Genomic DNA, 57,671 nt, shown 5'->3' with positions numbered 1-57,671 from the left:
TCGTTCATACCGGTAACATCGCGCTATATAGAAAAACATCGCTTCTTGTCGTGATCCGAGAAGCACATCGTTGCGCTCCTGAAAGAGCGCGGTTGCTTCCGGGATGAGGCAACAAGAGCGTCCGGCCTTGTCATTGAAGGCCCACATTTGTCCGATAATTTCACTTGCGCCGGCTTTCTCAATGAAAGTGTCCTGGCCCCACAGCGCAGGAACTATGGCCTCTTCAGCTCCGGCATCAATGAAGATAGCTCCGAAAACGGCCTTCTATCTCACGCATGATTGCAGCTTCTTTTCCAGTCACTATTCGAGTTCCACGAAGCATGGTCCTGTTCACAATCTCCAATTTACGGGCAATAAAAAAGGCGCCATTGGCGCCTTGGTTTGGTTCATTGAGTGGTCAGAATCGATGTTTCGAACTCTGATCAATCCATGAGCGTACGCAACCGCGGCACCCTGAACGAGGTCCGTGATGATGATGGCGATTGCTTGGAATAAATTGAGTCATAGGGAATCCTTGCACAAACGCGGGTGCGCCTACAAGCCGTCGGATTTTTTGACAAGCCGGCGACTCGTTCCACCGAAGCCGTTTTCACACAGCCTGGACCCATAGCGGTCATTAAATTGAGGTAACGAAGCGGGTTTCGAGGCTTACACTTACTGGCGGTAGCGCATTAATCAATACAACGGCGGCGTCGCCCTGATTAAGGTAGATCAATGAGTCGCCGGTCTCGAACGTAACTCTGAATCCGGCTAGCCAAGGCTCTTGTCCGTTGAAAGAGTCAAGAACTCCCTCAACTGCGCAAATTTTTGTGTTTTGGAGGTGGGTTGCTGATAGATCTGCAAGTAGGTTTTCCCTCTTCCAAGAGCAGGTCACGTTCGGCTCTATCTCGAAGGAAGCCGGCGTATCAGAAGGCAACAAGTCCGCGCCTACTCTCTCGCCATCACTCAAGAGATACATGGATAGAACTTCTCGTTCGCCAAAACGCCACTCTAGAGAACCTATGTCTCCCAGATCTTTCTCGTCGTTGAAATAGTACTGATCGTGCAGCAGTACGCTCAGCCGCTTTCCCAAAAGCGAACGTGCGTTTTGCAGGTCTAGGGCAGCTCTTGTAGTGGATGGAGAGTGTCGGCTAGACATCGGGCACCTCATACAGGTGGGAACAGGGGCAGATACTACACAAATGCGGTTATGTCCGCTTTCGGTCGATACCCGTCCTGCGCAGAGAGCGACCACGGATCGTTAGTCAACTATGACCCATGTTCAACCCCACCCAGGTTTTATTCCTTACAGGAATGCAATCCATAAAATTAATGAATTTTTATTATCGCCACACATGACCTAAGTTGGTTCAAGGACATGGAGAACCACCTTGAACTCATCACCGCTCAACTCAGTTGAAAAGTTTGATAACACCCGTGCCAATGAGTACGCACGCCAGAGCCGTATCGCGCTGGCCGGTTATGACGCCTGTCAGGATCTGGCGGCGTGCATGCTTGCGGCAAGCCTGGGCAATGGGGGCTCGGCAAAAGTCCTGGCAGTCGGCGCGGGCGGTACGGCGCAGGAGATCGTCGCCATGGCCAGGCTTGAGCCGGGTTGGCGTTTCACCGCCGTTGACCCTTCCGAATCGATGCTTGAAACCGCGAAGCAGCAGTTAGCCGCCAATGACCTGCTCGACAGAACCGAGCTGGTGCTTGGGCACGTTGAAGCGCTGGCGCCGGATGAGTCTTACGACGCAGCCACGTTGATCGGTGTACTCCATCATCTTGATGGGGATGAGGCCAAGGCACACATCCTGCGATCCATTCGGGCTCGTCTGAAACCGGGGGCTCCGCTGATCGTGGCGGGCAATCAATATGCCTATGCCAGTCAGCCGTTACTCCTGGCAGCCTGGGGGCAACGCTGGCGGCAGCACGGCGCCAGCCCGGATGAAGTGAAAGCCAAGCTTGGGAAAATTCTTCAAGGCGCTGACCCGCCACATTCTGAAGCGGCGGTTCAAAAGCTGTTGCATGCGGCGGGTTTCGGGGACGCTACGCGTTTTTTCAGCAGCCTGTTCTGGAGTGCCTGGTTGACGTGTAAATCAGACTGAGCAGAGAGGCGGGCGGCAGGTCTGTTGCTGCCCGTCGGCACCTCAGCTACGCGTACCGCTTGCGCAGCCCGGTCATCACATCAGCACTAAAACGCCGCTTTAGTGTGGCTACCCCTTGGATCGTCTACGCACATACCGCACCAGCGCAGTAAGGGTCACGAGTGCCACCACCGCGAGAAAGATCGGCAGGCGATAGGGCTTCAGGTCACCGAGGAAATGCTGTAATGCTTCGCCGGCCCAATATCCGGCGCTGACGAACAGGGTTGCCCAGACCGCCGCACTCAGCACATTGATAAGCGCGAAACGCCAGGGGGCCAGACCGCTGGCACCTATCACCATGGGACCCACGAGGCGCATTCCGTAGAGAAAGCGCACGGCGAATACAGACGTCTTGGGGTGGCCATGGATAAGGCCCTCGACCCGTTTGATCGCAGCCTGGTGTCGCTTGAGTTTTGGCAGCAAGCGCTCCCCGAAATAACGTCCGGTCCAGAACAGCAACTGGTCGCCCAGTATGCCGCCCAGGGTGGCCCAACCGATCACATGCAGGATTTGCAGGGTGCCCTGGTGTGCAGCCATACCGCCGAGGATCAAAACTGTTTCGCCCTCCAGCAGGCACCCGATGAAAATGACCCAGTAGCCGTAGACGGCAATCAGCGCGTTGAGGTCGATATGTTCAAACATTGGCATTCCTGAGTCCGGCCCAGGCAGGTGTGCCTGGACGACTTTCTCTAATTGAAAAAAATTGACTGATCCGAGTGCCCGTGAGCCATCTCTACGAATCGAGATAGTGGCGAGTCCTGTTGTGCATGTCGACACACGGATGAAGTCAAAGATCAACTCAAGACGTTCGCAGTGGCCAATATCGAGCGAGTGGCTTGCACAGCTGCTGGCCCTTGCGGATGGCGGCGTGGCTTTTTCGCGAGCTTGCAACAGAGGGGGCGGGGGCGTGTCGACCATCACGCGGTCGGTGATGATGGGTGGCGCAGGGGACAGTTGCAACGCCAGGTGCTCAAACGTCTGGGTCAGACCCCATTCAAAGCAATGGTGGCCTGACCCTTATTTCTCGTACCTAGTGGTTCGGCGTCGGCCCCTTGGCTTTGCGCGGCACCAGCGCCGTCGCAATCACACTGCCCATGGGTGTCGGCTTCGGTGCCTGGCGGTGCTCTACGGCGTTGAGCGCCCATTCTTCCAGGCGCACGCGGTCACGTTGGAACACCATCACGTGGGTCGAGCCGCCGAATTCGAAATGACCGATTTCGGTACCGCGCTTGATGGTGACCGGCTTGCTGCCTTCATCGACGATAAACGTCGGTTCAATGATGCAGGTCGACACTTCCACCATGCCGATGCAGATCAACGCCACGTACCCGCAGGCGGGGTGTTCGAAAATAAAGATCGCCCGCGCCGCCACATGACCCAGGTAGGGTTGTGATTCGGTGCCTTCCCAAGTGCCCGGGCCTTCCTTCTGCGCCGGGCGTTGCGCGAAATAGGTACCGGGCTGTACCCATGAGCGCACCAGGGTGCCATCCAGCGGCGCGTTCCAGCGATGGTAGTGGGTGGCCGACAGGAACCCTTGGTAAAGCTGACCGCCCTCGAACAGCTTGGCCCACTGGGGTTGGCCGGCGAACAGGTCCAGCAGCGAGTAATTGACGTCCTTGATCCAGAAGTCGCTCTCGAAGGCGATATTGTCCTGGTATTCCCAAGGCGTGGTCTCGCAACCGATATTGACCTGGGTCTTGGCATCACCCTGGAACGGCCGCGCACCGGGCACGAACTTGCGGATGAAAAACGCGTTCCACGAATCGAAGCCATAACCGGGTTTTTTCGGGTCGCACTCCATCTGGTCCCACACCCCGGCTTGCCAGGCGGCCTTGGAGATCCAGGAGCCAGGTTTCTCGGGATTGTTAATGTCGAGTTTGTCCAGCGATTGCGGGCTCTTGAGGTAGGCGTTCCAGGTGTCGAGTACCTGCTTGAATTGTTGGTTGAAGGTCGCGTCATGAAACAGCGCAACCCCGGCTTCGGTGGCCATGGAAATCGCCAGGAAGCCATTCATCGGCGTGCCCACCTGGGCGGTGTCGTTGAAGGACGACGAGGTGCTGACGATCTCGTTGAGAATCTCGAAGAAACTGTCATAGCCCTCGATCCATATGGCGTCGCCATCCTGGGTCTTGATCTGGTCGCGAGTGTTGGGCGGCAGGGTCATCACGAAGGCGTTGGACTGCTCGATCAGCGACATCACCCACATGCGGTACACGCTGTGGCTGGTCACCCATTGCTTGAATGCCGCCAGTTGCGGCTGCAGGGGCGCGAGGGTGCCGGCTTTTTTCATCGCGGCGACGTAATCGCGCAGCGGCACCAGGTAATTGGCGGTTGCCCAGACGCGGTTGGGCACCCAGAAGCCCATCTGCACGGGGCCGCTGTTGTCCAGGGTGAGCAGGTTGGAACCACTGCTTTCAACGGGCGGTGGCGTTTTACGCGGTTGAGTGGCGGGTGAAGAACGATCGGATTGCGCCATGGTATTAGTCCTTTAAACATCGCTGCGTGGGAAAGCTCCTCTTGAGCAACGTTCAGCGTAGCCAGCGCGGGACCGGGGTTTGTAATGGTTGGCTATAACCAACTGCGCCCACCGACGAAAATCATCTTCGACACCAGCTCCACAATGTTCTTCACCTCGAGCTTTTTCATCAGGCGTGCCCGGTGCACCTCCACCGTACGGTGGGAAATCCCCAGGCGCAGGGCGATTTCCTTGGACTTGAGACCGTTGACGATCAGCATGGCGATTTCCCGCTCGCGAGGCGTGAGGTCGCCGGTACCGGTGTGAGGGCGGTCCAGGCGCTCGAAGTGCCAGATCATCAGCTTGAACGGGTCTTCGGGGGTGAGGGTGTAGCCGTGGGACCTGGCCCAGAACACTTCGCCGTTTTTGTGCTGCATGAAGCGTTCATCGGCGTAGAAGCCGTTTTCACTGTCCAGCAACCAGTCATGGCTGCGCTTGCCGATGGCGTGGTAATCGGCCTGTGACGGGTAGATCAGCAGGGTCAACTGGTTGACCAGGGCTTCGCGGGTGTAGCCGAACAGCTTCAGGAACGCTTCGTTGCAGTCGACCATCACGCGGTGGCGGGTGACGATCTGCGGCGCAGGGGACAACTGGAACGCCAGGCGCCCGAGCTCTTCGATAGGGGGTTCAAACACAGTCATTGGGCGTCCTGCCTCGTTGTACATCGCTTCGGCTACTACTTATCCATGTAAGTAGTTACACGAATTGGCGAGCGACAAAGGGTGGTTCATTGTAGGGAATGTTTACACCCACACCAGAAGAAATTGAATATGCCTGCAGATTGCGTCTCCATAGTTGCCGCTGGTCATTCGCGTTTTGGTCGCCTGGAAGGCACCACCCTCGAAGACCTGATCGTCGAGGTCACCCGCGAAGCCCTGACGGACGCGGCCATCGATGCCTCAGAGATTGACGCGCTGTTTCTCGGCCACTTCAATTCCGGGCTGGTGCCCGACGGCTTTGCCGCTTCGTTACTGTTGCAGGCCGACCCAAGGCTGCGTTTCAAGCCGGCCACCCGCTGTGAGAATGCCTGTGCATCCGGTTCGGCGGCGATCCAGGCCGGGGTCCAGGCGATCCTGTCCGGCAGCGCCGAGCTGGTATTGGTGGTGGGCGCCGAGAAGATGACCCACACCTCGACTGCCGCCGTCACCCAGGCCCTGGCCGGTGCCGGTTATCAGAAGGACCCGGCCGAAGCCGGCCTGAGCTTCCCGCAATTGTTCGGCCGCGCCGCGCGGCAATATGCCGAGCGCTACCATTGCCCGCTGGGCTCGATGGCGGCCATCGCCACCAAGAACCACTCCAATGCCATGGCCAACCCTTTGGCGCAGATGCACCGGGTGATGGATTTCGAGCACTGCAACAACGTGTCCCAGAGCAACCCGTTCGTGGCCGAATCGCTGCGCCTGACCGATTGCTCGCTGATCAGCGACGGTGCTGCTGCGATCATCCTGGCGTCGCCCAAGCGTGCGCAGGCGTTTCGCCGCGACGTGCAGATTCGCGCGATGACCCAGGTCAACGACACACTGCCCATCGCCCGGCGCGACATCCTCGCCTTCGAAGGTCCGCAACGGGCCATCCACTCGGCGTTGCGCGGCGCAAATATCACCCTGGCCGACCTGGGTTTTGCCGAGGTTCACGACTGCTTCACCATCGCCGAACTGTTGATCTACGAGGCCATGGGGCTGGCCCCCAAAGGTGAGGGCCACCGTGTGCTCGACAGCGGCGTGGTGCGCCCGGGCGGGCGGCTGCCGGTGAATCTCTCCGGTGGGCTCAAGGCCAAAGGGCATCCGGTGGGAGCTACCGGCGTATCAATGCACGCCTTGGCGTTTCGCCAGTTGACCGGTGAGCCGATCGGCCTGGCGGCGTCCAACCCTGAGTTCGGGCTGGTGTTCAACATGGGCGGCATGGCAGTGGCCAACTACGCCTCGGTCCTGCACGCGCGGCGCAGTTGAACCATGAACATCGCCAATTGGCTACACGACACCCAACGCCGCCATCCACAGCGGCCGGCCCTGTTCGATGGCACCCGCCAAGTGGCCGACTACGCCACCTTTGCCGCCCATGTGCGCCAGCGTGCCGCCTGCCTGGTGGACCAGCATGGCCTGGCGCCGGGCGATACCGTCGCGGTGCTGATGAAGAACAGCTGCGATTACCTGGAATTGCTCTATGCGATCTGGTGGATGGGCGCGGTGGCCGTGCCGATCAATGCCAAGCTGCATCCGGCGGAGGCCGCGTGGATCGCCGCTGACGCCGAGGCTCGCGTGATTTTTACCGACGGCGGCCGGGTGTTTTCGTCGCGGGATTTGCCCTTGGGCTGCAAAGAGCTCGACGGTCATGTGCTGCCGCCGACCCGTGGTTGGCCGACCTTGGCGCAACCAGTGTTGCGCCAGGACCAAGACACCGCCTGGCTGTTCTACACCTCGGGCACCACCGGGCGCTCCAAGGGCGTGATGTTGTCCCATGGCAACCTGGTCGCCATGTCGCTGTGTTACGCCACGGATGTCGACCCGGTCAGTGCCGATGATGCGGCGCTGTATGCGGCGCCCATGTCCCATGGCGCCGGGCTCTACAACTTCATTCATGTGCGCTGCGGTGCGCGGCACGTGGTGCCGGTTTCCCACGGCTTCGATGCGGCCGAGCTGTTTGGCCTGGCGGTCGAGTTGGGCAATGTCTCGCTGTTCGCTGCGCCGACCATGGTCAAGCGCATGGTCGGGCAGGCGCGGCTTCAGGGTTACCACGGCGAAGGCATCAAGACGATCGTCTACGGTGGCGGGCCGATGTACCTGGCCGACCTGCGTGAAGCCGTCGACAGCTTTGGCCCGCGCCTGGTGCAGATCTACGGCCAGGGCGAGAGCCCGATGACCATCAGCGTGTTGCCCCGGGCAGTGATCGCCGACCGCCAACACCCCGACTGGGCAACCCTGGCGGCGTCCGTCGGCCACGCACAGTCCTGTGTTGAAATCCGTATTCTCAATGAGCAGCACCAGCCGGCGTCGACCGGTGAGCGCGGCGAAATTGCCGTGCGTGGCGCCACGGTGATGCAAGGCTATTGGCGCAACCCTGAGGCCACCCGGCAGACCCTGGTCGATGGCTGGCTGCTGACCGGCGATATCGGCTTTCTCGATGCGGCGGGTTACCTCACGCTCACGGATCGCTCCAAGGATGTGATCATCAGTGGCGGCAGTAACGTATACCCGCGTGAAGTCGAGGAGGTGCTGGCCCAGCACCCCGAGGTGTTCGAAGTGTGCGTGGTGGGGGAGGCGGATGCGCAATGGGGTGAGTCGGTGGTCGCGTTTGTGGTGACCCGCAGCGGCCAGCCGCTCGACGAGGCTGAACTGACTGAGTGGTTTGTCGCGCGCATGGCGTCTTTCAAGAAACCCAAAAAGTACCTGTTCCGTGACGAGTTGCCCAAGAACAGCTACGGCAAAATCCTCAAGACCGACTTGCGGCAGTGGTTGAAAGACGCGAGTATCGCCGCCACTCGCTAGCCGCGTTTTTTCATGGACAGAACAACAGACAAGGAGTCCCTTCGATGGGCATTCACCCGCAAGACACGGTGCGCAAACGGCGCCGGGCGTTTCTCGGCGCCACCTCCGGCCACTTGATCGAGTGGTACGACTATGGCGTCTACGGTTTTCTCGCCGTGTACATCGGCCAGGCGTTTTTCGTCTCCGATGATCCCACCACCAGCCTGCTGGCCAGCTTTGCCGCATTCGCCCTGAGCTTCTTTATCCGGCCTTTGGGTGGGCTGTTCTTCGGCCCCTTGGCGGACAAGATCGGTCGCCGCAAAACCCTGATCATGGCGCTGGTAATGATGACCGGCTCCACCGTGTTGCTGGGTTTGCTGCCCACCTATGCGAGCCTGGGCATCGCCGCGCCGATCCTGCTGATCCTGGTCCGTTGCGTACAGGGCTTCTCAGCGGGCGGCGAGATCGGCACCGTCACCAGTTTCATCTCCGAATACGCCGGCCCCGGCCGTCGCGGCTTCGCCACCTGCTGGCTGATGGTGACGGCGGTACTCGGCCTGTTGCTCGGCGGTGCGGTCGCCAACGGCATGACCTGGGTACTGGGCGCCGAGGTGATGCAGGAATGGGCCTGGCGCGTGCCGTTCCTGATCGCTGCGCCCCTGGGTTTCATCTCCATGTACATCCGCTTGAAGCTGGAAGACAGCCCGGAATTCCTGGCCTTGCAACGTGCAGGGCAAACCTCGCGCGCACCCTTGCGCGAAGTCTGGCAGTGGAAGCGGGCGATTGCCCTGGTGTTCTTTATCATCACCTTGCACAGCTCGATCTTTTACCTGGTGCTGACGTTCGCCTCGACCTACATGGCCAATATCCTCAAGTTCGACAGCGGTACCACCTTGCTCTACGTGTTTGTCGCAAGCTTCTCGGCGGCCTTCGTGATGCCGTTCGGCGGTGCGTTCACCGATAAGTACGGGCGCAAACCGTTCCTGATGGTGATCGGGACGCTGGCGACGTTGGCGATGTTCTGGCTGTTCAAGTCGGCGCCGACCGCCACGCCGGCGACGTTCTTTGCGCCGTTGATGGCGGTGGCGATTCTGTTCGGGCTGTATGCGTCGTCGACCTATGCACTGATGAGTGAACTGTTGCCGACGCGTATTCGCTCTACCGGGATCGCGGTAGCGTACAACGTGCCGGTGGCGGTATTCGGTGGCAGTGCGCCGTTGATCTCCACATGGTTGATCAAGGTGACGGGGGATATCACTTCGCCGTGGTATTTCTACGTGGCCACCGGTGTGGTGTCGTTGATAGCGCTGGTGGTATTGCGCAAGGAGGACTTTGTGGCCAGCGGGCGTCCGGCGGCGGTGCCTGCGAATGCGGCACTGGCCTGACTGATGTACGCGGTCCACATGTAGCAAGGCGGCTTGCCCCGCGCGCCGGTGCACGTTTCATCAAGTGGCCGGCGTTTTCAAGGCCGTTGCGGTTTGACCGACGTTCCAAACGTATTGCCCATGCGCACGCTGGTCGCTGCCGGCGTGGTCAGGCCCACCTGGTTTGGCGCTCGTTTATTCACCGGCACGTCCTGGGCCTCGCGGTTTTTTTGCGCGGCCTTGGAGGCGTCCGGGTCGTTGCCCATTTGTTGGCTCAAGCAGCCATAGTCGGGCGCCTTATACCCGTCCACAGTGACTTCGGTGCAGCCGGTGGCAGCGGTTTCAGCGTGGGCGACCAGTGGCAAGGTGGCGCACAGTAACCAGCTGGCGAGGGTGGGGAAACGCTTCATCGGGGCCTCCTGGCGGGCCTGTGAAAAGAGGCCGTCAACGGAGCAGAGTGTAGTTCAGCGAACTTTGCATCACAGTGATGTTTTTTTTGCTGTCACCGTAATATCAGGTTCATAAACGGGCCTCAGGATGACGGTTTTCAAGGACACGTCGGCCGTGCAGCGATGGCGAGCGGGGGATGAGCAGAAGGGCTGGAGGCGAGCTGTCGGCGCCCTGGTCTTGCTATTGCTGCTCAGCGGGCTGGAGCCCGCCCAGGCGCAACCGCAGCTGCTGACGCTGGACCTGTCGGCGCAAGATCTTGAACACGCACTGCACGCCTACAGCCGCGCCACCGGCATGGCCGTGCTGGTCGACCGTGAACTGACGCGGGGCCGGCGCTCCATCGGTGTGCGCGGGCGTTTCACTGCGCAAGAGGCGCTCGCGATGCTGCTGACGGGGAGTGGTCTGATGGCGCGCTACGCGCGTGAGGATGCGTTTACCTTGCAGGTGCCCCAAGCCGTTCAAGTGCCTTCGGCCCGCGCGGTGTCGGCGCGCAATGCGGCGTGGGTCAATCACAGCTACGCCACGGCGTTGCAGCAGGCGATTGAAGCCAGCCTGTGCCGCTCGCCGCTGACCCGCCCCGGCAGTTTTCGCGCGCTGGTGCAGGTGTGGATCAGTCCTGACGGCCTGATCGAGTACAGCCGGTTGGTCAGTTCCACCGGCGATGAACAACGCGATGAGGCGCTGGTGCGCAGCCTTGGCGCGGCACAGGTCGAACGCCCTGCGCCGAGTTCGTTGCGCCAGCCCGTGACCTTACTTTTGATGCCCGACACAACAGGAATGCGCATGGAATGCACAACAGGGAAAGGAGCCTCGGGCGCATGAAAAATCCCGGGCACAGTACCATGGTCAGTTTGTTCCTGGCGTCCTACGAGGACTTCAAGGTACGCCTGCGCAAGCGCCTGGGGTCCGAAGACCTGGCCAACGACGTGCTGCATGAGACCTTTCTGCGGGTCGACCGCATGGACGTGCCCGCGAACCTGCAACAGCCCAATGCCTACCTGTACCGCATGGCACTGAACATCGCCGCCGACCGGCGCCAGGCCGATGCACGCCTGCTCACCGGCAGCGAAGTCGAAGAGCTTTTGCAAACCGCCGACGAAGCCCAGGACCCGTCGCGGGTGGTGGGCGGTCAGCGAGAAATCCAGTCCCTGGTCAAGGCGCTCTACGAATTGCCGGCGCGCCGGCGCAAGATCCTCATCGCCGCCCGTCTGGAAGAGGCGCCGCACCTGGAAATATCCCAGCGCTTCGGCATTTCCACGCGCATGGTCGAGAAGGAAATCAAGGCTGCCCTGGGCCACTGTGCCAAGCGCCTCGAAAGAAAAGTGATTCAGCGGTTCGGTCCCGGGGCCGGCAAACCGTCTTAAGTAGCGAGTCCCTGATAAAACCGTGAGTATCTGCGCGCTTGAACATCTTTAACCTCTCCACCGCCCGGAACAAAGCTGCCGACCCCTTGCACGACGAAGCGCGCGATTGGCTGGTATTGCTGACCTCGGGGCGCGCCACCGTGGCCGATGCCAAGGCGCTGCGTGCCTGGTGCGCCCGGAGCCCCGAGCATGCCCAGGCGTTCGAGCAGGCCAAGGTGCTCTGGCAGCAATTGGGCGCGGCCGCCGAACCTGTGGAACGCCCACGGCATTTTGGCCGGCGTGCCTTCCTGGGCGGTGCGCTGGCGGCCTCGGCCGCAGTGGTGATGGTGCGCGTCGGCGTGCCGGGCGGCTTTGCCGGACTGACCGCCGACTACCGCACCGCCGTCGGCGAACAACGCCAAGTGCAACTGAACGAAGGCGTGAGCCTGGAACTCAACACCCAGACGCGTATCAGCCGAGTCGGGCAGGGCATTGAGCTGCTCGAAGGCGAAGTCGAAGTGCTCGCCCAGCTTGCACAACCGCTCAAGGTCCAGGCCGGGCAGGGCTGGATCAGCGCGGCCCAGGCGCGCTTCAATGTGCGCCACACCGGCGACAGCGTGTGCGTGACCTGCGTCGAAGGCGCGCTGTCGGTGGATGCCGCCGGCAACAGCGTCAGTCTGGGCCGTGGCAAGCAACTGACCTACGGCCCCGACGGCATCGGGGAACCGCTGGCAGTGGACACCCAGGCAGTGGTGGCCTGGCGCGAACAGGTGCTGGTGTTCAACAACGCCACCCTGGCCACGGTCGTGGACGAGATCAACCGCTACCGGCCAGGGATGTTGGTGTTACTCAACAAGGAACTGGGGCAACGGCGGGTGCAGGCACGGTTCAGCCTGCAGCAACTGGCGGGCGTGGCCTTGTTGATTCGCGATGCGTATGGGGCCAGGTGCACGGAATTGCCGGGTGGGGTGGTGTTGTTGAGTTGAACCGCCACCTTCTTGAGCACTGCCCTCACCACAACGGCCCCACCACCTGCCGATACCGCTCCACCCCCTGGGGCGTCTGCCTGACCAGGCTGAACTCCAGACCCAGCGGGTCTTCCCGCCGATTGCCACTCAACTGGCGCCAGCCCTTGTCCATCTCCCACACCCGTACCTGCAGATCACTGACACCCGTCAACACCACCACGCCATCCTTCGCCGTCGGCAGCGGAAAACGGTCGCGCGCGGGTGCGGCGGCGCGATAAAGGGCGTCGCCCTTGAGCCACCAACGCACCCGTAGCAGGCCCTCCCCGGCCGTTGGGGCGCTGCGGATGACGTCCAGGCGAAAGCCTTTGCTGTCGGAGCTGCGTACGGTCACGGCGGCCAGACCGGCGGGGTTGGCGGTGCCATCTTCGGTGTTGCCCGGTGCGCTCAGCTCAACGCTGGCGCGCAGGCTGAGGTCGCGTTGCAGTTGGTTCACGGCGCGCAGCAGGGCTTCGGTTTGTTCGGTGCTGGCTTGCAGATGCTGGTCGGCGCGAGTGACGCTGTCGAGGCCGCGCCAGGCGATAAGGCTGACCACGGCCATCAGTATGATCGCCACCATGACTTCGATCAGGGTGAAGCCTTGCTGGGATGTGTTCATGGCAGGCTCACCACGCGCAGCAGCCCGGCGGCGTCACGTTGCAGGCTGAGGCTGTGTTGGCCGTCGGACAGCACCACGCGCAGCGGCGGGTTGATCCATTCGGCATTGAGTACCAGCACTTGCCTGGGCTCGATCGAAACTTGCATCGGCGTACTTTCCCATCGGCGTGGGCGCAGTTGCGCGTCACCTTTGAATGCCTCGACGGCCAGGCCGTCCTCGCTGCGGCGGTTGAAGCGAAAGCCCTTGGCATCGGTGCGCAGGGTAATCGGGCGGCCGTCGGCGTGAGCTTCTGCCTGGGCCACTTGCAGCAATTGGCTGAGGCGTTCGGCGTCTTTGCGCAGCAGGTGCAGCGGGTCGGGTTTGATCGTCAGGCTGATGGCCGCGCTGGCGATACCGATGATCACCAGCACCACCATCAACTCGATCAGGGTGAAGCCTTGCTGTTTCATCGGTGGGTACCTGGAAAGCTGGCGAGTTTGAGAAATAAAACCGTATGAATTGCCCTGTAGTCTGCACATTCGGACAAACAGGAGGTCCAGCCCATGGCATTCGCCCATCGTTTTTCGCCGGCCCACGGTGTACAAGCCCTGGCCTTGTTGGCGGGCCTGGCCGGCATCGCATACTGGACACCGTTATTGCTCACCTCCGCCGAGTCCCATACACCCCAGGCGGCGCCCCAGGTGTTGGCGGCACGCAGCGATAACCCGGCGTTGCAATGGTTTGCCAATACGCCGGCCGCCCTGCAGATCAAGGTTTCGGGTGTGCTGGCGGGGGCACGGGGGGCGGTGGCGATCCTCAGCCTCAACGACGGCCCGCCGCGCAGCTTTCTGCTGGGCGAACGCTTGAGCCCGGGCGTGCGGTTGACGGCCATCGAGGGCGATGGGGTGGAGATCGAGCGCGGTGGCGAGAAGCTACGCGTCAACCTCGACAAATTGCCGCAAGGGCCTGCGTTGCCGCTGTTCACTCGGCCATGACCTGGGTGTCGAGGCGCGCCAGCGGCGGTGCGTCGCGGCTGGCGTCCAGTACCAGCAGGTTGACCTGAAACAGGCGTCCCGCCGCGCTGATGGTTTGTTCACAACGCAGTTTCAGGCGACCCTGGTCGCAATCGAAGGTTTTTTTGCCGCTGCTCAAATGCCCACCCAGGCGTAACTCGGCCAGGCGGCTCTGCGCTGCCAGCAACGCGATGGATTTATCCCGCAGCAGACCATTGCTCTGGGTCATCAACCCGGCCACGCGCACCGCGGCAGCCATGGCCACGGCAATGATCGCCAGCGCTACCAGCACTTCGATCAGGGTAAAACCTTGCTCATTGCGACGGCCGTTCATGGCGCTCCCGAAGCCTTGGACCAGGCCCGCAGACTAGCCTCGGCAGTTGACCGATTGGCGACTAAACCTCCCGAGGATTTTCAATACGACTGACATGTGTTCTTGCAACACTGCGCCACGAATCGAACCCAAGCCAAGGAATGTCGAGATGGATATCGCGCCCCTGAACGCCCCATTGCCAGGCCCTCGCCGCCAACGCGGCTTTACCCTGATCGAGATTATGGTGGTGGTGGTCATCCTCGGGATCCTGGCGGCGATGGTAGTGCCCAAAGTGCTCGACCGACCGGACCAGGCACGGGCTACGGCGGCGAAACAGGACATCGCGGGGTTGATGCAGGCGCTCAAACTCTATCGCCTCGACCATGGCAGCTACCCCACTATGAACCAGGGGTTGAAGGTATTGGTGGAACGCCCGGCCGATGCGAAAAACAGCAACTGGCGCGCCTACCTCGAACGCCTGCCGAATGACCCGTGGGGCAACCCCTATCACTACCTCAACCCGGGCGCCAATGGCGAGGTGGATGTGTTCTCCCTGGGCGCCGACGGCCAACCGGATGGCGATGGCGTGAATGCCGACATCGGTTCCTGGCAGTTGTAAGGCGCGCCATGAAACGATATCCCCACGCAGCGGCGAAGCAGCGCGGCATGGCGATTATCAGCGCGTTGCTGATCGCGGCGGTGGTCGCGGTGATTGCCGGCGCCATGCTCACGCGTCAGACCGTGTTCACCCGCAGCCTTGAGGCGGAGCAAGCGCGTATCCAGGGCCAGTGGCTGTTGCAGGGCGGCCTGGAGCGCAGCCGGCAGTTGCTGTGGGAGGCTCGGCAAAACGATGTGCTGACGCGCCTCGATCAGCCTTGGGCGCGTGCACAAGGCGGAGTGTTTGAAGCGCGGATCGAAGACGAGCAAGGCAAATTCAACTTGCGCAACCTGGTCAATCGCCAGCAGCCGGATGCTCAGCAGCTACGGAGTTTCGAGCGCCTGTGCCGCCTGATCGGGGTCGATCCGGCGGTGAGCCGGCGCATCAGCCAGCGGGTGATCGCGTCCTATGACCAACCCGACAGGCCGGCCAGATACCCGATGCTGCGAAGCCTGGAGGACTTGAGCGCTATCGAAGGTCTTGAGCCGCAGGTGTTACAGCGCATGCAGGCCTACATCAGCGTGTTGCCCGGCAACACCTGGGTCAACGGCAACACGGCCCGCCCTGAAGTGCTCAGTGCGGTGGTGCCGCAACTCGACCTGGCCCAGGCGCAGGCGCTGGTGACCGAGCGTGATGGCGGGCACTGGTTCATCAACCGTGGAGATTTCGTCAACCGCCTGCGCATGCCACAGGTGGAGGTGGAGTCGGTGCAGGTGGGCATTACCAGCGAGTGGTTCCGCTTGCAGGGCCAGGCCCGGCGCGAGCAACGCCGAGTGACGATCGAAGCGCTCTTGCATCGCCCCGAAGACCGCATGCCCCGGGTGATCTGGTCGCGGGTGGGCGTATGAAGCGCTTGCGCATCGGCTTGCCGCCCCTCGACCAGCTCACGCTGGACAGTCGCGTGACCTTTGCCTGGCTGGAGCACGGTGCCGTGGTTGCCGAGGGGCAGGAATGTCTCAAGCAACTGGGTAAACACCGTCAGGCGGTCGACTGCTTTTTGCACCCTCGTGACAGCCTGCTGACCAGCCTCGAGCTGCCGCCGCTGCCGGCTGCAAAAACCGCCGCCGCCGTGGCCTGTGCGGCTCAGGCGCTGATCCTTGGTCCGGTGGAGCAGATGGTGGTCGCCCACGGCCCACGCGGCAGCGATGGCACCGTACAGGTGGCCTGGGTGCCCAGGGCGGGGCTGGAGCACCTTGGCCAGGTGCTGGCCCAAGTGCCGCTCGCATTGCGTGGCGTGTACCCGGCGCCCTTTGCGTTGCCGGTGGCGACGGCAACGCTGGATGAAGGTTATGGGCTGACCCGCGACAGCCTGCAACAAGGCTCGGTGCATCCGTTGGGCCAACAGACGCTTGAGCTGCCATGGGTAGACGCGGCCCTGCGTTGGAGTGGCGCCCCGCCTGCCTGGGGGTTGCACGGCCGTCTCAGCCAGGCGGCAACCGGGGGTTGGGGCAGGGCGCTGGCGGGGGTGGCGTTGGCCATCGCCATCTGGACCCTGGGCCTGAACCTTTACGCCGCGCGCCAAGTGGCGGAAGGCCAGCGGCTCAAGGCGCAGATGGGCCAGCAAGTGCGCCAGGCGTTCCCCGAATTGCCGGTGGTGCTCAATCCATTGCAGCAGGCCCGTCAACAGTTGGCGGCGCGGCAAGCCGGCGCGGCCACCGACCCTGGCCAGCGGTTCAGCAGCCTGTTGCAACTGGCCGGCAGCAACCTGCCGTTCATGGTTGCCAGTGTCGACACGCTGAGTTTCGAGCAAGGCCGCCTGCACCTGGGTTTGCTCACCGACAGCCGCAGCCCGCAAGTGGAGAGCGACAAGCAGGCCGCGTTGGCCCAGGCCGGTTTTACCGCAACCCGCGACGAGCACGGCTGGACCGTCGCGCCCACCGAGGCGGCAACCGCTGCGGGAGCCGAAGAAGATGAATAAGTGGCAGCGAGCACGCAGCCAATCCCAAGCGTTCTGGAGCGGCCTGGCGCTGCGCGAAAAACGCATGCTCAGCGGTGCCGCGTTGGTGCTGGTGGGCCTGCTGACCTGGCTGATCCTCGTGCAGCCCGCATTGAAAAAGATCGATTACTGGCAGGTCGAAACGCCCAAGCTACGGTCCCAGGCCGAGGCCCTGCAGGTGTTGCTGCAGGGTGTTGCGGCACCTCGCAGCGCCGACGAGGCCGCCTTGCGTCAGGCACTGGATGGCGCCGGCCTGCAGGGCCGTTACCAATTGCAGGCGCTGGACGCCGGCAGTTGGCGCCTGACCTTCGACAGCGCCCCGGCGGACGCCGTGGTGGATTGGCTGCTGGGTAACCCCCGTTCATTTTCCCTGGAGGTGTCCGAAGCGCACTTGCAACGCGCCGGCGACGCCGTCGACAACTCGGCCGGCACTGTGTCCGGGACCGTTCGCATGGATCAGGCGCTTGGCGCTAAGGAAGCTTCATGAAGTGGTCAGTCTCTCATCCCGCGCCGTTTCGCAAGGTCGCGCCGCTGCTGTTGCTGGCCCTGAGCGCGTGCAGCAACACCCCATCGACCAAGCCGCTGGTGGTGGACAGTGAACTCGGCCAGCCGTTGGCCGAAACCCGACGTAATGGCGATAGCGTGCTGGACCGTCAGCGCGAACCGCCCCTGGCGCCGCGAGTGCAGCACCCGGTGACCAGCAGCGCCCGTGGCCATGCCCCCACCGTGGTCAAGGCACGCAACCCGCTGGGCGACCAGCCGGTGCAACTGAATTTTGTCGATGCGGATATTCAAGCGGTGGTGCGCGCACTGTCCCGCGCCACCGGCCAACAGTTTCTGGTGGACCCGCGAGTGAAGGGCAACCTGACCTTGGTCAGCGAAGGCCAGGTGCCCGCGCACCAGGCCTATGACATGCTGCTGGCGGCGCTGCGCATGCAGGGCTTCAGCGTGGTCGACGTGGGCGGCGTAGCCCAAGTGGTGCCGGAAGCCGACGCCAAACTGCTCGGTGGCCCGATCAACAGTGCCGGCAGCAGTGGCATGCAAACCCGCACCTTCCGCCTGCAATATGAAAACGCGGTGAATCTGATCCCGGTGTTGCGTCCCATCGTGTCGCCCAACAACCCGATCAACGCTTACCCCGGCAACAACAGCATCGTCATCACCGACTATGCGGAAAACCTCACGCGGGTGGCGCAGATCATCAGCGGCATCGACACCCCCAGTGCCATCGACACCGACGTGGTGAAAGTGCAGAACGGCATCGCGGTGGACATTGCCGCCATGGTCGCCGAACTGCTGGAAACCCAGGGGGCCGACCAGACCCAGAAGATCAATGTGGTGGGCGACCCCCGTTCCAACTCGATCATCATTCGCTCCGGCAGCCCCGAGCGCACGGAGTTGGCGCGCAACCTGATCTACAAGCTCGACAATGCCCAGAGCAACCCGAGCAATATGCACGTGGTGTACCTGCGCAACGCCCAGGCGGGGAAACTGGCGCAGTCGTTGCGCGGGTTGCTCACCGGTGAAAGCGAGTCCGGCGTCAGCGATGAAGCCCGTGGCAAGCTCAGTTCCATGGGCGGCAACCCCCAGGGGAGTTCGGGCAACCCGACGCAAAACAGCAGCGGTACGCCCACCGGCAGTGGCGTGCAACCGAGCTATAGTGCCGACAAACCACCCAGTGCCGGCACTTCCAGCGACCAGAACACTGCGTTCAGTGCCGGTGGCGTGACGATCCAGGCCGATGCCACCACCAACACCTTGCTGATCTCCGCGCCCGACCCGCTGTACCGCAACCTGCGTGAAGTCATCGATATGCTCGACCAGCGCCGCGCCCAAGTGGTCATCGAAAGCTTGATCGTGGAAGTCAGCGAAGACGATGCCAGTGAATTCGGTGTGCAATGGCAGGCCGGCAACCTCGGCGGCAAGGGCGGTTTCGGCGGCGTCAACCTGGGCGGCAGTGGTTTGAACGGCACGCCCGGTGCCAAGACCAGCATCGATGTGTTGCCCAAGGGCTTGAATATCGGGTTGGTCAACGGCTCGGTGGATATTCCGGGGATCGGCAAGGTGCTGGACCTCAAGGTGCTGGCCCGGGCGTTGAAGAGCAAAGGCGGCACCAACGTACTGTCCACTCCGAACCTGCTGACCCTGGACAACGAAGCGGCGAGCATTTTCGTCGGGCAGACCATCCCGTTTGTCACCGGCAGTTACGTGACGGGCGGTGGCGGCACCAGCAACAACCCGTTCCAGACCGTGCAGCGTGAAGAAGTGGGGCTCAAGCTGAACGTACGGCCGCAGATTTCCGAGGGCGGCACGGTGAAGCTGGACATTTACCAGGAGGTCAGCAGCGTTGACTCGCGGGCCTCGGTGGACGCCGGGACGGTGACGAGCAAGCGAGCGATCGATACCAGCATTCTGTTGGATGACGGGCAGATCATGGTGCTGGGCGGGTTGCTGCAGGATGGCTACAGCCAGAGCAACGATGGGGTGCCTTGGTTGGCGGATATCCCGGGGTTGGGCGCGCTGTTTCGCAGCGAGAAGCGCAGTGTGACCAAGACCAATTTGATGGTGTTCCTGCGGCCCTACATCATTCGAGACAGTGGGGCGGGGCGCAGCATTACGTTGAATCGCTATGAGTTCATGCGCCGGGCCCAGGGTGGGTTGCAGCCGGAGCGTAGCTGGGCGATGCCGGATGTGCAGGCGCCGCAGTTGCCTTCGGTGGAGAAGGCGATTCCGGGGGCGCAGCAGCAGGGGCCTCGGGCGGTTATTCGGGCGGTGCCGGTGTCTGGGGCGCGACCATGAGATCTTTGGTTGTGTACATATCCGTTTTTTCGGTAACGGCCGCTGATGGTTCCGCTCTTACAGCGGGTCACTTTTGGAGGGACCCAAAAGTAACCAAAAGGTCCTTGCCCCACCACTCGGTGCCTCGCCTGGGCTCGGCATGCCCTCACTCCGGCTTGAATCCGTGGGCCGCCGTCATGGGCCATCCCTGGCCCAGGACGGCTAACCCGGCGTCCTGCCGGGTTACCCACGGATTCAAGCCTGCGTTCGGCCAGCGTGGTTTTATGGGGCGCTTAAGATCAAAAGCCAGATCAAAAGACAGATCAAGGGCAGGTGGCTATTTTCCTGACATATCGAGGTTTACATGTGGGAGGGGGCTTGGCTGCGATGGGGCGGTCATAAGTGGCCGTGAGCGCAGCGACGGATATGTATTCGGTCTATCTAAAGCCAGCGCAAGCGAGTCAATCCAATGAGCCTGCTTCCCTACGCCTGGGCCAAATCCCAACGCATCCTCCTGCGCCCCAGCGAGCAGGGCATGCTCTTGACCGTATGTCCCTCGACCCCCGGCTGGTCCATCAGTGAAGTCCACCGCCAATTCGGCCAGGCCCAGCTCGAACAGGTTCGCGACGACGAACTCGACGGCCTGCTCGCCAGTGCCTACGCCGACACCGGCAGCGCCGCCGCGGTCGTCGGCGCCGCTGAAAATGAGGTGGACCTCGACCGCCTGATGCAAGACATGCCCGAGATTACCGACCTGCTCGACACCCAGGACGGCGCGCCGGTGATTCGCATGATTAACGCCTTGCTCACCCAGGCCGCCCGTGACGAAGCCAGTGATATCCATATCGAGCCCTACGAAACCCATTCCGTGGTGCGCTACCGCGTCGACGGCACCCTGCGGGATGTAGTGTCGCCGCGCAAGGCGCTGCATGGCGCGCTGGTGTCACGGATCAAGATCATGGCGCAGCTCGATATCGCCGAAAAACGCTTGCCCCAGGACGGCCGCATTGCCTTGCGTGTGGCCGGGCGGCCGATTGATATCCGGGTGTCGACGGTGCCCACCGGGCATGGCGAGCGAGTGGTGATGCGTTTACTCGACAAGCAGGCCGGGCGCCTGCAACTGGAAACCCTGGGCATGGACCCGCAACTGCTGGCGCGCCTCGATACATTGATCCGCCAGCCCCACGGCATCGTGCTGGTCACCGGGCCTACCGGCAGCGGCAAGACCACCAGCCTGTACGCCGCCCTGGCGCGGCTGGATGCAAGTACCAGTAATATCCTCACCGTGGAGGACCCGGTGGAGTATGACCTGCCGGGCATCAGCCAGATTCAGGTGAACGCCAAGATCGACATGACTTTCGGCCTGGCCTTGCGCGCGATTCTGCGGCAGGACCCGGACATCATCATGATCGGTGAAATCCGTGACCTGGAGACCGCGCAAATCGCCGTGCAAGCCTCGCTCACCGGCCATTTGGTGCTCGCCACGCTGCACACCAATGACGCAGTGTCGGCGGTCAACCGTTTGATCGACATGGGCGTGCAACCGTTCCTGTTGGCGTCGTCCCTGCTCGGCGTATTGGCGCAACGCCTGGTGCGTCGCCTGTGCCCCCATTGCAAGCAGGAGGATCCGGCCGCGCCCGGCACCTGGCGCCCGGTGGGGTGTGCGCAGTGCAACCAGATCGGCTACAGCGGGCGTACCGGTATCCATGAATTGTTCTGTGTCGATGACGACGTGCGCAGCCTGATCCACCAGGGTGCCGGCGAGCAGGACCTGCGCCTGGCCGCCCGGCGTGCCGGGATGTTCAGCATGCGTGAAGATGGCGAGCGCTGGGTGCGCAGCGGTGCCACCGCGCCCGAAGAAATCCTGCGCGTGACACGGGACGCCTGATGAATCGCTATCGCTATGAGGCCGCCGACGCCAGCGGCAAGGTCGAAGCCGGGCACGTCGAGGCCGACAGCCAGAGTGCTGCATTCGCCAGCTTGCGGGGGCGAGGCTTGACAGCATTGTTGGTGCAGATTGAGGGCAATCAACAAGCGGCGGCCGGCGGCAGCCTGTTCAGCGCCAAGCTGTCGGACAACGACCTGGCCTGGGCCACGCGCCAGCTGGCAAGCCTGTTGGGCGCCAGCCTGCCGTTGGAAGCGGCCTTGAGCGCAACGGTGGAGCAGGCCGAGAAAAAGCACATCGCCCATACCCTCAGCGCCGTACGTACCGATGTTCGCGCTGGTATGCGCCTGGCCGATGCGCTGGCGGCGCGACCGCGGGATTTTCCGTCGATCTACCGTGCGTTGATTGCAGCAGGGGAGGAGTCTGGCGACCTGGCCCAGGTGATGGAGCGGTTGGCCGACTACATCGAAGAGCGTAACAACCTGCGTGGCAAGATCATGACCGCATTCATCTACCCCGGCGTGGTCGGCCTGGTGTCCATTGGCATCGTGATTTTCCTGTTGAGCTACGTGGTGCCCCAGGTGGTCAGCGCGTTTTCCCAGGCGCGCCAGGACTTGCCGGGCCTGACCCTGGCCATGCTCAACGCCAGCGACTTTATACGGGCCTGGGGCTGGTTGTGTTTTGCCGGGATCGTCGGTGGCTTCTGGGGCTGGCGCCTGTATTTGCGCAACCCTGTGGCGCGCCTGAACTGGCACAGCCGGGTGCTGCGCCTGCCGCTGATCGGGCGCTTCGTACTGGGCCTGAATACCGCGCGGTTCGCCTCGACCCTGGCGATCCTCGGCGGTGCCGGAGTGCCGTTGCTACGCGCGCTGGAGGCCGCGCGCCAGACGTTATCGAATGATCGCTTGAGCCAGTGCGTCAACGAAGCCACGGCCAAGGTGCGCGAAGGGGCCAACCTGGCGCCGGCGCTGGCGCTGGAAAAAGTTTTCCCGCCGGTACTGATCCACCTGATCGCCAGCGGCGAAAAAACCGGCTCACTGCCGCCGATGCTCGAGCGCGCGGCACAAACCTTGTCCCGGGATATCGAACGCCGCGCCATGGGCATGACAGCGTTACTGGAGCCCTTGATGATCGTCGTGATGGGCGCGGTGGTGCTGGTGATTGTGATGGCGGTGCTGTTGCCGATCATTGAAATCAACCAACTGGTGACCTAGGCCACCCGAGCGACCTCGGGTTCCTCGTTCTGTCATTTTCCAGCCCTTGCCGCACGGCCTGTGCCGCCTGCAGCCCTGGGCTGAAATAACGCGTTGAAACCCCGCTGTCACCTGCGTCAAAACCGTTCGGAATGATGACCGAAACACCCGAGAATCTTTTTCAAAATCAAGCGCTTCCTCCCGAGGTTTTTTCCCTCAGCTGTCATCGGATGCTGCGAAATTTCCTACCCATGGCCTCAGCCCTCGCCACCCCCGGTACACGGCTTGGGATCGAAGCCATGGCGTCATGCAAGAGCCATCTACCCCAAAACGTACGAACACGACGAAAGGAGATTCTTCATGTTTAAGCGCACTATGATCGCGGCCTCTTTGGTGGTTGCAGCACTGGCTTCGGCCCAATCCATGGCTGCCGTGGTCGGCGGCGGCGCCACCCTGCCGGAAAAACTCTACGGCAGCACTGCGACATCCACGACGGCTACCGGCATTCTGTCTGCCACTGTTCCAGGTTTCAGCCCTTACATCGGCGTAGGCAGCGGCGATGGCAAGAAGGCGTTCTTCGGTAATGATTCGACCAAGCTGAAATTGGCCGCCGGCATCAACGTTGATTATGCAGGCAGCGATTCGGTAGTCAGTGCCGCGGAACTGGCTGCCTACAATGCCGACGCCGTTAACGGCCGCACTGCCTACGGCCCGCTGATTCAAATCCCGGCCGAAGCCACTTCGGTGACTGTGCCTTATCACATCGACGGTCAAACCTCGCTGAAGCTCACCAGCGCCCAACTGGCTGATATCTTTGCCGGCAAAATCACCAACTGGAACCAAGTGCAGTTCAACGGCGCTGCCGGTCCAAACCTGCAGATCAAAGTGGTTTATCGCCAGGAAACCAGCGGCACCACCGAGATCTTCACCAACCACCTCAAGGCGGTGAAACCTGCTTCGGTACCGACTGTGAGCAACAGCTTCGCGACCGCCGTCGGCTTTGACCCAGTCTCCAACGCACCGGCCGGCTCCAGCTACATCGCGGTCACCGGCAGCGGCGGTGTTGCCAGTGCAGTCGCCGGCAACAACGGTGCCATCGGTTACGTCAGCCCCGACTACGCTCAGTTCAACGACGCTACCAAAGTGGCTTCGGTGAACGGTTACCTGCCGACCGAAGTCAACGTTCAAGCCAGCCTCGATACCGTGGCTCCGCCGGCGCTTGGCAGCAATGACGCCAAGGACCCGTTGAAGTGGGTTCCTACGTTCGCCAACCCAAGCGTGGGTTACCCGATTGTGGGCTACACCAACCTGGTCTTCAGCCAGTGCTACAAAGACACCACTGATACCGCGCGTATTCGCGTATTCCTGAACCGTCACTACACCGGTCTGAACAATTCGGCCATCAGCAGCCACTCCTTCATCCCGCTGTCCACTACCTGGCAGAAAGCTGTCTACGACAACTTCTATGCCACCACCAGCGCCTTGCGCCTGGGCGACACCAACACCTGCAACGGTATTGGTCGTCCGCAGTAAGACCCCGTCTCGACAGGGTTGGCCCACAGCCGGCAATGACTTCGTGTCATTGCCGGTTTTGTCGTTTTCCAGCCCAGCGAACCAGTTGAACCGCAACGCATGAACATTGTGTGACAACAGTTCGGTCGCGCCCTCCGGCAACCGCCTTAAGCAATAACCACTGCACGTGCCCGCGCTGTGTTTGCGCGCCGTCGTTCGCCTGCCCCGTCAAAAGGACCTGTAAGTGATGCGTTCCCGACTCAAGCCATCCGCTACCCGTGCCGCCAAGGCGCCTGCCACCGCAGGTCAAGTGTTGCTCCTCAAGCCCCTGGCGCAGGTGATCGCGTTGATGGTGTTTGCCGGTGGTGCCCATGCGGCGCAGCCTCAGGCGTTCAGTTCGGGTTGGTTTGCCGCCAAGGGCACGGCGCAGGCGGCGGGCAGTGTGCGCCCGGGCGTGGTGACGCCGGGCACGCCGCCACCGTTGTCCCAGCAGCAGCGCGGCAACGAACAGTTGCAGCGCTCATTGCAGAACCTCAACACCAGTGTCGCCGCGATTGCCGCGCAACAGGCCGCGCAGGCTGCGGCGAGGGGCAACGCCAGTGCAGGGCCGCAGACCATCCATAACGGCCTGGGCGGCAATGGCTTGAACGTGGTGATCGGCGCGGACGGCAAGCCGCTGTTCGTCAACGCCGAAGGACCGGTGCAGACCGACGCCAACGGCAAGACCCTGGTGTCAATCAAGCAGACATCCGACAAGGCCATCCTCAACTGGCAAACCTTCAACGTCGGCCGCGACACCACCGTGCAGTTCCAGCAGAACAGCGATTGGGCCGTGCTCAACAAGATCAACAACAGCACCGCGCCGAGCCAGATCCAGGGGGCGATCAAGGCCGACGGCACGGTGATGATCGTCAACGGCAACGGCGTGGTGTTCAGCGGCACAAGCCAGGTCAACGTGCGCAACCTGGTGGCTGCGGCCACTGGGTTCACGGATGAACAATTCACCGCCAGGGGCTTGTACAGCTCCGGCAATAGCGCACCGAGTTTCACTCAAGCCGCCGGCAACGTGACGGTCGAGCGCGGCGCGCAGATCCAGACCCAGGTGCCCGCCACGTCCACCGCCGGCGGCGGTTACGTGCTGTTGCTCGGCAAAGAGGTGGAGAACGCCGGGAGCATTTCCACCGCGCGGGGCCAGACGGTCCTGGCGGCTGGTGACAGCTTTGTGATCAGAAAGGGTTACAGCACCGATGGCAATGTCACCTCCACTACACGTGGCAATGAAGTCAGCGTCACCGGCAGTGGCAAGGCCAGTAACAGCGGATTGATCCAGGCTTCCACCGGCGACATCACCCTGACTGCCCAGCAAGTGCTGCAAAACGGTGTGCTGCTCTCCAGCTCCTCGGTGGACGCCCGGGGCACCTTGCACTTGAAGGGCACGGGCAACGACGCCAGCGTGACCATGGGAGAGGGCAGTCTCAGCGCCATTGTGCTCGACACCAGCAATGCCCTCGACAGCCAGCGTGCCGGGTTGCTCACGCCGTCGGTTGACCAGACCGGCAACGTCGTGCCCGCTGACGCCTACCGCCGCGACCAGTCCCTGGTGGAGATCACCAGCGACGGCAGCGTGGATTTTCGCAAGGGCTCCCTGACTCTCGCCACCGGTGGCCAGGTCGGCGTCAAGGCCGCGCAGCGCAGCTTGGTGCGTGACGGTGCGGTGATCGATGTCTCCGGCGCCATCGGGGTCAAGTTGGCGATGGAGTCCAACAGCGTCAAGGTCAACATCCAGGGCAACGAGCAGCGCGATGCGGCGGTCAACCGCGATGGCAAGGCCCTCAACAACAACGACGTCTGGGTGGATGTACGCGACCTGATTTTCGTCCCGGCCGGCACTAACGGCTATGCCACGGACCGTTGGTACACCGCCGGCGGCTTGCTGGAGGTGGGCGGTTACCTGGGCACCCGCAACCATGGGATTGGCGAGTGGATGGCCCAGGGCGGCACGGTGATGTTCAGCGGCAAGGACGTGGTCACCCAGGACGGCTCGCAGATCAACCTGTCGGGCGGCACCCTCGACGTGCAGGCGGGCAAGGTCAAGCAAACCTGGCTCAAAGGCCCGGACGGGCGTCTGTATGAGCTGTCCAGCGCACCCGGGGACCTGCTCTACAGCGGTATCTACAAGGGTTACGAAGACCATAGCCAGCGCTGGGGCGTGACCGACTATTACTACAACCCGTTGATCGCACCCCGCGAACGCAGCGAGGCCGGCTACACCGTGGGCCGTGATGCCGGGCGCCTGGTCATCAGTACCGCCGGCGCGGTGCTCGAGGGGCAGGCTGTCGGTGACACTTACCAGGGCGATCGCCAGACCCAGGCTGCGCAAAAGGGCCTGGACGGTTACCTGCAATCGCAAAAAGCCGTGGCCCGGGGCGCCGCATTGATGGTCGGCAGCTACGTGCCGTATTACGTCAAGGACAGCGCCCAGTTGCAGTACGCCCTGGGCGCGGATGCCACCACGGTGAAAAACGTCGTGCTGGGACCGCGAGCGCCGGCCATCGCGGCAGGGTTGGACTTGAACAGCGTGTTGCCGGCCGAGCGGGCGTCCACGCTGTATCTGGACAGCGACGCCCTGAACGCGACGAAGCTGGGCGCGATCAACATCGCCAGCACCGGCTCGATTCTGGTCAATGGCGCGCTGGAGGTGGCACCGGCCGGCGACATCACCCTGTTCGGACCCAAGGTCGAAGTGAATGCCAACCTGACCGCGCATTCCGGCAGCCTGCAACTGGGCAATGTATTGGCACAGATCACCTCGGCCGGCAGGAACGACGTGACCCTTGGCACTCGCGGCAGCTTGACGGTGAACAGCGGCGTGGCCCTGGACACCAGCGGCTTGTGGAGCAACCAGTTGTTGAGCGCCAACGATAGCAGCCGGTTGCCCTACCTCAACGGTGGTAGCGTGCTGGTGCGCAGCAGCGGCGATGTGACGCTGGCGACGGGTAGCCGGGTGGACGTGTCCTCCGGTGCGGCCCTGGATGCCAGGAACCAGCTGGTCGGCGGCAAGGGCGGTGACGTGACGCTCGCGGCGAACGCCAACAGCGCCGACAGCCGCGGCAACCTGGCCCTCAACGGTGAATTGATCGGCTATGGGGTCAATGGCGGTGGACGCCTGAGTGTGCAGGCTGGCAAGGTGCTGATCAGTGATCAGCCTGTCGCCCCCCAGGCCGATACGCTGCAACTGGGCAGCGGGTTCTTCAACAAGGGCTTCGGCGCCTATGACATCACCGGCAATGAAGGTTTGCTGGTTGCCGACGGAACCCAGGTCAGCGTGACCGCACCGGTGTACCGCCTCAATGACACCGCGCAAAACCTGGCGAGTGGTGCCGACCCGCGCAACGCGCTTGAGGTCTGGACCCCGCCGCAATACCGGGAAACCCCCACCAAGGGCCAGTTGACCGCACGCAAAGGTGCGAGCCTGAGCCTGCAGGCCGGCACCCTGCTGTCGACAGCGGCGCAGATGGCCTCGGCGCAAGTGCGCATTGGCCAGGGCACGCAGATCAATGTTGACCCAGGCCAAGCGATCAGCCTACGCAGTGTTGGCCAACTGACAGTGGACGGCACCTTGAACGCCTGGGGCGGCAACATCACCCTGGGCGGCGTCAGCGTGCAGCCCACCGTGGCGAGCAGCGTTGAAAACCAGGGCCATGGCCGTTCGATCTGGATTGGCGAGCACGCTGTGCTGGATGTGGCCGCGCGGGCGGTCAGCGCCGTCGACAGCCTGGGTCGGCGCTATGGCGTGGTGGGGCAGGGCGGCAATATCGTCATTGGCGGAGTCATCGACCCGGCCACCGGGATCGCCACGGCAGCCAACGTGTTCGTGGTGGTGCGTGAGGGCGCTCGTCTTGACGCCTCGGGCACCCAGGCGCTGCTGGACCTGACCGGTGCCGGTCCGAGGATGGTTGCCAGTCGGGGGGGCAGTATCTCGCTGGCATCCAACAACGGCGTGTACCTGGACGGCACACTCGTGGCCAACAGCGGAGGCGCGGGGGCTGCGGGCGGCAGCCTGAACGTGGCCCTGGAAGCACCGCTTTATGGCGATGCGGCCAACGCCCGCGTGCGGCAAGCACGCGAATTGGTCGTCAGCGCCTCCGGCTCAGGCACATCGTTGCCCGATGGCGGCACGCCCGAGTCGGTCGCCGGCAGCCTGACTTACGGCCATGGCCGGCTGACGGTCGACCGGGTCAACGCGGGTGGCTTTGATAACCTGTCGCTGCTCAGTAATGGCCTGGTCAGCTTCGAGGGTGACGTGTCGCTGCGCCTGGGGCAGAGCCTGAGCCTGTACGCCGGGGCCATGGCCTTGGCGGATGGGGCGTCCCGACAGGCCAGCGTGTTATTGGCGGCGCCCTATGTGCGCCTGGCCGGGGTTGGCAACAACAGCGAAGGCACTGACGGCTCGGTTCGCCCGACGGTCCAGGGCGGCGTTTCCACTCAGGGCTCAGCGGGCCGCTTGAGGGTTGAAGCTGCAAACGTGCTGGATGTGCGTGACGGGGTTAACTTCGGTGCCCATGCCGAACGCTCGAAAGCGCTGGCCGACGGGATTGATCGACGTGCGTTCGATCAGGCCGATCTGGTCAGTCAAGGCGACATGCGTTTTTTGGCGGGCACTACGTTCAAGACCAAAACCACCTTGACCACCCAGGCTGACCTGAACCTCACGGCCGCACAGATTTACCCGGCGACCGGAGCTGTTGCCGAAGTCATGGCCGGCAATACCGGGCTCAACAGCGACTTTGATCCGACACGGACCCTGCGCATCGGCAGAGTCGGCACTTTGGCTCCGGCCCAGCCTTATTCGGTGTTCGGCAGCTTGTTACTGGGCGCTTCGACCATCGAACAAGGTGGTGTGTTGCGGGCCCCCATGGGCGCGCTGACGCTGGGTGTGAGTGCTGACATCGTTCGTTCGACCAAAGTGCTCAACCTGCTGCCTGGCAGCCTGACCTCCGTCAGCGCCGGTGGCCTGGTGCTGCCTTATGGCGGGACAGTCGACGGCGTGACTTGGCAGTACAACGGCAAGCAGGTGGAACTGTTGGGCGCCGGCGGCACCCGTGCAACGGGCAACCTGGCGGTGGGCGTGCAACTGGCGGGGCGCTCGCTGAATGTGCAGCAGGACGCGGTGCTGGACCTCAGCGGTGGCGGCGAACTGCTCGGCGCGGCGTTTGTTTCCGGGCGCGGGGGCTCCACCGATGCACGCTACAACCCGTTGGTACAGATGGGCGCGGACGGGCGCTTTACCTTGCCGGGGCTGGCGACCAACCCGGTCTACGCCATTGTTCCGGGCGTGCAGCCGGGCGTAGCACCCAGCGGTGGCGAGGCGGGGGCTACCCAGCCGCTGGCAGGTCAACAAATCAATATCGGGGCAGGTGTGCCGGGCCTTCCAGCAGGCACCTACACCTTGCTGCCGTCCACTTATGCCCTGTTGCCGGGTGCGTTTCGGGTAGAGCTCAACGGCTTGGCAGCGCCATTCGCCAGCGGTTCGATGCGCAGCGCCTCAGTCATGAATAACGGTTCCTGGTCAACCGAAGGATTCCTGTCGATTGCCGGATCCGGCATTCGCGACAGTTTATCGAGCCAGGTGATCGTCACCCCGGCGGCGGTATTGCGCCGGTATTCGCAATACAACGAAACCTCCTATGCCGATTTCGTTCGTGCTGATGCGGCACGCCTGGGGGTGCCGCGTGGCGCGCTTGAGGCCGACGCCAAGACCTTGAAGCTGCAATTGATCCCTGGTCAGCAAGGCCAGGGGTTCAGCTTTGACGGCGAGGGGCGATTCAAACCCGCCGAAGGTGGGTTTGGTGCCACGGTTGCGGTGCTGAGTGGCGGTAATGCTATCGAGGTGGTTGCTGATACCGCCCAGGCCAGTCACACGGCGTCGATGGTGTCGGTGCGCGCCAGCGATTTGAATGCCTTGGGCGCGGCCCGCCTGGTGGTGGGCGGCGAAACGACGGTGGTGTATGGCCAGGGCGGCAACTTCGTCGGGTTCGACACAGGAACCACTGCGCAGTCGGTTGTCGTACGTCAGGGCGCCACACTGGCGGCACCGGAAGTGTTCTTGATGACAGGAAGAACTTCGGGTGCCATTGAGATCGAACAAGGCGCGTCGATCAATACCCTCGGTCGCGGCAAGGCTGCCTATGATTCGGATAATGGCTTTATTTATCGGCCTGGCGATCGCAGTGTATTGGCCGTCTCCAATGGGCGTCTGCAGATGCTGGCGCCGACCAGCGGCGCCAATGGCCTAGGGCCGGGCAGCATCCTCATTGGCCAATGCAATCCAGGGGCTTGCGGCGGTGATACGTCGCTGTATTCCGAGGGCTCGATTGCGTTTGCTACCACCAACCGGTTTGCGTTGGGCGACAGCGTGCGCTACGGCACCCGCCATCTGGCACTGGCGGTGGGCGGGATCAACGTCGGCAGTGCCGAGGCGCTGGCCGAAGCGGCTGCGCGTGGCGTGTTGCCGTCGGGCTTGAGCCTCAACCAGCAAGTGCTGGATCGCCTGTTGCGGGGTGACACCGCCAATGGCGCGCCGGCCCTGCAAAGCCTGGCGCTGACCGCCGGGCAATCGTTGAATTTCTATGGCAGCGCCAGCTTGAGTACCCTCGACAGTTCGGGCAAATCGCTGCTTGATGAACTTCTGCTGACCACGCCGGCGATCTACGGGTACGGCAGCGCAAGTGACGTGGCTTTGATCCAGACCGGCACCTTGGTATGGGGCGGCGACAAAACTGCGCCGCCCGCCGTGATCAGCAACGGCGCAGGCACCGGCAGTGGCACGCTGACGTTGCAGGCGCGGCGCATCGAGTTCGGTTATGGCCGAAATACCCAGCCCGACAGCCTGGCCAACGATGGCCGGATGACCCTGGGTTTCGCCAACGTCAATCTCAATGCCAGTGAGCGCATCAGCGCCAACCACAAAGGCAGCCTGGCGGTGCACCAGGCCCAGGGCGCCTATGAAGCCGGTAAGGGCTTCGCCTACAGCGGCGGCAATCTGGCCATCACCACGCCTTTGCTGACCGGCGAAGCGGGTTCGGTCAATCGCATCAGCGCCGGTGGCACAGTGACCGTGACGGCCCCGGCCAGCGGTGCGGCATCGGTGGATGCGGCAGCCATCGACGCCCTGGGGGCGGAGTTGATGCTGTCCGGGCGCAATGTAGGCGTCGATACCTCGGTCGTGCTGCCCAGCGGCAAGCTGACCCTCAGCGCCGATGAGGAACTGACCCTGGGCGCGGCTTCGCGTCTGGACCTCAGTGGGCGCAAAGTACAGATCAACGATGTGAGCCAATACAGCTGGGGCGGTGATGTGAGCCTGGAAAGCCGCCACGGCAATATTCGCCAGGCGGCAGGCGCGCTGATCGATATGTCCGCGCAGTTCAACCAGGGTGGTTTGCTCAAGGCGGTGGCGGTGGACGATGGCGCGGGTCAGGTTGACCTGCAAGGGCAGATTCGCGCCGGCAGCAGCGGCTATTACGATGCCGGTGGCACTCTGGTGCCGTACAAGGCGGGTGGTGTGGACATCCGAGCGCAGCAGATGGGTGATTTCGCCGCCCTGAACCAGCGCTTGAACCAAGGCCAGGTGTTCGGCTCGCGCAGCTTCCAGCTCAAGCAAGGCAACTTGGTGATTGGCGATGAGCTCAAAGCCAACCTAGTCAACGTCTCGGTGGATAACGGTAGCCTGACGGTGGTGGGCACCGTCGATGCCAGTGGCGAGCGGGTCGGCAGCATTCGCCTGGCCGGCAAGCAGGGCCTGAGCCTCGCCGGCAGTGCAGTACTGGATGCCCACGGCACGGCTCTGCGGGTCGACAGCTACGGCAAGATTATCGATGCGCCGAACCGGGCAGTGGTGGAACTCAACAGCGGCGACGGTCAGCTGACCCTGGCCGATGGCGTGCGTATTGACCTGCGCCACGGCACGGCGGCGGCCCAGGGTAGTGGCCGTGGGCAATACGACGGAGTAGCCCGCGGCACCCTGGAGCTCAATGCACCACGGCTCAATGCCAATGACGTGGCCATTGATGCGAGTGGGCGGATCAACGTTCAGGGTGCCCGCTCCATTGCGGTAAACGCAGTGGCTCGTTATACCGATGCACCGCTTGGCACCGTGCCTTCGGCCAGTGGCCAGCCGTACCAGGTGATCGACCAGAATTACCTGAAGCAAAAGCATGACCTTGCCGAAGCCTTTATCAACAACGCCTTGAACAACACTGGGTTGATGCAGGGCAAACTCGCGGGCTTGAACAACAGCCGCTACACCGAGGCCTTCCATCTGCGTCCAGGTGTTGAAATCGTCACTCAGGGCGACCTGGTAGTCAGTGGCGACCTCGACCTTTCCGGTTACCGTTACGCCAGCGTCAACCCCAACACACCGAAGACCTCGGTATACGGTTCGGGTGAAGTGGGCAGCCTGGTGGTACGTGCCGGTGGCAACATCAACGTCTACGGCAGCATCAACGACGGTTTTGCGCCGCCGCCGGTAACGCCGGACGACAATGGTTGGGTATTGACCCCGGGCCTGCAAGGGTTTGGCTCCGATGTGATCGTGCCCGGCCCTGGTGTGGTCCTGGCGAATGGCAGTGCGTTCCCTACCGGCAAGACCCTCAACTACCCATTGCCGATGCAGGCCACCAGCTTGGCCCAAGGGACTGTGCTGCCGACCCTGGGTACGCTCGATGCGCCTCTGACCCTGCCGGCCAACACCGTGTTGAGCGCGGCGGTACGCGACGGCGCCGGCAACCTGCTGTACGCCGCCGGTACGTTGCTGCAACAACCTGTAGTGCTGGCCGCCGGTACGCAACTGGAGGCGGGCACGGTATTGGCTGGCGCCGCTTCCCTGCGTGCCATGACCTGGCCTGCGGGCGTGCCATTGCCCAGCCGTGGGGCCGTGTCGGGCGGTGCGGCCGATGGTGTGTTGCTGGCCGGTGACCTGGCGCTCAAGGTGGGGGCGCTGATTCCTTACGGCACAGACGTCAAGCTGCCCACCGGCACGGTGTCGGTGCCGTTGCGTACCGTGACCGGCGCCACCGCGCGGCAGAACTGGGCCGTGGCACCGATGCTGGCCGAGGGCTCGCAGTCGTGGTCGTTGCGCCTTGTTTCCGGCGCCGATACCCAGGCTGCCGACACGCGCTCGATCCGGCCGGCCTTTGCCGGTGACCTGACGCTGGCCGACACGCACTACGGCATCTACGAAACCCACGACAAGATCATCATCCCGGCCCAGCCGGCGCGGCCAGGCGGGGCCTGGTACTGGAGCGATTTTGCCGCCGAGTTGTTTGGTTTCGAGGCTGGAACGCCGGTGCAGGAGGCTGATTGGGGCTTTTGTGATGAAGCGCAAATGTGTGTTCGCGTCAATTACGTGTGGAGTGATCTTGCAGAGCTCTTCGGCTTTGTTCCCGGCAAGCCGGTCTCCTCGGCGGACGAGAGTTTCTGCGACCCGGATATGTGCGTTTCCCTGGGCGAGCCGATTCCGGCAAAACCCGAGCAGGTGACCATCGGTGACGTGAAACTAGTTTCGCCAGTGAGTCAGCACTTCAGCGTATTGCGCACCGGCACCGGGGACCTGGACCTGATCGCCTCAGGCAATGTGGCGATGAAATCGCCTTATGGCATCTACACCGCAGGAACCTCCAGCGCTTCTCGCGCAGGCAGTGCCGCTGCGGACTTTGACCGGGCTCGTACGATCTCGGCGGATGGAACGGTACTGGGTAGTGCGGCCAAGGCGTATGAAGCCTTGGTCAATGAGAGCAGCGCCAGCCCTTATGCCGCTTGGTATCCCGACGGAGGCGGCAATGTATTGCTGCGCACGGGCGGTAGCCTGACGGGCGATGTCTGGACGCCGAACACGGATGTGGCAGCCCCCAACGACGGTCGCATTCAACTCAACAGTACGAACCTGGGTAACTGGTTGTGGCGCCAAGGCACGGGCAACACTGCGGGTGTATCCCCCATACCCACCAGTTGGTGGGTCAACTTTGGCACTTACGTAAAGAGCGAAGCCGGCGCCAACATGTATTTCGAAGACGCTGCGCAGATAAACCAGCTACCACGCCTGGTGGGGTTCACCGGTGTCGGCACCCTGGGTGGCGGCAACCTGACCCTGGACCTGGGCAGCGATGGCGGCATGCAGACTCGACGCGGCGCACTGGGTGGGAGGACAGCACCACGTAGTGAAGGGTTGGTGTTGGCGGTTGGGAGTACCGGGCGGGTCGTTGACGGCCAGTTGCTGCTGACCGGTGGTGGTGACCTGGATGTGCGTATGGGCGGGGATTTGAACCCGGGGCTGGAGGCTCGTGCGACGCGACCTAATGCTGACAGTTTATTGTCAGGCGACGTCAAAGCAGAAACCCTCAGCCTCAATGGTGTCTTCACCAACCTGCGGGGTGCCTTGAACCTGCAGGTCGGCAGCCTGGGAGGAATCGCCTTGAACTATGGCGGTATGCGTGGCGATCAAGATGCCAAGGACACACGGGCCTACTCGCCGTACACCGCGAGCCTGGGTACGGCCACCGGCGGGATCACGCTGATGCTTGGTGATGCCACGGCGAGCCTGTCGACCCGGGGTGACTTAGTGTTGGCGGGGACCGGCGACCCTGGCCGTGTCTCTACCGAAAATAACCAGGCGTTCAATTACAACGGTCAAAACTATGGTAATGGGGCCACTTGGTTCTCGTTATGGACCGAGCGCACGGCTATCGACTTATTCTCCGCAGGTGGCAGCTTGACGCCTAGCGTGCAGAGCGTATCGCTTAGCCCAGGTGGCGATGCTTCCCCGTTGAAAGGGCAGAATTACTCCAGTACCGACGGACGCTTCATTTTCCCTTCGAAACTCGGCGTGGTGGCCGCCAACGGCAGCATCTATCTCGGCGCGTCTGCATTGGGCATTGGCCCGCAGCCTAACAACCCGGCGTATTCACTGTTGCTTGCACCGTCGAGCAACGGGCGGCTGGCGATGCTGGCCGGGGATTCGATCTACGCCAGCGGTTACGCGGTCAACCAGTCGGGTGACAGCCTGGCTTCGATACCGACGCCTTTCGCGCCAGCCTTTGTCGGCCGAAACGGGTTCAGCCAGGTCGTCGACAACCTGGGCAGTAACGCCATGTTGGATGACCTGTCGTTGTTTGCCTTGCGCAGCCTGACCGACCTTGCGCGCCCGGCCGCCCAGTCAGAACCGGCCAGGTTTTATACCCGGCAAGGCGATATCGTAGGCTTGCGCAGTGGTGAAATCATCACATTCAACGGGGACCGGCAAGGGCAGGTCCGTTATGAAGCCGCAGGCCCGGTATGGATGCGGGCAGGGCGTGACATCGTCAGTTCCGGCACGTATCTGGGCCAGCCGACGATGTTCCCTGCGCTGCGGGGCAATAACGGCGATTACAGCGGGGCAAGCAGCGGCAACGTGTTCGTTCACAACCGCCCCGAGGATGTGTCGGTGGTCTCGGCCGGGCGCGACATCGTCTACAGCAACTTCAGCGTCGCCGGGCCCGGAACGTTGGAGGTCAGCGCCGGGCGCAACCTGTTGATGGAAGACAAAGCCTCGATCACCAGCCTGGGACCCGTGGCGGTGGGGGACTCGCGCCCGGGTGCCTCAATCGTGCTGGAAGCCGGGGTTGGGTCCAATGGCCTGGATTACCTGAAATTCGTGACGCCCTACCTGGACCGCGCCAACCAGGCGGTCGAAGGCGTGCCCCTGGCCGGGCAGGCGGGCAAAGTGGCGAAAACCTACGAGGCCGAACTGCTGCAATGGCTCAAGGAACGCTATGCCTTCAGCGGCGACGCCGACCAGGCACGGGCGTACTTCGCGGGCCTGGGCCCCGAGCAACAACGCATCTTCGCCCGCTCGGTGTACTTCGCCGAAGTGCGCGAGGGCGGTCGTGAGTTCAACCTGGCCACCGGCCCGCGTTCCGGTAGCTTTGTGCGCAGCCGCGCCGCCATCGACCGGCTGTTGCCGAGCAAGGACGTGGCGGGCAACCCGATCGTGTATGACGGCGACATCACCCTGTACGGCGGTGCCGGGGTGCATACCCGGTTTGGTGGCGATATCCAGATGCTCACGCCGGGCGGTCAGCAGGTGTTCGGCATTGAAGGGTCTGCACCGCCGGCCAGTGCCGGGGTGATCACCCAAGGTGCCGGGGACATTCAGCTGTATGCCCAGGGCAGTATCCTGCTGGGTCAGAGCCGCATCATGACGACCTTTGGCGGGTCGATTCTAGCCTGGTCCGACTCAGGCGATATCAACGCCGGGCGCGGCTCGAAAACCACTGTGCTCTACACCCCGCCCAAGCGGGTGTATGACACCTGGGGCAATGTGACTTTGTCGCCCAACGTGCCGAGTTCCGGCGCGGGTATTGCCACCCTGGCGCCGATTGCCGAAGTGCCGGCCGGTGACATCGACCTGTTGGCTCCAGCGGGCACCATCGATGCGGGCGAAGCGGGCATTCGGGTGTCGGGTAACGTCAACATTGCCGCCTTGCGTGTGGTCAACGCGGCGAACATCCAGACCCAAGGTAAATCGTCCGGGGTGCCGGTGACGGCGGCGGTGAACACCGGCGCGATGACTTCGGCCAGTGCGGCGGGCGCGGCGGCGTCCCAGGCGGCGGAGGATGCGGCGCGCAGCCAGCAGGCGGCGGCGAAGCAGGGCCGGGCGTCAATCGTGACGGTGGAGGTGTTGGGGTTTGGCACTGAGCCAGTGCCGCGTGAGCCGGAGCCTCAACAGAAGACATCTGCGTACAACCCGAACAGTCCGGTGCAGGTGTTGGGCGCGGGGCCGTTGAGTGAGCAGGCGCAGGCGCGGTTGACGGATGAGGAGCGGCGGCAGATCAATTTGTAAGGGTTTTGGAAGGACCTCTCGATGGACCGTTTGGGGCGATCAGTGATTGCCCCGTTTTTTTTGGGTGGCGGTGTACATATCCGTTGCTGCGGTAACGGCGGCTTATGGTTCCGCTCTTACAGCGGCTCACTTTGGAAAAGCCGGAATGCCGGCCCAGCCCAAAGTAAGCAATGGGCTCTGCCCCGCCTTTCGGCACCTCGCTTAGGCTCGGTGTGCCCTCACTCCGGCATTGCTCCGCGGGCCGCCGCGCTGCTTCTCTGTAGGAGCGCGTGTGTTTTTGCTGTTGCTTCACCCCACTCAAGCCGGCCGGTAGGCCGCTGTGCTCTTGCTTTTGATCTTGATCTTAGGCGCCCCGTTAAACCACGCTGGCCGAACGCAGGCTTTGGAGCGTGGGTAACCCGGCAGGACGCCGGGTTAGCCGTCCTGGGCCAAGGATGGCCCATGACGGCGGCCCACGGTCCAAAGCCGGAGTGAGGGCACACCGAGCCTGGGCGAGGTGCCGAGTGGTGGGGCAAGAGCGTTTTGCTTACTTTTGCGCTCTTCAAAAGTGAGCCGCTGTAAGAGCGGAACCATAAGCCGCCGTTACCCAAATAACGGATATGCACCCAAAAAGCCCAGCTGAAAAAATGCCCCCCTCTCAATCCAAAATGAAGCTTTCATGACAAAAGTTCGGTAGCCCGCATCCACTCCCGTCTTGCCTATGTAACGCGCTGGAGGCGATCAAAAGTCCCCTCCAAAGCCGTCAGCAGGACGCCAGGAGTGGGGCACATGGGAACTATGGAACGTTACTCGAAAGTCGGCATGCAGGAGCTCGATCAGCGCCTGTCGAAGATCGTCGAAGCCGCGCGCAAGAAGCCGGTTTCGGTGTACCGCTACGGCGCGCCGTGGGTGTGGATCGTCTCTCAGGACGATTGGCAGGGCGCCTTGAAGGAGGTCTCCAGCTACATCCCCGACGGCCATTCGCTGGTGTTGCTGCGCCCGCAGATCGACGAAGTGCTCGACCAGCACCGTGACCTGCTCCAGGCCGAGCCGGGCATGTTGATTGCCCCGCACACCGTGGTGCACATCCTGCTGCTGCAACTGCTGTATTCGGTACCCAGCGAACAGCAGCTGCACGAACAGCTCAATTACAACCTGCTGTTCCGCTGGTTCGTCGGCCTCGACCTGAACCAGAAAGTGTGGGGCATTCACGCCCTGCAGCGCGACATCGCCACGTTGCTGAACAACCCGCGTGCGGTGCAACTCATCCAGAAAATCATCGGTGAAGTGTTTTGTGGCGCCTTGCTGCACATGCCGGAGTTCTCCTTGAACTTCGCCCTGCTGCACACCTGGCTGGCCCGGCACAGCCATCTTTCGACCACCAGCAATTGAGCAGGCCGAACGCCGTGCAATCGGCGAAGGCGCATAACTTTTCTAGACAACTCTTTTTTAGACAACCGGGGGGCGGTGTGGAGCATCTGTTCAAGTCAACGCTGGCGCTGTGCCTGACGCTGGGGGCCTTGGCCCAACCCGCGTGGGCCGAAGAGGAGGGCGCGGCACGCCGGGTGGACGTCAACGAATACTTCGTGCGCGGCAATACCGTACTCGATGCGGCGGCGATCGAGGAAGCGGTGTACCCGTTCCTGGGTCCGCAAAAGACCCTCGGCGATATTGAAGGCGCACGCGATGCGTTGCAGAAGATCTACCAGGCGCGCGGCTACCAATCGGTGTTTGTGGAGTTGCCCGAGCAGAAAGTCGATGACGGCATCGTCTATCTGCAAGTCAGCGAAACCAAGGTTGGCCGGGTGCGGGTGGTCGGCGCCAAGCACTATTCGCCGGTGGAAATCCGCGAAGACGTGCCGGCGCTCAAGGAAGGCGCGGTGCCGGATTTCACCAGCGTGCAAACCCAGCTGGCGGGGCTCAACCGTGGCGTCGGTCGGCAAGTGACGCCGCTGGTACGCGAAGGGCAGCGCCCGGGCACCATGGACGTCGACCTGCAGGTCGAAGACCAGAACCCCTGGCACGCCAGCGTCGGCCTGAACAACGACTACAGCGCCGACACCAAAGAGCTGCGCTCGGTAGCGACCGTGGGTTACGACAACCTCTGGCAACTGGGTCACAGCATTTCCCTGACCTATTTCACCGCACCCGAGGACACTAGCAATGCCAAGGTCTGGTCGGGCTCCTACAGCGCCCCGTTGAATGAGCGCTGGACCTTGCAGTTCTCCGGTTACCAGTCCGACAGCAATATCGCAACCATCGGCGGCAGCAACGTGTTGGGCAAGGGCCATTCCTACGGTGTGTCGGCCATCTACAACCTGCCGGCCAGTGATAACTGGGCCCATTCGTTCTCCTTCGGCGTGGACTTCAAGGACTTCGACGAACAACTGAAGTTGGGCAGCAACAGTGACCAGGTGCCGCTCAAATACGCGCCATTCACGTTCGGCTACAACGGCTATCGCTACAGCGAGCAGTCTTCCCTGGGCCTGGGCTTGAACCTGGTGGTGGGCACCCGCGCGTTCTTTGGCTATGGCAGCGACTCACAGGACTTCGAGTACAAGCGCTACAAGGCCAGCCCCAGTTTCGCGGTGCTCAAGGGTGACGTGAATTACACCTACACCTTCAGCAACGACTGGCAGTCGGCGACCAAGAGCGGCTTCCAACTGGCCTCGGGCCCGCTGGTCTCCAACGAACAGTATTCCGCCGGGGGGGCCACTTCGGTGCGCGGCTACCTCGCTGCGGAGCGCACGGGCGATGAGGGCATCCTGTTCTCCCAGGAAATGCGCACACCGTCCCTCGCCAGGTTCCTCGGCAGTTATGTGCAGGAATGGCGTTTCTACGCGTTCGCCGAGGGGGCGCGCCTGCGCCTGCAAAAACCGCTTGCCGAGCAAGAAGACGAATACAGCCTGGCCAGCGTTGGCCTGGGCACCCGCGCCAGTTTGAGCAAATGGTTATCCGGCAGCCTGGATTGGGGCTACCCGCTGCTCGATGGACCGAACACCCAGAAACAGGACTCGCGGTTGCACTTCAGTGTGCAGGCGACTTTCTGACCTTATCTTCCGGAGACTTCACCCATGCAACGCCTATTCCTGAGCCTGTTGATCTGCCTGGGCTTTACACTCCCGGCCACCGCCCATGCCTGGTGGCAGGACGATTGGCACTACCGCAAACAGATCACCGTGGACACCACCGCCCAAGGCGCGGCGATCAACCAGGCCCTGGGCCGTACCGCGCTGCTGGTGCGCCTGCACACCGGCAATTTCAGCTTCGATGGGGTCAAGGACGATGGCGCCGACCTGCGCTTTGTCAGTGCCGATGACAAGACCGTGTTCAACCACCAGATCGAAAGCTTTGACCCACTGATGGGCATGGCGCTGATCTGGGTCGATGTGCCCAAGGTCGAAGGCGGCCAGCGCCAGGACATCTGGATGTACTACGGCAACCAGAAAGCACCGTCCACCGCCAACGGCCAACTGACGTTCGACCCAAATTACACCGCCCTCTACCACTTCGATGGCGCCAACGGCACGCCGCCACGGGACACCACCGCTTATGGCAATACGGCGGTGAATGCCAGCGGCGCCAGCATCGACGGCGTGATCGGCCGCGCCTTGCAGTTCGGCGGTCAACCGTTGCTGCTGCCGGCCAGCCCGTCGTTGCAACACGCGGCAGGTGGGGCATTCACCTTCAGTGCCTGGCTGCGTCTGGACCAGGCCAGTGGCGAGCAGGTGGTATTGGCCCGTCGCGATGGCCCGCACAGCCTGGTGCTCGGTGTGAACCAAGGGACTCCGTTTGTGGAGGTTGACGGCCAGCGCGCCGCCTCCACCCAGCCGCTGAACCCCGGCCAATGGCAACACCTGGCGTTCACCGCCGAAGGTGAAAAGCTCGCGCTGTACGTCAACGGTCGCGAAACCGCGAGCCTGGCCGTGGCGTTGCCGGCGTTCAATTCGCAACTGGCGCTCGGTGCCGACCTGCCTGAAGCCGCCAACGGTCACCTGCCGTTCGCCGGGGCGATCGATGAGTTGCGCCTGTCCAAGGTAGCCCGTCCGGCCACACTGCTGCTGGCCGATGCCAGTGCCCAGGGCGCCGAGTCGAAACTGGTGGTTTACGGCGTGGATGAAGAACAGTCGGGCTTTGGCTTCGGCAGCCTGGGTTTCCTGCTCAAGGCCGTGCCGGTGGATGCCTGGGTGATCATCCTGGTGCTGGTGGCGATGATGTTCCAGTCGTGGTTCATCATGTTGCGCAAGAACCGCATGGTCAGCCGCGTGAGCGCGGCCAACGAAATCTTCCGCGGCGAGTTCGCCCAGATCGGTACGCGCCTGGAGATGTACTACGACGATGCCGTGCTGGCCGAGCGCCTGGAGCATTCGTCGCTGTGGCGCCTGTACCGCGTGGCGATCAAGGAGATCCGCACACGCCGTGCCCAGGGGGCCGACACATCGTCGGTGTCGGCAGCCACCATCGAAGCCATCCGCTGCTCCATGGACGGCGTGCGTACCCGGGAAAACCAGGCACTCAGTTCCAAATTGTCGACCCTGTCCAACGCCATCGCCGGCGGCCCGTATATCGGCCTGCTGGGTACGGTGCTGGGGATCATGGTGGTGTTCCTCGGCACGGCCATGGCCGGTGACGTGAACATCAACGCCATTGCCCCGGGCATGGCGGCGGCTTTGCTGGCCACGGCCATGGGCCTGTTTGTCGCGATCCCGGCGTTGTTCGGCTACAACCGCCTGATTACGCGCAACAAGGAAGTCAGCGCCGATATGCGGGTGTTCGTCGACGAGTTCATCACCCGCCTGGCGGAGATGCACGGCGAGAGCCAGTCCAGCGAAGCGGCGCACCGTCGTGGGCATCACGCCCCAGTGTCGGCCTGAGGAGAATCGCCATGGCTAGCGTAAATGCCTCCCACGACGATGACGATGATGCCGCCGTCGACACGATCAACATCACACCTCTGGTGGACGTGCTGATGGTGGTGTTGGTGATGTTCATCCTCACCGCTACCGCCCAGGTCTCGGGCATCCAGATTCATCTGCCCAAGGCCAGTGCCTCGGTGTCGCTGTCCGCAGCCAAGACCAAGGCCATCTCGGTGAACGATGGCGGCCAGGTGTTCCTCGATGCCTACCCGGTAACCCTGGCTGAGCTGGAAGACCGTTTGCGTATCGAGAAGGCGCAGAGCCCGGATTTCCCGGTGATTGTGCGCGGTGATGCGTTGGTGCAGTACCAGAAGGTGATCGAGGTGCTCGATCTGTTGCGTCGGCTGGAGCTGTCCCAGGTCGGGCTGGTCACCGGCAAACCGAGCCAGGGCTGAGCCATGACCGCACAGATCCCGATGCCGCCCGTGCCCGCGAAGAACAAGCCGGCGCTGCGCCCATTGAAGTGGGGCCTCGGCTTACTGCTGGGGGCCGTAGCGGCGTGGTTTTTATGGCAGTGGGCCAATGACATGAGCGGCGTGCGCCGTGAGGCGCCCAAGGTGCCGACCATTATCCCGCTGCCGCCACCACCGCCTCCGCCGCCGGAAAAACCCAAGGAACCCGAACCCCAGGTTGAAGAAAAAATCCCGGAGCCGGTGCCCACCCCCGAACCGGAAGAGGTCAAGCCGGCGGAGGAAGCACCGCCGTCACCGGCCGATGACCTGGCCAATCCGATGCAGATCGACGGCGATGCGCAGTCCGGCAACGACGGTTTCAACATCGGTGCGGGCAAGGGCGGCGGCATGGCCGGTTCCGGCGGTGGTGGCTTGGGCACCGGCACTTACAAACAGTACTTGGCAGGGGTGTTTCAGCGCCTGTTGAGGGAAGACCCGGAGCTACGCAAGAAGGCTTATGCGGTGCAGGCCGATTTGTGGCTCAGCGCCGAGGGCCAGGTGACGCGGGCTGAGCTGGTGAAGTCCAGCGGCGACGCCGAGACCGATGCACAAGTGCTTGCCGCCTTGCGTATGCCCCATGCAACACAACGCGTCCCGGCGGCCGTGACCATGCCGGTGCGGCTGTCGCTCAAGGGCCGACGCCCGGATTGATCAAACCCCATTTTTGACAGGAGTTGCGTACACATGATTTCCCCCGTGAATCGACTGACCCTGGCGGTCGGCATGGTCATCGCCACCCTGGTCAGCCAGGCGTCGGCAGCACCGGTTGCACCCTCGGAAAACGTCACGATCAATTTGATCCGCCTGCTGGTGCAGCAAGGTGTGCTGACCCAGGACGCAGCAAATGGCTTGATCGCCCAGGCCGAGCAGCAGGCCCAACAGGCGCGCCAGGCCAACGCTGCCCCGGTGGTCGCCAGCGGCCCTGCGGCGGCCCCTGGGGATGTCCGGGTGCAGTATGTGCCACAGGCGGTGCGTGACCAGATTCGTGACCAGGTCAAAGCTGAAGTCATGGCCACTGCCAAACAGGAAAACTGGGCACAGCCCAATACCTTCCCGGACTGGGTGTCGCGCATCACGTTCGACGGCGATATCCGTCTGCGAGACGAGTCGCGCTACTTCTCGGGCAACAACAGCAACGAAATCGTCGACTACGCCAAGCTCAACGAAAGCGGCCCGTACGATGTCAACAAAGACACCAACACCAAGCTGCCGCCGTTGCTCAATACCACCAAAGACCGGCAGAACCTGTTCCGCCTGCGCGCCCGCCTGGGCATGAAGGCGGTGATCTCGCCGGAATGGACCGCCGGCATTCGTATCGGCACCGGCTCCGACAACAACCCGGTGTCGACTACCCAGACCTTGGGCGGCGGCTTCGGCAAGAAGGACATCTGGCTCGACCAGGGCTACATGAGCTGGAAGGCCAGCCCGGACCTGACGCTGACCGCCGGACGCTTCGCCAACCCGTTTTATTCCACCGACATTCTGTATTCCCCGGACCTGAACTTCGACGGCATCGCCGCCAACTTCAACCATGCGCTGAATAACGAATGGGGCGTGTTCGGCACCCTGGGTGCGTTTCCGGTGGAATACACCTCAGACGCCGCCAGCAGCAACGGTTTCGACAAGGAAGACAGCGACACCAAATGGCTGTTCGGCGGCCAGGTGGGTGCCAACTGGAAGATCAACCGTAGCAACAACCTGAAGGGTGCGGTGGCCTACTACCACTTCGATGATATCGAGGGTAAACGCTCCAGCCCATGCTCGCCCTGGGCCGGACAACCGGCGTGTGACAGCGACGGCTCGCGCCTGGCCTTCATGCAAAAGGGCAACAGCGTCTTCCTGCTGCGTGACATCGTGCCCAACCCGGCCACCCCTGGCCTGACCCCACAACCGCAGTTCGTGGGCCTGGCGTCCAAGTTCGATGTGCTGGACCTGAACCTGGCCTGGGACACCGAGCTGCCCAGCGACTTCAAGCTGCGCACGCAAGGCAACTACATCCACAACCTGGCGTACGACAAGGGCGAGATGCTCAAGCGCAGCGAAGGCCAGATCGTCAACAACATCAACAGCAACGGCCAGTTTGAAAGCGGCGGCAACGCGGCAATGGTGCAGTTCACCCTGGGTAATGCCCTGGAGATGCGCAAGCGTGGCGACTGGAACGTGTTGGCCGGCTACAAGTACATCCAGCCGGATGCCTTGCCCGACGGCTTCAACGACTCCTCGTTCCATCTCGGCGGGACCAACGCCAAGGGCTACTTCATTGGCGGCAACTACGGCATCGACAAGAACATCTACGCCAGTGCCCGTTGGCTGAGTGGCTCCGAAGTGTATGGCGCACCGTTCGATATCGATGTGATGCAACTGGAACTCAACACGCGCTTCTGATGCGCAGGGGGATGCCACATGAACATGCGAATAGGCGGGCTGTTGCTGCTGTTGGTTGCCACGGGCGCTTCGGCCGAGGGCATGGAGGAGCGCCTGCGGACGCAATTGCGCAGCACCACCCAGCAGTTGCAGGCACTGCAAAGCGAGCAGGCCCAGGCCAGTGCCGCACGGCTGGCCGCCGAGGCGCAGGCCAAGCAAGCGCAGGCGCAGATCAAGCAATTGACTGCCGAACTGGAAAAGGCCCGCGGTGTGGCCGAGCAACTGGCCGGCCAGCAGCAGAGTCTGCATAGCCAGGCCCAAGCCCAGGTGGCTGCGAGCAATGAACAGATCGGCAAGTTCAAGAAAGCGTATGACGACCTGCTGGTCCTGGCCAAGGGCAAAGAGACCGAACGTGCCCGCTTGCAGGCGCAATTGACGGAACGTGACACACAAGTGCAGCAATGTTCAGCCAAGAATCAACAGATGTACGGCGTGGCCCGGCAGATCCTGGCCGCCTACGAAAAAATCGATGTGGCCGAGGTGATGAGCATTCGCCAACCCTTTGCCAGTGGCGCACGGGTGAAGTTCGAGGAACTCGCCCAGGGTTTTGGCGATGACCTGTACCTCAATCGGTTTGATGCTCCGCACACCGCGCTTAATCCATGATCAACAAGGAAGAGACACTATGAGCGATGTTCGACTGATCTCCAGCGTCACCCCGCAAAGCCTGACCGAGCTGCTGCAGGAAGCCGGCTACCGCGTTAACCAGAGCGAGCAGAACGGCATCGTGCAACTGCTCAGCGCCAGCCAGGGCATCGGCTTCGCCGTGCGTTTCGGCAACCCGGCGGCAGAGCAGGGCAACTACATGGACTTCACTTACAGCTGCGCGCTGCGTGTGCAGGGTGAGTTGCCGCAAGGCTTGGCCCAGGTGTGGAACGCCTCGCGGCGCTTTGCGCGGCTGTCGTTGCAGGGTGAGTTTCTGCTGATGGAAATGGATGTGGTGGTGGCCGGTGTCGGTGTCACGCATCTGCGCAGCCAGTTGGAATTGTGGGACCGCCTGCTGCAGGAGTTTATCGTGTACCTGCGCGACTACAGCCAGCAATCGGCGCAATTGCAAGCTCAGGCTGCTGCGGTGCCGATGGACGAGGAGGCGCCTGTCCTGTGAAGAAGCCAACCCTGCTCGTCGGCGCGGGTGCGCTGACCTTGCTGGTCGTGGCGGTAGGCTTGAGCCTGCGACCGGGCACTGACCCGGTCGCCGCTCAGCAACCGCTGAAGTCAGAGCACACGGGACCTGCGGTAGCGCGCCTGGGCAATCAGCAGATCGACCTGCCTGAACTGCAACGCGTATTGGCCAGCCTGCCCGCCGAAACTCGCGAGCAACTGCGCGGCAACCGTGGCGCGCTGGAAGCCTGGATTCGTTCGCGCCTGACGCAAAAAGCGGTGCTCGAACAGGCCGACGCCCAAGGCTGGCGCCAGCGCCCGGAAGTGGAGCAGCAGACCCGCGCCGCCACCGAGCAGATCGTGTTTCGTGACTACATGCTCTCGGTCAGCCAGGTGCCGGCCGATTACCCCAGCGCGGCTGAATTGCAACAGGCCTATGACAATGGCAAGGCCCAGTGGTTGACGCCGCCGTTGTATCGGGTCAGCCAGATTTTCCTTGCCGTGAATGACCCGCAGAGCGTTGACGGCGTGCGTCGCCAGGCTCAGGAGCTGAGTCGCAAGGCCCAGGCCGCTCCGGGTGAATTTGCCGCCTTGGCCACGCAGTTTTCCCAAGACCCGGGCACGGCGCAGCAGGGCGGTGATTCTGGGTTGCAACCCTTGCAGCAACTGGTGCCCGAGGTGCGTGGTGCGGTCTCGCGCCTCAAGGTTGGCGCGGTATCGGATGCGGTGCAGAGTGCGGCGGGCTTCCATGTGCTCAAGCTTACCGCCCAGGAACCGGCGCGCACTGCGACCCTGGATGAACTGCGCGAGCGCCTTACCCAAGCCTTGCGCGCCCAGCGTCAGGAGCAGATCGCCAAGGCCTACCTGGAAGGCATGCTCAATACCGCCACCTTGAGCATCGACGGCGCCGAGTTGAATAAGGTGCTGGAGTAACCCGCGAAAGCACGCATTGGATGCATAGACCTACGAGACAGGGAGTCACCCATGGCATATCTGGAACCTTCCGGCCCCCAGGGGGCCGCCGCTTATCACGCGTCGAACGAGCCGCGCAGTGCCTGGCTGGCACTGGCCGATGAGATTGAACCGGAGGTGGCGCGTTACTTCCTGGTGAGCGCGCGTTGCGGTTGTTTCATGCAGGCGGCACGCAGTTTGAACATCAAGGTGACACTGTTGCGCAAGCGCCTGATGCAGCTGGAAGAACACGTGCGGCATGCCTTGTTCAGCTATCAGGGCAACGGCTTGGTGCTCAGCCGTGACGGCCTGCTCCTGCAGGCGCGGTTGATAAACCTGGCCCACGCGCGGCGCGTGCCGGTGGCCGAACAACCACTGATCCGCCTGGCCGTGGCCGAGCCGATCCTGCATGACATCCTCGGTCGCGACCTGATCGCCTTGCTGCGCCGTAACGCCAGCGTGCGTCTGCAGATTATTTCCATCGACAGCCCATTGGCCCTGCAGTCGGTGAATGCAGATGTGGTGGTGTGGCTGTCGGACGCCGACGGCCCCGCGCCCGGTCCAAGCTTTGCGACCGAAGCCCCTCGGCGCCTGGCGGTTTTGCAGTACTTGCCGCATATCGCCAAGCGCTATTCACGGCTGACGACGCGCCCGGACAGTGTGGAAGATCTGGATGACTACATGCTGGTGCAGTGGCAACCGGATACGCAGGTCGACGCCTTGCAGCCCTGGAACAGGGTGATTGAAGAACGCCAGGCGTCCGTGGTGCAGGTGCAGGCCTATTCGTTGATGCTGGAGATGATCCGTTGTGGCGCGTGCATTGGGCTGTTGCCGCACTACATGGGAAGTTTTGACCGAGGCCTGGTGGGGCTGCCGGGATTGGTGACCGAGAGCATGCAGCGCCAGGTGTGGTTGGCGGTGAATGCGCAAGCCCAGGATGCTGAAGCCGTGCAGATGATCATAGCGCTGATTGAAGGAACGTTTGAGGGGCGGCGAGAGTGGTTTGATTGACCGATTCCATCAGGGAGATACCGATCTGCTCCTGATCTGCTCCTGATCTGCTCCTGATCTGCTCTTGATCTGGCTTTTGATCTTGATCTTAAGCGCCCCATAAAACCACGCTGGCCGAACGCAGGCTTGAATCCGTGGGTAACCCGGCAGGACGCCGGGTTAGCCGTCCTGGGCCAGGGATGGCCCATGACGGCGGCCCACGGATTCAAGCCGGAGTGAGGGCATGCCGAGCCCAGGCGAGGCACCGAGTGGTGGGGCAAGGACCTTTTGGTTACTTTTGGGTCCCACCAAAAGTGACCCGCTGTAAGAGCGGAACCATCAGCGGCCGTGGCCCAAATAACGGATATACACCCACACCACACCACACCCATATCCAGCGCTGCCCCCCCCCAAAGCCGCCCAGCGTTGCGCAATAGACATAACTGCGCCAGTCTTGACCGCCTGATCCTCCGAGTTGAAGCCCTTTACGATGCAGGCCACCCGTCTGACACTGATCTGCCATGCCCTGACGCCCTTTCAAAAGCAGGGCAGGTTCCCCGATGACGAATCTGTCGCAATGGATTGGCAAGCTGCAGCGCAATCCCTGAGCGGCCGCTACCCGAAGAAAATGCGCTTGTTATGCGGGCCGGAGGCTAGAACCCGGCAGACTGCCGGCTTGTTCGGCGCTGACCCGCACATCGAACACGCCTTGCGCGATGGTGACGTAGGTTGTTGGAAAGGACAGGACATCGGCCAGCTCGATAGCGAGCTGCTGCTGGAATGGACGACCGACAGCCACAGCGCGCCTCACGGCGGCGAGTCAGTGGAGCAGATTTGTACGCGAGTGGGGCGGTGGATGAAATCCCTCGAACCCCAACCCGGCCATGTGGTGGCTGTCACCCATCCGTTTGTGATCCGCGCTGCCCTGTTGTACGTCATGCAGCTGCCGCTTTCGATGTTCTACCGGATCGACGTGGAGCCGCTGTCCACCACTGAGCTGCGCTTCAACACCGTATGGCGCCTGCGCCTGGAAACTCACGCCTGACCCCGCGAACATGGCAAAATCCACGCCCCGCACTGAGAGCACCCCATGAAAACCATCCTGATCATCGGCATTGGCGCCGGCAACCCCGACTACATCACGATGCAGGCCGTGAAGGCGCTCAACCGTACCGATGTGTTTTTCCTGATGGACAAGGGCCAAAGCAAAGACAAGTTGATCGACCTGCGGCGTGAAATCTGCCAGACCTACATCACCGACCCGGGCTACCGTTTTGTCGAGGCCGACTGCCCCGAGCGCGTGCGCGGTGACGTCGACTACACCTCCGCCGTGCAGGACCTGAACCGCGACAAGCAGGCGACCTTTGAACGCATGATCAATGAGGAAATGGCCGACGGCGAGGTGGGCGCGTTCCTGGCGTGGGGCGACCCTGCGCTGTACGACAGCACCATTCGTATCTTGCAGGCGATCCTTGCCAGTGGCCGCTGTACGTTTGAATTCGAAGTGATCCCCGGCATTACCAGTGTGCAAGCCCTGGCGGCCCGGCACAAAGTGCCCCTGAACCGTATCGGCCGTTCCATCGAGATCACCACCGGGCGGCGTTTGGCGGCAGGGCAGGCGAGTGATGCCGACACCCTGGTGGTAATGCTCGACGCCGAAGACTCCTACCGCACTGTGGTCGATCAGGACCTGGATATTTACTGGGGCGCCTATCTGGGCACGCCGGATGAAATCCTCATCAGTGGCAAAGTGGCGCAGGTGGCTGAAGACATCGAGCGGGTGCGCAAGGCCGGGCGCCTGGCCAATGGCTGGATCATGGACACCTATCTGCTGCGCAAACCTTGAGGTTACCCATGTTCAAATTCTTCGCCTTGACCTTGGTTTTGCTGGCCGGCGCTGCTCAGGCCGATTCCACCTTGCACACCGACTTGCCGCTGTCCTACCTGGAACAGACCCAGGGGGATGCGCGCAACCAACCGTTGGTGATTTTCCTGCATGGTTTCGGCAGTAACGAGGAAGACCTGTTCGGCATCAAGGATGCGCTGCCATCCACCTGGACGTACCTGTCGGTGCGTGCGCCGATGCCGGTGGATCCCAGTGGTTATCGCTGGTTTGCCAGGAAACCCGGTGACGGCGAGTACGATGGCGAGACGGCTGACCTGCAACGCAGCGCCAAGCTGATCGAAGACTTCGTGACCCAGGCGACTGCCAAATATCACACTCAAAGTGATCGGGTGTTCCTGGTTGGGTTCAGCCAGGGCGCGATCATGTCCTACGAGGTGGGTTTGCGAAAGCCTGCGTTGGTGCGTGGGATCGCGGCGTTGAGCGGCAGCGTGTTGCCGGTGCTCAAGGCCGAGCTGAAACCGGATGCGGCATTGGATAAGTTGGCCATCTTTATTGGCCATGGCACGTTGGATCAGGCGCTGGCGTACACCTCGGCCACGCGGGCGAACGAGGTGTTGCTGGGCTTGGGTTTGAAGCCGGAGTTTCACGGGTATATGGGCATGCCGCATACCGTGAGCGAGGCGGAAGTGCAGGACCTCAAGGCCTGGCTGGAGAAAAGCCTGAGATAAACGCACGCCCAGAATGTACGAGGGGGCTTGCTCCCGATTGCGGTGTATCAGCCCCGGAATAGGCGATTGATACAGCGCAATCGGGCGCAGGCCCCCTCGCACATTGGCTCTTCATTGATGAGCGATCGGGTTATTTGCCGCCGGTGATCTGCTTGACCAGTTCGGCGTGCCCCTTTGCATCATCCGCCCGGGAAATCGCCTGGATCACCAGCAAATGGCTGCCTGAGCCGCCCAAAAAGGTGGAGTTCAGAGTCTTGCCGCCGCCTTGGGTCGCGGTGCTGTCCACTTGACGCAGGCCCAGGCCCTTGAACGTCAGTTTTCTCTCGTTCTGCTTCTTGAAGTCGGGCAGGGCCGCGCTCTGGCTCTTGACGAAGTCGGCCACGGCGCCATCGAGGAATTGCGGGTCGTTATCCTTGATCGTTGCTCCATCATTGCGCACGGTTTCGGCGACGATCACTACACTTTTCGTGGTTGCGTTGGCGTACAACGTGCCCTGGGTATCGGCGGTGCCATCCTCTGCCTTGCCGGAAGGCAGCGCATCGGCGGTGTAGGCCTTGGGCAGGCTGAAGGTGAATTTGCCGCCCAAGGTCGAGATGGTTTGCGTGTTCGGTTTGCCGGCAGCCCATACGCTGCCGGCGGTAAGCGCGAGGGCCAGCAGGGCGGCGGTCTTGATGAAAGTGGCCATGAAGCGCTCCAGTGATGAACGAAATTGCGGCGTATTCTGTCAGAAAATTCGCAATATCGTTCATCAACAGCCCTACACCTTATCGGACTCCTCCTCAAGCCGATCCATCTCAAACAGTCGCGCCAGTTCTGCGCGCGCTTCCTGGGCGGTTTGCATCACCTTGGCCGCGTCGTCGTAGACCGCATGTTGGGCGGCGAGTAATTGCAGGTCGTGGTTTTTGAAGCGGGTGATGCGGGCGTCGGCCTGGGCCTGGCTCAAACCTAGGCCCACCAAGGTCCGGCGACTCATTTCCAGGCTGGAATAAAAGGTCTCGCGCACCGGCGAGGCGTCCAGGTCGACCAAGCGGTGCACGTGCTGGCGGTTACGCGCACGGGCGATGATCTTCATGTGCGGGTAGAGATTGCGCACGAGTTCAGCGGTCTTGATGTTGATCTCCGGGTCGTCCATGGCGATCACGAAGTACTCGGCCTGATCGACCTTGGCCGCGTGGAGGATTTCCGGGCGCTGCGGGTCGCCGTAGAACACCGGCATGCCGCCGAAGCTGCGGGTCAGTTCGATGGTTTCCACCGAAGTGTCCAGGGCAATGAACGAAATGTTCTGCGCCCGCAAGATACGCGCGACGATCTGGCCCATGCGGCCCATGCCGGCAATCACCACTCGCGGCGCGTCGCTTTCGATGGCGCGGTATTCCTCCGGCACTTCCACCGGTTTGACCTTGGGCTTGAAAAGCTTGGGGCATACCAACAGCAGCAGCGGTGTCACGGCCATCGACAGGGTGATGGTCAGCACCAGCACATCGTACAGGTGCGGTTCGAACAGGCCCTGATCGCGGCCGATCTTGAACACCACGAAGGCAAACTCACCGCCCGCCGCCAACACCACGCCCAGGCGCAGGGCGCTTTCGCGATTGAGATCGCCCACCAACCGCCCGACGGCGTACAGCAGCGGCAATTTCAAGCCGATCAACAGGAGGGTCAGCCCGATGACCACCAGCGGTGAACTGAGCAACAGGCTGAGGTTGGCGCCCATGCCCACGCTGATGAAAAACAGTCCCAGCAGCAGCCCCTTGAACGGCTCGATCTGGGATTCCAGTTCGTGACGGTATTCCGAATCCGCCAGCAGCAACCCGGCGAGGAATGCGCCGAGAGCCATGGACACGCCGACCAGTTCCATCAGCCAGGCGGTGCCGATCACCACCAGCAAAGCGGTGGCGGTGGACACTTCGCGCAGGCCGGTCTTGGCCACGATGCGAAACACCGGCCGCAACAGGTAACGCCCGCCGATGATCACCACGGCGATGCTGCCGAGGACTTGCAGCATATGTTGCACGCCCTGGGCTTCGGTGGTCGGGTGGTCGCTACCGGCCAGCAACGGCACCAGGGCGATCAGCGGGATGGCGGCAATATCCTGGAACAGCAGAATCGCAAAGGCCAGGCGCCCGTGGGGTTGGTTGAGTTCCTTGCGTTCGGCCAGGCTTTGGAGGCCAAAGGCGGTGGAGGACAGTGCCAGGCCCAGGCCCAATACGATCGCGCTGTTCAATGTCTGGCCAAATAGCCACAGTGCCACCACGCCCATCACCAGACCGGTGAGCAGCACTTGGGCCAGGCCGACGCCGAACACCGCTTTGCGCATCACCCACAAGCGCTTGGGCGACAGTTCCAGGCCGATGATGAACAGCAGCAACACCACGCCCAGTTCCGAGAACTGCGCCACGCTTTGCGGGTTGCCTACCAGGCCCAACACCGACGGGCCGATGATCACGCCGGCGAACAGATAGCCCAGCACCGCGCCCAGTTGCAGACGCTTGGCCAAAGGCACGGTCAGCACGGCGGCGAGCAGGAACACCACGGCTGCTTGTAACAGGTTGCCTTCATGGGGCATGGAGAACTCCAGGATCAATAAAACAAATCTACAGGGCTAATGCCGGTCAGCTAAGCGATAGAGCGGACAACGAGTAACCTGTGGCGAGGGCCGCTTGCCTGTGGCGAGGGAGCTTGCTCCCGTTGGACTGCGTAGCAGGCCCAGTCTTTTCAAGCCCAAAGCTGGGGCCGCTTCGCGGCCCAACGGGAGCAAGCTCCCTCGCCACAGTGGCTATGCCCCTCCTTAACTGACTGGCATTAATCTACAGGGCGCTATTAGAGCGCTTTTTTACATTCGGAAACTTGTACTTTTGCGGCGAAATTATAGGCAGCCACCTGGCGGAATTGAACGTCGCTGCGCTTGAGAGAGATATCCGTGGCAAGGCCGCGACGGCTCACGCCGGTCAGGATTCACCTTCATCAGCGCCATGCTTTGTTACTATCGCCGCCCATCGTCACCAGGAGTCACCGGCCCATGCAACACCAGTGGGATGAAATGCACCGCACCCGCAAGCCCACGTTCGTGCTGTGCGGCGAGCCACAGGGGGATGTGCTCAATCTCTATGTCCACGGTTATTCGGCGTTCTTCAACCGCCAGCAATTGGGGAGCTTCAAGGAACAGCTGGCGAGCATCGAAGGCTCGACCAACCTGATGCTGTTCTGGCCGGCGGGGCATTTTCTGGAAAACCTGTTCGCGCCGTTCAAGGACGTGCTCACCTCGGTGCTTGGCGGTGGCGGTGTGGGAGCTGCAACGGTGGGGGTGGGCAAGGCGATCGCCTATTTTCTCGATCATTACAAAAGTGTTGAAGCGCGTGTCGATGAAGTGGCCAGGACGTTGTTGCCGGAGTTGGCCAGTTACCTGCGCGCTGAATCGCTGCCGGTGCGGCGTATCAATCTGATCGGCCACTCGCTCGGCGCACGCATCCTGGTCAAGAGTGTATTGGCCAGCCCGCAGGTGGCCCGTGAGTTGCCGTTGAATAACCTGCTGCTGATGGGCGGGGCGATCTGTACGTCCAGCCCGTGGGAAGACGTGTCGGTGCCGTTCAAGGGACGGGTGATCAACTGTTACTCCAGCAAGGACTGGGCACTGGCTATAAAACCGGATGCCGAGCGCTGCATTGGTCGCTATGCCATTGAGGTCACACCGGCGTTGAAGGCCAAGGTCGCCAATGTGCATCTGCCGATGTTCGATCATGCCGCCTATTGGCCGCAATTGAAGACGGTGGTGCAGTACACCGACCTGTTGCAAGAGCGGCGCGGCCTGATCCGCGCCGACCTGCGTAATGCTGAAGTGCGTTTTGCCGAGGAGGACGTGGCGCTGTTCCCTGCATTGGTGCAGGCGCGACCGGACGAGCTGAAATTTCTTGCTGAGTTGATGGCGCAAAAGCGCAGCGCCTCAATCGATGCCGATGTGCGCGAACCGCTGAAACTGGCCATCGAGTTGCAACGCATGGGCGGTGACAGCTTTATGAACCTGGCCCGTGGTCATGGGGTGAGTTACCGACAGATTGCCGAGGATGTGGCGCAGCGTCTGGGGATCAAGTTCGATGAGCGGGTTGAATCCGTCGCGCTGGCAGACATCGAGGCAAAGGTCGCGCAAGCACTGATTGAGCAATACAAAGACAAACTGAACAGCGCCGACCGACAGGCTTTCGACGCCGAACTCAAGGCCGCAGCCAAAAAGGAGCAGGGTGTATTCACCCGCTTCGACCTGGGTCGTTCGGCGACCACCGCTTTGAGCGGGACCGCGCTGGCGGGGCTCACCGGGTTTATCCTGCGACGTGGCGCAACCTCCGCCATTCCGGTGGTGGGCCAGGCGCTGGCGGCGGCGATGTTGCTGGTGGGCGGGGTGCGCGCGTTTTCCGGCCCGGCTTACTCGATCACCACCTTGGCGGTGCTGGTGATCGGCGGGATTCGCCAGCGCATGGAGCGTGAGGCGCTGAACCAGGAAATGGACCTGGTGGTGCAGGTGGTCGAAGCGTTTGACTTGCCCCGGGAAACGGTGATGCGCACGGTTGCATCCGACTGATAAGCTGCACGCCTGTCTTGTGTTGTTTGCCTGGGATACCGCGTGAAATTCAGCCTGCCGAAAATCGCTACTGCCCCGTTCTGCCCTCCGGAAGTGGCCGGCTCCGTTGCCGTCGATCCCAAGGCGTCGTTCTTCAAGCGGATGTTGATGTTCGCCGGTCCCGGCCTGCTGATCTCCATCGGTTATATGGACCCGGGCAACTGGGCGACGGCCATCGAGGCCGGTTCGCGCTACGGCTACAGCCTGTTGTTTGTCGTCCTGTTGGCGAGCCTGGCGGGCATGGCGGTGCAGTGCCTGTGTTCGCGGTTGGGCATCGCCACCGGCAAGGATCTGGCGCAGTTGTGCCGCGAACGCTACAGCCGTCGCTCTGCACGCACCCAGTGGGTGCTGGCGGAGATTTCGATCATCGCTACCGACCTTGCCGAAGTGCTTGGCTGCGCCCTGGCGTTTCACCTGTTGCTTGGTGTGTCGCTGACCACGGGTATCGTCATCACCGCCTTCGACACGTTATTGGTCCTGGCTCTGCAAAACCGGGGGTTCCGCCGCCTGGAGGCGATCATGCTGGCGTTGGTGGCGACCATCGGTGTGTGCTTCTTTATCGAGCTGATGCTGATCAAACCCTACTGGCCGGATGTGCTCGGTGGCTTCACCCCGTCGTTGTCGGCCATCAGCGAAGCGGCGCCGCTGTACCTGGCCATCGGCATCCTGGGCGCTACGGTGATGCCCCATAACCTCTACTTGCACACGTCCGTCGTGCAAACCCGGCTGATCGGCAAGGACCTCGCCAGCAAACAGGATGCGGTCAAGCTGGCGCGTATCGACACCATCGGCTCCCTGGCCCTGGCGTTACTGGTGAATGCCGCGATCCTGGTGCTGGCGGCGGCTGCGTTCTACAAGACCGGCCATACCGAGGTGGTCGAAATCCAGGACGCCTACCACTTGCTTGATCCACTGGTCGGTGGCGCTTTCGCCAGTATCCTGTTCGGCATCGCCTTGCTGGCCTCCGGGCAAAGCTCCACCTTCACCGGCACCATTGCCGGGCAGGTGATCATGGAGGGTTACCTGAACCTGCGCATTCCGTGCTGGCAGCGGCGGCTGATCACGCGGGGGCTGGCGCTGATCCCGGCGTTCCTCGGGGTGTGGCTGATGGGCGACGACGCCATCGGCAAGCTGTTGATCCTCAGCCAGGTTGTACTCAGCTTGCAGTTGCCATTTGCGTTGTACCCGCTGATCCGCATGACCGATGACAAGCAATTGATGGGGCCATTCGTCAATCGCCTGCCCACGCGGGTGTTGGCGTGGTTCCTGTTTGCGCTGATCAGTGGGGCGAATGCGTGGTTGATCGGGCAGTGGTTGTTCTGAAGTCGATGTGTACGGCTCACCGCAGGAGGGCCTATATCGAGCCTTCCTGGCCTGCGTTTATCGGCATTTCCCTGTCCCAATACGGCACCCTTCCAAAACACTCCACAAAGTAATCCACCACCGTCCGCACCTTCAGCGACAGCCGGCGGCTGCCGGGCCATAGCGCGGCAATCTGCTGCGGCTCCAGGGTCGTCGCCACGTCGTATTCGCTGAGCACGGCCTGCAACGTGCCGGCCCGCAAGCTCTCGCCAATCAACCAGGACGGAAACACCACCAGGCCCAGGCCTTGTTCGGCGGCATGGGTGAGGGTGTCGGCATGGTTGCCGGTGATGGGGCCTTTGACGCTGTAGGGCGTCCAATCGCCCTGATCACGACGAAAGAACCAGCGTTGCTGGCCAGTGACGCCCTTATAGGCCAGGCATTGGTGGTTGACCAGTTCATCGGGGTGGCTCGGCGTACCATGGCGGGCCAGGTAAGCGGGGCTGGCGGCAATGCGAAAGCGTTGGGGCGCGAAGATGCGCGCCTGCATGCTGGAGTCGTTGAGTACGCCGATGCGAAACAGCAGGTCGGTACCGTCTTGCAGCGGGTCGACGTAAGTGTCGGTTTGCTGGATATCCAGTTGCAACTTCGGGTAGCGCCGGCACAGCTCGCCGAGCCACGGAGCAAGGTGGCGTTGGCCGAATACCATCGGTGCGTTGATGCGCACCAGGCCACTGGGCTCACGGTCCTGTTCCTGCAGGGCTTGGCCGGCGGCTTCCAGTTGCTTGAGCATCACCCGTGCGTGCCGCCCGAGCAGGCGCCCGGCCTCCGTAGGGCTGACCGCACGGGTATGGCGGTAGAGCAGTTGTTGGCCGAGGGCCTGTTCCATCAACTGGATCTGCCGGGAAATAGAGGAGGGCGCCAGGCTTTCGCGGCGGGCCACTTCGGAAAAACTGCCGTGGTCGAGCACCGCGACAAACAGGCGCAACGCCTTGAAACTCAGTTCATTCAAACCCTGCATTGTGTTCCCTATCTATGCGTATTGCGCAAAGGTGTTGTCAGCATGCTCCCATTTATCGCACAGGACGGCCACCGGATAATGCACGCCATGTTTCCTTTTCCGAAGTGCGGGTGATGTATGCAAGCCAGTTCTACTGCGGCGATGGCGCAGGCCAGGCCGAAAAAAAATCCAGGGCGGTTGCTGTTGTTGCCGTTGGTCATTCTGGCGGGCATGGGCTTGTCGGTGGAGGCCGGTCTATTGGGGCCGTTGGGGACTCAAGTGGGCCATTTATGGGCGACCTTGAGCATTTTCGGTGTGGGCTCGGCGATCCTGTTTTTGCTGCT

At 62.5% G+C, this 57,671-nt stretch carries 45 protein-coding genes (2 of these 45 cut by a window edge); 33 read left to right on the top strand and 12 right to left on the bottom strand.

What is annotated here, in order from left to right:
* Positions 1 to 246: the start of an ATP phosphoribosyltransferase regulatory subunit gene (locus tag EXW71_RS22740; protein WP_134661183.1), read on the bottom strand. 315 nt of this gene lie to the left of the window's left edge; 246 of the gene's 561 nt are visible here — the first part of the coding sequence; the start codon lies at positions 244 to 246; its stop codon lies off the left edge, out of view.
* A 370-nt stretch (positions 247 to 616) separates the two neighbouring features.
* Entirely contained in the window at positions 617 to 1,138 is a 522-nt protein-coding gene (locus EXW71_RS22735; protein ID WP_134661182.1) for a hypothetical protein, read from the bottom strand.
* Positions 1,139 to 1,370: 232 nt separating this feature from the next.
* Here EXW71_RS22735 and EXW71_RS22730 point away from each other — a divergent pair, with 232 nt between their 5' ends.
* On the top strand, positions 1,371 to 2,087 hold the full coding sequence (locus EXW71_RS22730) for a class I SAM-dependent methyltransferase (RefSeq protein ID WP_134661181.1): 717 nt from the start codon (positions 1,371 to 1,373) through the stop codon (positions 2,085 to 2,087).
* Between the two features lie 108 nt (positions 2,088 to 2,195).
* Here the strand turns inward: EXW71_RS22730 and EXW71_RS22725 are convergent, their stop codons facing one another.
* From EXW71_RS22725 to EXW71_RS22715, 3 genes are all read right to left on the bottom strand, one after another.
* On the bottom strand, positions 2,196 to 2,768 hold the full coding sequence (locus EXW71_RS22725) for a DedA family protein (protein WP_134661180.1): 573 nt from the start codon (positions 2,766 to 2,768) through the stop codon (positions 2,196 to 2,198).
* 388 nt (positions 2,769 to 3,156) lie between these two features.
* Entirely contained in the window at positions 3,157 to 4,602 is a 1,446-nt protein-coding gene (locus EXW71_RS22720) for a phosphatidylserine decarboxylase family protein (protein ID WP_134661179.1), read from the bottom strand.
* 92 nt (positions 4,603 to 4,694) lie between these two features.
* Positions 4,695 to 5,282 (bottom strand): LuxR C-terminal-related transcriptional regulator, encoded by a 588-nt coding sequence (locus EXW71_RS22715; protein WP_134661178.1) that lies wholly within the window; start codon positions 5,280 to 5,282, stop codon positions 4,695 to 4,697.
* A 129-nt stretch (positions 5,283 to 5,411) separates the two neighbouring features.
* Between EXW71_RS22715 and EXW71_RS22710 the strand changes: the two genes are divergently transcribed.
* From EXW71_RS22710 to EXW71_RS22700, 3 genes are read left to right on the top strand one after another with little or no spacing between them, the layout of a single operon-like run.
* The gene (locus EXW71_RS22710; RefSeq protein WP_134661177.1) at positions 5,412 to 6,590 is read left to right on the top strand and encodes an acetyl-CoA acetyltransferase; all 1,179 of its coding nucleotides are present in this window, start codon (positions 5,412 to 5,414) and stop codon (positions 6,588 to 6,590) included.
* Between the two features lie 3 nt (positions 6,591 to 6,593).
* Positions 6,594 to 8,126: a class I adenylate-forming enzyme family protein gene (locus EXW71_RS22705; protein WP_134661176.1), complete on the top strand. Its 1,533-nt coding sequence runs from the start codon at positions 6,594 to 6,596 to the stop codon at positions 8,124 to 8,126.
* A 44-nt stretch (positions 8,127 to 8,170) separates the two neighbouring features.
* Positions 8,171 to 9,490 carry an MFS transporter gene (locus EXW71_RS22700; RefSeq protein ID WP_134661175.1) on the top strand — a complete coding sequence of 440 codons (1,320 nt, stop codon included), beginning with the start codon at positions 8,171 to 8,173 and terminating at the stop codon, positions 9,488 to 9,490.
* A 77-nt stretch (positions 9,491 to 9,567) separates the two neighbouring features.
* On the opposite strand, the gene EXW71_RS22695 is transcribed toward EXW71_RS22700, so the two are convergent.
* The gene (locus tag EXW71_RS22695; RefSeq protein WP_134661174.1) at positions 9,568 to 9,879 is read right to left on the bottom strand and encodes a hypothetical protein; all 312 of its coding nucleotides are present in this window, start codon (positions 9,877 to 9,879) and stop codon (positions 9,568 to 9,570) included.
* Between the two features lie 217 nt (positions 9,880 to 10,096).
* On the opposite strand from EXW71_RS22695, the gene EXW71_RS22690 reads away from it, so the two are divergent.
* From EXW71_RS22690 to EXW71_RS22680, 3 genes are read left to right on the top strand one after another with little or no spacing between them, the layout of a single operon-like run.
* A complete protein-coding gene (locus EXW71_RS22690; protein WP_134661249.1) occupies positions 10,097 to 10,741 on the top strand; it encodes a secretin and TonB N-terminal domain-containing protein in 645 nt (214 codons plus the stop codon).
* Positions 10,738 to 11,283 carry an RNA polymerase sigma factor gene (locus EXW71_RS22685; protein ID WP_134661173.1) on the top strand — a complete coding sequence of 182 codons (546 nt, stop codon included), beginning with the start codon at positions 10,738 to 10,740 and terminating at the stop codon, positions 11,281 to 11,283. Before EXW71_RS22690 ends, EXW71_RS22685 begins: the two co-directional genes overlap by 4 nt.
* Before the next feature lie 38 nt (positions 11,284 to 11,321).
* Positions 11,322 to 12,248: a FecR domain-containing protein gene (locus EXW71_RS22680; RefSeq protein WP_134661172.1), complete on the top strand. Its 927-nt coding sequence runs from the start codon at positions 11,322 to 11,324 to the stop codon at positions 12,246 to 12,248.
* Between the two features lie 25 nt (positions 12,249 to 12,273).
* Here EXW71_RS22680 and EXW71_RS22675 read toward each other — a convergent pair whose 3' ends face one another.
* Positions 12,274 to 12,885: a type II secretion system protein J gene (locus EXW71_RS22675; RefSeq protein ID WP_134661171.1), complete on the bottom strand. Its 612-nt coding sequence runs from the start codon at positions 12,883 to 12,885 to the stop codon at positions 12,274 to 12,276.
* The gene (gspH, locus tag EXW71_RS22670) at positions 12,882 to 13,334 is read right to left on the bottom strand and encodes a type II secretion system minor pseudopilin GspH (RefSeq protein WP_134661170.1); all 453 of its coding nucleotides are present in this window, start codon (positions 13,332 to 13,334) and stop codon (positions 12,882 to 12,884) included. Before gspH ends, EXW71_RS22675 begins: the two co-directional genes overlap by 4 nt.
* 93 nt (positions 13,335 to 13,427) lie before the next feature.
* Here gspH and EXW71_RS22665 point away from each other — a divergent pair, with 93 nt between their 5' ends.
* Positions 13,428 to 13,859, top strand: coding sequence for a type II secretion system protein N (locus EXW71_RS22665; protein WP_134661169.1), 432 nt, complete (start codon positions 13,428 to 13,430; stop codon positions 13,857 to 13,859).
* On the opposite strand, the gene gspI is transcribed toward EXW71_RS22665, so the two are convergent.
* A complete protein-coding gene (gene gspI / locus EXW71_RS22660; protein ID WP_134661168.1) occupies positions 13,846 to 14,211 on the bottom strand; it encodes a type II secretion system minor pseudopilin GspI in 366 nt (121 codons plus the stop codon). The genes EXW71_RS22665 and gspI overlap by 14 nt on opposite strands.
* A gap of 148 nt (positions 14,212 to 14,359) precedes the next feature.
* On the opposite strand from gspI, the gene gspG reads away from it, so the two are divergent.
* The 22 genes from gspG (at position 14,360) to EXW71_RS22545 (ending at position 50,413) form a co-directional block, all read left to right on the top strand.
* Positions 14,360 to 14,809, top strand: coding sequence for a type II secretion system major pseudopilin GspG (gene gspG / locus EXW71_RS22655; RefSeq protein WP_134661167.1), 450 nt, complete (start codon positions 14,360 to 14,362; stop codon positions 14,807 to 14,809).
* 8 nt (positions 14,810 to 14,817) lie between these two features.
* Positions 14,818 to 15,696 (top strand): type II secretion system minor pseudopilin GspK, encoded by an 879-nt coding sequence (gene gspK, locus EXW71_RS22650; RefSeq protein WP_167659680.1) that lies wholly within the window; start codon positions 14,818 to 14,820, stop codon positions 15,694 to 15,696.
* Positions 15,693 to 16,766, top strand: coding sequence for a type II secretion system protein GspL (gene gspL / locus EXW71_RS22645; protein ID WP_134661166.1), 1,074 nt, complete (start codon positions 15,693 to 15,695; stop codon positions 16,764 to 16,766). The genes gspK and gspL overlap by 4 nt, the downstream gene beginning before the upstream one ends.
* Positions 16,759 to 17,271 (top strand): type II secretion system protein GspM, encoded by a 513-nt coding sequence (gene gspM, locus EXW71_RS22640; protein ID WP_134661165.1) that lies wholly within the window; start codon positions 16,759 to 16,761, stop codon positions 17,269 to 17,271. Before gspL ends, gspM begins: the two co-directional genes overlap by 8 nt.
* Entirely contained in the window at positions 17,268 to 19,583 is a 2,316-nt protein-coding gene (gene gspD, locus EXW71_RS22635; RefSeq protein WP_134661164.1) for a type II secretion system secretin GspD, read from the top strand. The genes gspM and gspD overlap by 4 nt, the downstream gene beginning before the upstream one ends.
* A gap of 448 nt (positions 19,584 to 20,031) precedes the next feature.
* Positions 20,032 to 21,450, top strand: a complete 1,419-nt coding sequence (gspE, locus tag EXW71_RS22630; RefSeq protein WP_134661163.1) for a type II secretion system ATPase GspE — start codon at positions 20,032 to 20,034, stop codon at positions 21,448 to 21,450.
* Positions 21,450 to 22,661 (top strand): type II secretion system inner membrane protein GspF, encoded by a 1,212-nt coding sequence (gene gspF / locus EXW71_RS22625; protein ID WP_134661162.1) that lies wholly within the window; start codon positions 21,450 to 21,452, stop codon positions 22,659 to 22,661. The genes gspE and gspF overlap by 1 nt, the downstream gene beginning before the upstream one ends.
* Positions 22,662 to 23,000: 339 nt before the next feature.
* Positions 23,001 to 24,173: a substrate-binding domain-containing protein gene (locus tag EXW71_RS22620; protein WP_134661161.1), complete on the top strand. Its 1,173-nt coding sequence runs from the start codon at positions 23,001 to 23,003 to the stop codon at positions 24,171 to 24,173.
* A 226-nt stretch (positions 24,174 to 24,399) separates the two neighbouring features.
* Positions 24,400 to 37,026: a filamentous haemagglutinin family protein gene (locus EXW71_RS22615; protein WP_134661247.1), complete on the top strand. Its 12,627-nt coding sequence runs from the start codon at positions 24,400 to 24,402 to the stop codon at positions 37,024 to 37,026.
* 777 nt (positions 37,027 to 37,803) lie between these two features.
* Positions 37,804 to 38,397, top strand: coding sequence for a transposase (locus EXW71_RS29475; RefSeq protein ID WP_134661341.1), 594 nt, complete (start codon positions 37,804 to 37,806; stop codon positions 38,395 to 38,397).
* A gap of 77 nt (positions 38,398 to 38,474) precedes the next feature.
* The gene (locus EXW71_RS22600; RefSeq protein WP_134661340.1) at positions 38,475 to 40,055 is read left to right on the top strand and encodes a ShlB/FhaC/HecB family hemolysin secretion/activation protein; all 1,581 of its coding nucleotides are present in this window, start codon (positions 38,475 to 38,477) and stop codon (positions 40,053 to 40,055) included.
* A gap of 24 nt (positions 40,056 to 40,079) precedes the next feature.
* Positions 40,080 to 41,879 (top strand): DUF2341 domain-containing protein, encoded by a 1,800-nt coding sequence (locus EXW71_RS22595; protein ID WP_134661339.1) that lies wholly within the window; start codon positions 40,080 to 40,082, stop codon positions 41,877 to 41,879.
* 11 nt (positions 41,880 to 41,890) lie between these two features.
* Positions 41,891 to 42,316 carry a biopolymer transporter ExbD gene (locus EXW71_RS22590; RefSeq protein ID WP_134661338.1) on the top strand — a complete coding sequence of 142 codons (426 nt, stop codon included), beginning with the start codon at positions 41,891 to 41,893 and terminating at the stop codon, positions 42,314 to 42,316.
* 3 nt (positions 42,317 to 42,319) lie between these two features.
* Positions 42,320 to 43,024: an energy transducer TonB gene (locus EXW71_RS22585; protein WP_134661337.1), complete on the top strand. Its 705-nt coding sequence runs from the start codon at positions 42,320 to 42,322 to the stop codon at positions 43,022 to 43,024.
* Positions 43,025 to 43,057: 33 nt separating this feature from the next.
* Positions 43,058 to 44,758 carry a putative porin gene (locus EXW71_RS22580; RefSeq protein ID WP_134661336.1) on the top strand — a complete coding sequence of 567 codons (1,701 nt, stop codon included), beginning with the start codon at positions 43,058 to 43,060 and terminating at the stop codon, positions 44,756 to 44,758.
* Positions 44,759 to 44,776: 18 nt separating this feature from the next.
* Positions 44,777 to 45,403: a DNA repair protein gene (locus EXW71_RS22575; RefSeq protein ID WP_134661335.1), complete on the top strand. Its 627-nt coding sequence runs from the start codon at positions 44,777 to 44,779 to the stop codon at positions 45,401 to 45,403.
* Between the two features lie 19 nt (positions 45,404 to 45,422).
* Positions 45,423 to 45,902, top strand: coding sequence for a YbjN domain-containing protein (locus EXW71_RS22570; protein ID WP_134661334.1), 480 nt, complete (start codon positions 45,423 to 45,425; stop codon positions 45,900 to 45,902).
* Complete coding sequence (locus EXW71_RS22565; protein WP_134661333.1) at positions 45,899 to 46,831, top strand: peptidylprolyl isomerase; 933 nt, start codon at positions 45,899 to 45,901, stop codon at positions 46,829 to 46,831. The genes EXW71_RS22570 and EXW71_RS22565 overlap by 4 nt, the downstream gene beginning before the upstream one ends.
* 51 nt (positions 46,832 to 46,882) lie before the next feature.
* Complete coding sequence (locus EXW71_RS22560) at positions 46,883 to 47,860, top strand: LysR family transcriptional regulator (protein WP_134661332.1); 978 nt, start codon at positions 46,883 to 46,885, stop codon at positions 47,858 to 47,860.
* A 469-nt stretch (positions 47,861 to 48,329) separates the two neighbouring features.
* Positions 48,330 to 48,884, top strand: coding sequence for a histidine phosphatase family protein (locus EXW71_RS22555; RefSeq protein ID WP_134659534.1), 555 nt, complete (start codon positions 48,330 to 48,332; stop codon positions 48,882 to 48,884).
* A gap of 45 nt (positions 48,885 to 48,929) precedes the next feature.
* Entirely contained in the window at positions 48,930 to 49,685 is a 756-nt protein-coding gene (gene cobF, locus EXW71_RS22550; protein WP_134659536.1) for a precorrin-6A synthase (deacetylating), read from the top strand.
* A gap of 8 nt (positions 49,686 to 49,693) precedes the next feature.
* The gene (locus EXW71_RS22545; protein WP_123718039.1) at positions 49,694 to 50,413 is read left to right on the top strand and encodes an alpha/beta hydrolase; all 720 of its coding nucleotides are present in this window, start codon (positions 49,694 to 49,696) and stop codon (positions 50,411 to 50,413) included.
* Between the two features lie 130 nt (positions 50,414 to 50,543).
* Here the strand turns inward: EXW71_RS22545 and EXW71_RS22540 are convergent, their stop codons facing one another.
* Positions 50,544 to 51,098 (bottom strand): hypothetical protein, encoded by a 555-nt coding sequence (locus EXW71_RS22540; RefSeq protein ID WP_134659538.1) that lies wholly within the window; start codon positions 51,096 to 51,098, stop codon positions 50,544 to 50,546.
* Between the two features lie 72 nt (positions 51,099 to 51,170).
* Complete coding sequence (locus EXW71_RS22535; RefSeq protein ID WP_134659540.1) at positions 51,171 to 52,979, bottom strand: monovalent cation:proton antiporter-2 (CPA2) family protein; 1,809 nt, start codon at positions 52,977 to 52,979, stop codon at positions 51,171 to 51,173.
* 453 nt (positions 52,980 to 53,432) lie between these two features.
* Between EXW71_RS22535 and EXW71_RS22530 the strand changes: the two genes are divergently transcribed.
* Both EXW71_RS22530 and EXW71_RS22525 read left to right on the top strand, forming a co-directional pair.
* On the top strand, positions 53,433 to 54,986 hold the full coding sequence (locus EXW71_RS22530) for a DUF726 domain-containing protein (RefSeq protein WP_134659542.1): 1,554 nt from the start codon (positions 53,433 to 53,435) through the stop codon (positions 54,984 to 54,986).
* 42 nt (positions 54,987 to 55,028) lie between these two features.
* Complete coding sequence (locus EXW71_RS22525; RefSeq protein ID WP_123718042.1) at positions 55,029 to 56,348, top strand: Nramp family divalent metal transporter; 1,320 nt, start codon at positions 55,029 to 55,031, stop codon at positions 56,346 to 56,348.
* Between the two features lie 31 nt (positions 56,349 to 56,379).
* On the opposite strand, the gene EXW71_RS22520 is transcribed toward EXW71_RS22525, so the two are convergent.
* The gene (locus tag EXW71_RS22520; RefSeq protein WP_134659544.1) at positions 56,380 to 57,348 is read right to left on the bottom strand and encodes a LysR family transcriptional regulator; all 969 of its coding nucleotides are present in this window, start codon (positions 57,346 to 57,348) and stop codon (positions 56,380 to 56,382) included.
* 117 nt (positions 57,349 to 57,465) lie between these two features.
* On the opposite strand from EXW71_RS22520, the gene EXW71_RS22515 reads away from it, so the two are divergent.
* On the top strand, positions 57,466 to 57,671 hold the beginning of the coding sequence (locus EXW71_RS22515) for a DMT family transporter (protein WP_123718044.1). It continues 283 nt past the right edge of the window; 206 of the gene's 489 nt are visible here — the first part of the coding sequence; its start codon is at positions 57,466 to 57,468; its stop codon lies off the right edge, out of view.

Origin of the sequence: Pseudomonas sp. BCA17, from assembly GCF_004519405.1 — a bacterium.
Taxonomy (GTDB): Bacteria; Pseudomonadota; Gammaproteobacteria; order Pseudomonadales; family Pseudomonadaceae; genus Aquipseudomonas.
The sequence above is the reverse complement of the archived record's forward strand: the minus strand, read 5'-3'. Positions and strand labels throughout refer to the sequence as shown.

Bases quoted from the DNA above. Each gene is read 5' to 3' on its own strand.
- EXW71_RS22545 (WP_123718039.1), top strand. From the start codon at position 49,694: ATGTTCAAATTCTTCGCCTTGACCTTGGTTTTGCTGGCCGGCGCTGCT.
- EXW71_RS22725 (WP_134661180.1), bottom strand. From the start codon at position 2,768: ATGTTTGAACATATCGACCTCAACGCGCTGATTGCCGTCTACGGCTAC.
- gspF (WP_134661162.1), top strand. From the start codon at position 21,450: ATGAATCGCTATCGCTATGAGGCCGCCGACGCCAGCGGCAAGGTCGAA.
- EXW71_RS22715 (WP_134661178.1), bottom strand. From the start codon at position 5,282: ATGACTGTGTTTGAACCCCCTATCGAAGAGCTCGGGCGCCTGGCGTTC.
- EXW71_RS22540 (WP_134659538.1), bottom strand. From the start codon at position 51,098: ATGGCCACTTTCATCAAGACCGCCGCCCTGCTGGCCCTCGCGCTTACC.
- EXW71_RS22520 (WP_134659544.1), bottom strand. From the start codon at position 57,348: ATGCAGGGTTTGAATGAACTGAGTTTCAAGGCGTTGCGCCTGTTTGTC.
- EXW71_RS22695 (WP_134661174.1), bottom strand. From the start codon at position 9,879: ATGAAGCGTTTCCCCACCCTCGCCAGCTGGTTACTGTGCGCCACCTTG.
- gspE (WP_134661163.1), top strand. From the start codon at position 20,032: ATGAGCCTGCTTCCCTACGCCTGGGCCAAATCCCAACGCATCCTCCTG.
- EXW71_RS22570 (WP_134661334.1), top strand. From the start codon at position 45,423: ATGAGCGATGTTCGACTGATCTCCAGCGTCACCCCGCAAAGCCTGACC.
- EXW71_RS22535 (WP_134659540.1), bottom strand. From the start codon at position 52,979: ATGCCCCATGAAGGCAACCTGTTACAAGCAGCCGTGGTGTTCCTGCTC.
- EXW71_RS22705 (WP_134661176.1), top strand. From the start codon at position 6,594: ATGAACATCGCCAATTGGCTACACGACACCCAACGCCGCCATCCACAG.
- gspH (WP_134661170.1), bottom strand. From the start codon at position 13,334: ATGAAACAGCAAGGCTTCACCCTGATCGAGTTGATGGTGGTGCTGGTG.
- gspK (WP_167659680.1), top strand. From the start codon at position 14,818: ATGAAACGATATCCCCACGCAGCGGCGAAGCAGCGCGGCATGGCGATT.
- EXW71_RS22710 (WP_134661177.1), top strand. From the start codon at position 5,412: ATGCCTGCAGATTGCGTCTCCATAGTTGCCGCTGGTCATTCGCGTTTT.
- EXW71_RS22620 (WP_134661161.1), top strand. From the start codon at position 23,001: ATGTTTAAGCGCACTATGATCGCGGCCTCTTTGGTGGTTGCAGCACTG.
- EXW71_RS22575 (WP_134661335.1), top strand. From the start codon at position 44,777: ATGAACATGCGAATAGGCGGGCTGTTGCTGCTGTTGGTTGCCACGGGC.
- EXW71_RS22585 (WP_134661337.1), top strand. From the start codon at position 42,320: ATGACCGCACAGATCCCGATGCCGCCCGTGCCCGCGAAGAACAAGCCG.
- gspL (WP_134661166.1), top strand. From the start codon at position 15,693: ATGAAGCGCTTGCGCATCGGCTTGCCGCCCCTCGACCAGCTCACGCTG.
- EXW71_RS22685 (WP_134661173.1), top strand. From the start codon at position 10,738: ATGAAAAATCCCGGGCACAGTACCATGGTCAGTTTGTTCCTGGCGTCC.
- EXW71_RS22560 (WP_134661332.1), top strand. From the start codon at position 46,883: ATGGCATATCTGGAACCTTCCGGCCCCCAGGGGGCCGCCGCTTATCAC.
- EXW71_RS22555 (WP_134659534.1), top strand. From the start codon at position 48,330: ATGCAGGCCACCCGTCTGACACTGATCTGCCATGCCCTGACGCCCTTT.
- EXW71_RS22595 (WP_134661339.1), top strand. From the start codon at position 40,080: ATGCAACGCCTATTCCTGAGCCTGTTGATCTGCCTGGGCTTTACACTC.
- EXW71_RS22700 (WP_134661175.1), top strand. From the start codon at position 8,171: ATGGGCATTCACCCGCAAGACACGGTGCGCAAACGGCGCCGGGCGTTT.
- gspM (WP_134661165.1), top strand. From the start codon at position 16,759: ATGAATAAGTGGCAGCGAGCACGCAGCCAATCCCAAGCGTTCTGGAGC.
- EXW71_RS22675 (WP_134661171.1), bottom strand. From the start codon at position 12,885: ATGAACACATCCCAGCAAGGCTTCACCCTGATCGAAGTCATGGTGGCG.
- cobF (WP_134659536.1), top strand. From the start codon at position 48,930: ATGAAAACCATCCTGATCATCGGCATTGGCGCCGGCAACCCCGACTAC.
- EXW71_RS22590 (WP_134661338.1), top strand. From the start codon at position 41,891: ATGGCTAGCGTAAATGCCTCCCACGACGATGACGATGATGCCGCCGTC.
- EXW71_RS22580 (WP_134661336.1), top strand. From the start codon at position 43,058: ATGATTTCCCCCGTGAATCGACTGACCCTGGCGGTCGGCATGGTCATC.
- gspI (WP_134661168.1), bottom strand. From the start codon at position 14,211: ATGAACGGCCGTCGCAATGAGCAAGGTTTTACCCTGATCGAAGTGCTG.
- EXW71_RS22665 (WP_134661169.1), top strand. From the start codon at position 13,428: ATGGCATTCGCCCATCGTTTTTCGCCGGCCCACGGTGTACAAGCCCTG.
- gspD (WP_134661164.1), top strand. From the start codon at position 17,268: ATGAAGTGGTCAGTCTCTCATCCCGCGCCGTTTCGCAAGGTCGCGCCG.
- EXW71_RS29475 (WP_134661341.1), top strand. From the start codon at position 37,804: ATGGAACGTTACTCGAAAGTCGGCATGCAGGAGCTCGATCAGCGCCTG.
- EXW71_RS22530 (WP_134659542.1), top strand. From the start codon at position 53,433: ATGCAACACCAGTGGGATGAAATGCACCGCACCCGCAAGCCCACGTTC.
- EXW71_RS22720 (WP_134661179.1), bottom strand. From the start codon at position 4,602: ATGGCGCAATCCGATCGTTCTTCACCCGCCACTCAACCGCGTAAAACG.
- EXW71_RS22615 (WP_134661247.1), top strand. From the start codon at position 24,400: ATGCGTTCCCGACTCAAGCCATCCGCTACCCGTGCCGCCAAGGCGCCT.
- gspG (WP_134661167.1), top strand. From the start codon at position 14,360: ATGGATATCGCGCCCCTGAACGCCCCATTGCCAGGCCCTCGCCGCCAA.
- EXW71_RS22735 (WP_134661182.1), bottom strand. From the start codon at position 1,138: ATGTCTAGCCGACACTCTCCATCCACTACAAGAGCTGCCCTAGACCTG.